Here is a 44,835-nt window from a genome sequence, read left to right on the forward strand (position 1 = left end):
CCGAGGTGCCGCGCGAATCCAGCGGCATCGATGAACTGGACCGCGTGCTGGGCGGCGGCATCGTGCGCGGCGCGGTGGTGCTGCTGGGCGGCGACCCCGGCATCGGCAAATCCACGCTGTTGCTGCAGGCGCTGGCCACCATCGGCAGCAACCGCAAGGTGCTGTACGTGTCCGGCGAGGAATCGCCGCAGCAGATCGCCATGCGCGCCTCGCGGCTGGCAGTGGATGCGGCCCGCGTGCGCCTGCTGTCGGAGATTCGCCTGGAGGCCATCATCGCCACCCTGCAGCAGGAAAAGCCGGAGGTGGCGGTGATCGACTCCATCCAGACGCTGTACTCCGACCAGGTAACCTCGGCCCCCGGCTCGGTGTCGCAGGTGCGCGAATGCGCGGCGCAGCTCACCCGCATCGCCAAACAAAGCGGCATCACCATCATCCTGGTGGGCCATGTCACCAAGGAAGGCTCCATCGCCGGCCCGCGCGTGCTGGAGCACATCGTGGACACCGTGCTGTATTTCGAAGGCGACAGCCATTCCAGCCACCGCATGATCCGCGCCATCAAGAACCGCTTCGGTGCGGCCAACGAGCTGGGCGTGTTCGCCATGACCGAACGCGGCCTGCGCGGTGTGTCCAACCCCTCGGCAATCTTCCTTTCCAGCTACCGCGACGACGTGGCCGGCTCTTGCGTGCTGGTAACCCAGGAAGGCAGCCGCCCGCTGCTGGTGGAAATCCAGGCGCTGGTAGACGACGCGCACGGCTTCCAGCCCAAGCGCCTTACCGTGGGCCTGGAGCAGAACCGTCTGGCCATGCTGATGGCGGTGCTGCATCGCCACGCCAGCGTGGCCTGCTTCGACCAGGACGTGTTCCTCAACGCGGTGGGCGGGGTGAAGATCATGGAACCGGCCGCCGACCTGGCGGTGATCCTGTCCATGGTGTCCTCGCAGCGCAACAAGCCGCTACCGGAAAAGCTGGTGGTGTTCGGCGAGGTGGGGCTTTCCGGCGAGGTACGGCCGGTGTCCCGCGGCCAGGAACGGCTGAAGGAAGCTGCCAAGCTGGGTTTTACCCGCGCCATCGTGCCGGCGGCCAACGCGCCGCGCCAGCCGCTGGACGGGCTGGAAATCATCGGCGTGGACCGCCTGTCCGACGCTGTCGACTACTGCATCCGCCGCTGACGCCATGACACCTACCGACGCCGATATCGAAGCCGAACGCCCCTACCTGCTGCGCTACGCCCGCGCCCAGCTGCACGATGTTGCCGCGGCGGAAGACGCGGTGCAGGACACGCTGCTGGCGGCATTGCAGGGCAGGGAGCGTTTCAGTGGCAGCTCCAGCCTGCGCACCTGGCTTACCTCCATCCTGCGTTTCAAGCTGGTGGACACCGTGCGCCGCCAGTCGCGCGAAACCACGGTGGACCTGGGCGAAGACCTGGACCTGGCCGACCTGGATGGCGTGTTCGACGCCAGCGGCCACTGGGCGCATGCGGTGCGCGGCTGGGGCGCGCCGGAGGAAAGCCTGCTGGCGCGGCAGTTCTGGCAGGTGTACCAGCAGTGCGCGCAGGTGATGCCAAAACGCACCGCCATGGTGTTCGCCATGCGCGAGGTGATGGACATGGACATCGCCGACATCTGTAAGAATCTGGGCATTACTGCGGCTAACTGCTCAGTGATGCTGTACCGCGCACGCCTGAGCCTGCGCGAGTGCCTGGAAACACGCTGGTTCCAGCGGGAGGGAACATGATGCTCAATTGCCGTCAGGCCAGCCGCCTGATTTCCGAAGCCATGGACCGGCCATTGAGCCGCGCCGAACAGGCGCGCCTGGCGATGCACCTGATGCTGTGCAGCAACTGCCGCAACTTCCGCCAGCAGATGCGCCAGCTGCGCGAGGGCATTCGCAAGGGGCGTGAGCTGTAAAGGTTGGCTGCATGTGGTGTTAACTGCCGTAGCCCGGGCAAGCGCAGCGCATCCGGGGAAGCGCAGGAAATGGCAAGTCACAAAGCAAGGGCGGGTCCACGGACCCGCCCTTGTCACGTTCTTCCTGCGCGGGCATGGCCTGCGGCCAACCTTTCCTACCGCTGACGGCCGCAGGCCTTGGGACAGCTGGCGCACTGTTCGGCCATGCCGGCGCATTCCAGCGATTGCTTCAGCGAGCACACCGAACGGCGGCAGGCGATGAACTTCACGTTTTCCTCGTTGGCCAGCTGGCGGAAGTGCTTCATCACGTTGTGGCCAAGGAAGTCGGTGAACAGGATCAGCAGCTCGGTGCCAGCCGGCAGGCGGTCCAGCTTGCGCTGATGCGAGCTGTTGCGGCCGCTCAGGTGTTTATGGATGTTGATGCCGAAAGAAGTGAGTACCCCCGGAATATTGCCCAGGGTGTCGGCGCCGACCAGCATGGCATTCATGGTGTTGTCCTGAGGTTCTGGATGTGCCCATCTTAGCCAGCTGGAAAAATTTAATCAATAACAATTCTCATTTAGATTTGATCTGGGTCATGGCATTGCCCGGTGGATGCGCAGCCATAAGTCCCGGCACCTGTTTGCGATCCAGCGCGCTGGGGCGCGATAAGGCGATAACGGCGGAGGATGCAGGTCAACGCGCATCCCCGAGCCGAATCCAGCGCCGTATCGCCGCAGCACGTAAACAGGTTCTCAGGCGCTCAGGTCCACCTGCGAGATCATCCCGACGCTGCCATTCTCGTTCAGGTAGACGCCGGCCTTGCGCAGCTGGCCCTGGGTGGCGCCCTGGCTGTCGGCAAAGCGGAAGCCGGCATCGGTGCTGGGCAGCAGCAGCGCGCCAATGCCCAGCTCGGACAGCGGGGTGAGCTTGCTCTGGCCGTCCGCGGTCTGCTGCCATAGCTTGAGGTTGGCAAATGCGGGGTCGCCTTCGTCGATGGCGCCGTTGTGGTCGCTGTCCAGCTTCGCCAGCTCGGCAAAGCCGTTGCCGCTTTGCGGGCCGAACAGTTCGCTGTTGTCGTCCACCTTGCCGTTGCCGTTGTTGTCCTGCACCAGCCAGCCGCCGTTGCCGGGCATCGGCATGGCGTCCGGCTTACCGTCGCCGTTCACGTCGAAACTGACGCTGGCGCCGGACAGCGCACCGGCGTCGTTGCCCAGTGTCAGCATCAGCGGGTCGTGCGTGGCGGCGCCAAAGTTCAGCGTCTGGCTGCTGTGAATATCCAGGCTGCGCTGCAGGCTGACATCCAGCTGGAAGCTGAACTGGCGCCCGTCGCCGGTGGTGATGCTGCCGCTGGCGGAAAACTGCAGCGACTCCTGTTCCTGGTAGTGGAAGTCCTGCTGCACACGCATCGCCGTTTGCGGAGCGTTGCTGCCTGGCGCTGCGGTGGTTGGAGGAGGGGGCGTGGCGCTGCTGTTGCTGGCGGCATCGTTGGCCGCAGGCTGGCCGCCGGTAAGCTGGCGCAGGTCCTGCAGCGAAATATGGATGCCGAAGGCCTTTTCCAGGATGCCGCGCAGCAGCGCCAGTTCGGGTGTCAGGCCATCGTTGTTGTCGGCTGCGTCACCCAGGCTGGCGGCCTTGCCGGCGTCGCTGAGGGTGACGGTGTCGGTGCTGGCAGCGGCTGGGCTGGCGGTGCTGGCCGCGCCCTCCTGCCAGATGGCAATGCTCTGCTGCACGCTGCTGGATTGCTGGTACTGATACTGGGTGCCCAGCGCCAGCGACATGGTGTCTACTTTCATAAGGCTGCCTCCTGCGTCCTGCGCAGCTTATATCGGCAGTAAACAGCGCTTGCTTAGCGCTGTTTCATGAATTTCTGACAGATATACCGGCGGAAAGGCCGCGATGGCGCCATTGCCGGCTTGTCATAAATTCTTGCCGGCGCGCCAGATCGACCAGATCAGCCACATGCTGTTGAAGAAGGCGGCCATGAAGCCCAGAAAGCCGAACAGCGGCAGGCCGAACAGGGTGGGGCCGCCTTTTACCGTCATCACGATGGAGGAGCCGATGATCAGGCAGCCGGTGACAATGCCCATGGTGAGGCGGTTCACGCTCTTGTCCAGCTGGTAGCCGAACTGCTCCAGGCGCTTGAGGTCGAGGTTGATGCGGAACTTGCCGTGGCGGATGTCCTTGCCGATGCGGATGATGTCGCGCGGCAGGTCGGCGATCATGCTGAAGCCTTCGCGCAGTGTCTGCTTGCTGCGCATCAGGAAGTTGCGCGGGTCGTAGCGCGCCAGAATCAGCTGGCGCACGAACGGCGCCAGGTGCTCCACCAGCTGGAAGTCCGGGTCCAGCTGGCGGCCCAGGCCTTCCAGTGTCAGCAGCGCCTTGAACAGCATGGCCATGTCCGGCGGCAGCACAATGCCGTGGTCGCGGATCAGCCCCATGATGTCGTTGATCAGCTGCGACATATTGAGGTTCTTCAGCGGTACGTGGTCGTACTGGAACAGCATCTCGCCGATGTCCTCGGCAAACTGTTCCTCGTCCACCGGCGTGCTGCCGGTCCACTCCAGCAGCACGTTCATCATGCCGCGCTCGTCACGCTCCGACAGCGCCGCCAGCAGGTCCACGATCTCGTCGCGCCGCTTGTGCGACAGGCGGCCAACCATGCCGAAGTCGATGAAGGCGATGATGTCTTCCGGCAGGAAGATCACATTGCCCGGGTGCGGGTCGGCGTGGAAGAAGCCGTTGAGCAGGATCATCTTCAGCACGGCATCGGCGCCGCGCTTGGCCAGCAGCGGCGGGTTGAGCCCGGTGCCGGGCAGTGCTTCCACCGGCGTGGCCGGCAGGCCGTCCACGAAGTCCTGCACGTTCACCGCCGGCTTGGTGTATTCCCAGTGCACGCGCGGCACCCGCACGTGCGGGTCGCCGGCAAAATCGGCGGCAAAGCGCTCCATATTGCGTGCCTCCACCGCCAGGTCCAGCTCGCGGCGCAGCGAGCGCGCGAACTGCACCACGATCTCGGACGGCTGGAAGCGGCGTGCGTCGGGGAACTCCAGCTCCACCAGGTGCGCCAGGTGCTCCAGGATGCGCAGGTCGGCTTCCACCTTTTCCACGATGCCGGGGCGGCGCAGCTTCACCGCCACCACGGTGCCGTCCTTCAGCACCGCGCGATGTACCTGGGCGATGGATGCCGAGCCGATCGGGGTGTGGTCGAATTCGGCAAAGATTTCTTCCGGCGCCGCGCCCAGCGCCTGTTTCAGCGTGGCGGCCAGTTGCGCATCCGGAATCTGCGGCACGGTGTTCTGCAGCTTTTCGAATTCGGCGATCCACTCCGGCGCGAACATGTCGACGCGGGTGGACAGGATCTGCCCCAGCTTGATGAAGGTGGGGCCCAGCTCCTCGAACGCCTGGCGCAGGCGGATGGGCGTGGGAATGGCGTTGGCCGGGTCGGGGAAGGGGATGTTCAGCCACTGGCCGGCTTTCTCCACCGCGCGCGGTAGGCTCAGGCGCTGGGCGAATTCGCCCAGGCCATGACGAAACAGGATGCCGCTGATCTCTTTCAGGCGGGGCAGATCGCGCATGGCGATCAGGGTTTCTCTGAGCATGGCTGGCCGTTCAGGGCGGGTGCGACTGGCGCGGGGTGGCAGAAAATGGCAAACAAGTATCGAAGATTCGCCGTGGCTTCACAATAGCATTGGCCGGTGGCTGCGGCGGGCCCGGGCCGCCGGCAATGGCGCCGCGCTGCGATTGCGGCTTGGTTGCCGCGGCAGGTGGTGGTATTGTGCAGGTCATTTTGTTCAAACCGGCAACACCCTCTCGGGGGCCGCGGCGAACCGGCACGCACCGGTTGAACCGACGGCCCGTGGGCTTGTCTCTTTACGCTATGAAATTTTTGCAATACTTGCTCGCCTGCGTGCTGGCTGGCTGTGTGACGCTGGCGCAGGCCGCGCCTGACAAGACCACGGATACCAAGCCGGCAGACGATGCTGCCGCGGACCCGATTGCCCACTTTTCCAGCCCAGGCGAAGAGGCCGTGGGCGATTTGCTGCTGCAGGCCATGAGCCTGCTCGGCGTAGCCTACCGCTTTGGCGGCAGCAGCCCGGAAAGCGGCCTGGATTGCTCCGGCTTCATCCAGTACGTATTCAAGAAATCGCTGCACGTCACCTTGCCGCGCACCGCGGCGGAGATGGCGCGGGTTGGCCGCGAGGTGCCGCAGGCCGAACTCAAGCCCGGCGATCTGGTCTTCTTCAATACCCGCGGTTTCCGCTACTCCCACGTCGGCATCTACCTGGGCAACAACAAGTTCATCCATTCGCCGCGTACCGGCAAGAATATCGAGGTGGCCAACATTACCCAGAGCTACTGGGTGAGCCACTACAATGGCGCCCGCCGCGTGGCGCGCGGTGTGGGCGTGGCGCCGGAAGCGAATAGCAGCGCCGCCACCGACAGCGCCGATAACACGCCGGTGGCCGGCAAGAAGGGCAAGAAGCACGCCGGCAAGGACAAGGCTGCGGGCAAGAAAGCCCACGGCAAGGCCGCCAAGGCCGCCGGTGGCAAGAAGAAAAAGCTCAAGAAGAAGGTCTGATCGCTCCTGCGGCCAACCTTTGGCGGTTGGCCGGCAAGAGGGCGCCGCGAAACCCCCGGGTTTTTCGCGGTGCCCGAGAGTCTGGTAACAGATGCCCGCGCTTGCGGGCATCGACATTTGCAAGGTGAAGCATGAATCTGGAATTGCCGATCTGGCACGCCCCCGATGGCAGTGTGGTGTCCTGCACCGAGAAGGTGAAGGTAATGACCGAAAACATGGAAGAGCTGGCGCAGGTGGCGCAGGACGCTTTCGAGGACGCCATCCTGATGGGCTGCGACGAGCAGCAGGTGCGCAACTTCCTGGTGACGCTGATGCAGCGGCTGGAAAACCCCTACCAAGGCTGACCCTGTGCACTTAAATTTCGAGGCTTTCATCGGCCTGCGCTATCTGCGCGCGCGCCGTCGCAACGGTTTCATTTCCTTCATTTCCCTGCTGTCGGTCATCGGCATCGCCCTGGGCGTGGCGGCGCTGATCGTGGTGCTGTCGGTAATGAACGGCTTTCAGCAGGAGATCCGCGGCCGCATGTTGTCGGTGGTGTCGCACCTGGAAGTCTCCAGCTATGAAGGCCGCATCGCCGGCTGGCAGCCGCTGCTGGGCAAGCTGGTGCAGCAGCCGCACGTGCTGGCGGCGGCGCCCTATGTCAATGCGCAGGGGCTGTTGTCCAGCGGCGGTAACGTACGTGGCGCCATGGTGCGTGGCGTGGAGCCGCCGGCCGAGAGCAAGGTGGTGAGCCTGGGCAAGGAGATGCTGCGCGGCAAGCTGGAATCGCTGCAGCCAGGCAGCTACAACATCGTGCTGGGGGTGGAGCTGGCGCGTGCGCTTGGGGTGGAAGTGGGCGACAAGGTGACGCTGATCACCCCGCAGGGCAATGTCACTCCGGCCGGCATGATGCCGCGCCTCAAGCAGTTCACCGTCGGCGGCATCTTCAAGGCCGGCATGTTCGAATACGACGCCTCGCTGGCAATGATCTCGCTGCGCGACGCGCAGGTGCTGTTCCGCCTGGGGCAGGATGTGTCCGGCGTACGCCTGAAGCTGGACGACCCGCTGCTGGCGCCGCGCATGAAGGCGGAACTGGCGCCGGTGCTTGCGGCCAACCAGATCGCCAGCGACTGGACCGACATGAACGCCAACTACTTCCGCGCGGTGCAGATCGAGAAACGCATGATGTTCATCATCCTGACGCTGATCGTGGCGGTGGCAGCCTTCAACCTGGTGTCCACCCTGGTGATGGTGGTAACCGACAAGCAGGCCGACATCGCCATCCTGCGCACCCTGGGCGCGAGCCCGGCCAGCATCATGAAGATCTTCGTGATCCAGGGCTCGGTGGCCGGGGTGCTGGGCACCATCGCCGGCGTGGGCGGCGGCCTGCTGCTGGCCATCAACCTGAGCAGCGTGCAGCATGCCATTGAAAGCATCATCGGCGCGCGGCTGCTGTCCAGCGATGTGTACATGATCGACTTCCTGCCGGTGGACGTGCAGCCCGCCGATGTCACCACCATTGCGGTGATCTCGCTGCTGCTGTCGCTGCTGGCCACGATTTACCCGAGCTGGCGCGCAGCGCGCACCCGCCCGGCGGAGGCGCTGCGCTATGAATAATGAAGTACTGTCCTGCCGCCAGCTGTCGCGCCGCTACCGCGAGGGCGAACTGGATGTGGAAGTGCTGCGTGGCATCGACCTGACGGTTGGCCGCGGCGAGCGCCTGGCCATCGTCGGCGCTTCCGGTAGCGGCAAGAGCACGCTGCTGCACCTGCTGGGCGGGCTGGATACTCCCAGCAGCGGCGATGTGGCACTGCTGGGCCGGCCACTGGCCGGCATGAGCGAAAAGGCGCTGGGCGAGCTGCGCAACCAGCACCTGGGCTTTGTCTACCAGTTCCACCACCTGCTGCCGGAATTCACCGCGCTGGAAAACGTGATGATGCCGCTGCTGATCCGCCGCATGCCGCGCCACGAGGCGGCCGCGCAGGCCGGCGCCATGCTGACGCAAGTGGGCCTGGGCCAGCGCCTGCAGCACAAGCCGGGCGAGCTGTCCGGCGGCGAGCGCCAGCGCGCCGCCATAGCCCGCGCACTGGTGACGCGCCCGGCCTGCCTGCTGGCCGACGAGCCCACCGGCAACCTGGATCGCGGCAATGCCGACGCGGTGTTCCAGCTGATGCTGGAACTCAACACCACGCTGGGCACCAGCCTGGTGATCGTCACCCACGACCACGAACTGGCCAGCAAGGTTGGCCGCGTACTGACGCTGGGGCCGGACGGGCTGTCCGCCGGCCAGTAAACCGAATCGACAAGGAAAGCGCATGCTGGGGCACGGTACCGAACCGTTGACTTTCGACCGCCTGATGGGGGCATTGCAGGGGCCGACCGGCTGGCTGGAACTGGCCATTGCCGTGGTCTGCGTGCTGCTGGCCTATGGGCTGACGCGCCGCATCTACACCCGCTATTTCGGCCCGGCGCCAGACAGCTGGGGTTTTGGCAAATACCTGGCCTACCGGCTGGTGTTCCCGCTGTCCGCCCAGCTGCTGATGCAACTGGGCGAGCTGGGCTGGCACCTGGTGCATCACGGCAAGTCGGAGCTGCTGCTGGTGATCGCCACGCTGCTGTTCTGGCTGTCGGTGATCCGCGTGCTCACCGCGGTGGTGCGCCATGCGCTGCCGTCCGGCAAGTTCGAGCGCAACGGCGAAAACTTCGTGGCCATGCTGCTGTGGCTGGGCTTTGCCAGCTGGGCCACCGGCTTCGACGTGGTGGTGGTGGACTGGCTGGAATCCATCAGCTTCCGCGTGGGCAAGAACGAAATCAACCTGCTGATGATCCTGTCCGCCCTGGTGTGGGTGTCGGTGATCATGGTGGGCGCGCTGTGGGTGAGCAAGCTCATCGAAAAAAAGGTGATGCGGCTGGGCGAGGTGGATCTCAACCTGCGGCTGGTGTTCATCAAGCTGGCGCGCACGCTGCTGATCATCACCGCGGTGCTGGTGGCGCTGCCCATCGTCGGCATCGACCTCACCGTGCTGTCGGTGTTCGGCGGTGCGCTGGGCGTGGGCCTGGGTTTCGGCTTGCAGAAGATTGCCAGTAACTACGTGTCCGGCTTCATCATCCTGCTGGAGCGCTCGATCCGCATCGGCGACCGGCTGATGGTGGAAAACCGCACCGGCTACGTCAGCAAGATCACTTCACGCTACGTGGTACTGAAAACCTCCGACGGCTCCGAGGCGCTGGTGCCCAACGACACACTGATCGCCAGCACCGTGGTGAACCAGTCCTACTCCGACAAGGCGCTGTGGATCAGCCTGCCGGTGCAGGTGGCCTACGGAACCGACCTTGACCAGGCGCTGCTGCTGCTGCGCCAGGCGGCAGAGCACCCGCGGGTGAAGCAGGACCCGGCGCCGGCCTCCTTTGTGGTGGCCTTTGCCGAAGCCGGCATCAATCTGGAGCTGGGCATCTGGGTGCGGGACCCGGAAAACGGCATGCTGGGCCTGCGTTCCGATATCAATCTGCGCATCTGGCGCCTGTTCGGCGAGCACGACATCCAGATCCCGTATCCGCAGCGCGAAGTGCGCCTGCTGAACGGGCCGGCAGAAGCCTAGGGAGACAGCCATGCAACGACTCGCGGTGATCGATGACGACCTGGCGGTGCGCCAGTCGCTGCTGTGGCTGCTGGAATCGCCCAGCCTGGCGGTAAGCGGCTACGACAGCGCCGAAGCCTTCCTGGCCGACAGCGCTGCGGCCAACTTCAACTGCCTGATCGTCGATCTGCGCATGGGCGGCATGAGCGGCATCATGCTGCTGGAAAAACTGGCCGCCTGGCCGTACAGCCCACCGGTGCTGATGCTCACCGCGCATGGCGACGTGCCGCACGCGGTGGCGGCATTCAAGCAGGGGGTGGTGGATTTCCTGGAAAAACCGTTCGACGACCAGCACCTGCTGACACTGGTGGAAGAGTGCCTGGCGCGCGACAGCGAGTCGCGCGAGCGCTTCGTGCGCCGCCGGCAGGTTGCCGCCGCGCTGCAGACGCTCACCGAGCGCGAGCGCGAGGTGATGCAGCTGATCCTGGCCGGGCTGCTCAACAAGCAGATTGCCGAGGAGCTGGCCATCAGCATGAAGACGGTGGAAGTGCACCGCGCGCGGGTGTTTGACAAGATGGGCGTGAAGTCGGCGGTGGAACTGGCCGGGCTGATCGGCATCCTGGACGACAAGGGCGGCAAGGCATGAAGCCGCCCAAGCAACCGGTGTCGGTGCTGGTGGTGATCCATACCCCCGACCTGCAGATACTGCTGATCGAGCGCGCCGACCGCCCCGGCTACTGGCAGTCGGTCACCGGCAGCCGCGAGGGCGACGAGGCGCTGATCGACACCGCGCGCCGCGAAGTGGCGGAGGAAACCGGCATTGTTGCGGCCAACCTTTGCGACTGGCAGCAGCAGAACGTCTACGAAATCTACCCGCAGTGGCGCCACCGCTATGCGCCGGGCGTCACCCACAACACAGAGCACGTGTTCAGCCTGGCCCTGCCCGCGCCGCAGCCGGTACGGCTGGCCGAGGGCGAGCACCTGGCCTGGCAGTGGCTGCCATGGCAGCAGGCCGCGGCGCTGGTGTTCTCTCCTTCCAATGCCGAAGCCATATTCGATTTGGCGAAACGTACCGGTTTGGCATAGTTGACACAGTATTGCCTATCAAGACTCGGATTTCTTTCTAGTTAATCCTTATCAATCGCAGCATTTCCGCTTCGGCACTATGATGGAGTCAAGAGAGCGCATGTCATGCGCCCAGGCTTCGAGGGTAGGGCAATGAAGGTGGTGGATTACAGCAAACTCCGGGTACTGGTGGTGGATGACCAGTTGCTGGTGCGCACCCTGCTGAGCCGCGCACTGCGCGACCTGGGCGTGGCGGAAGAGGGGATCTATCAGGCAGTAGACGGCGCCACTGCCAAGCGGGCGCTGGATGCCAAGACGGTGGACCTGGTGCTGTGCGATCTGCAGATGGAGCCGATCAACGGCATGGATCTGCTGAAGGAAATCCGCTGCGGCATGACGCTGAACGCCTCCACGCTGCCATTCGTGTTCCTGTCCGGCCATGCCGAGCGCGACAACATCGTGCTGGCCGCCAAACTGCACGCCGACGGCTTCATCATCAAACCCCCGAAACCCGCCGAGCTGGAGCGCCATCTGCAGGAGGCGCTGAGCCGGCCGCGCCCGGAGCCGGACCCGTTTGCCTACTGCTCCATTCCCACCGGCACCCGTCATGACAAATACCTGTTCAGCGAGATGATAGAAGAGGCCGCCCGCGCCATGGACGAGGACCAGACGCCGGTGGAGGCGGTGGCGCTGGAGGAGGTGAAGCCGGGCCGCGTGCTGGGTGCCGACTTGCGCACCGGCAGCGGTCACCTGCTGTTGCAGCGCGGTGCCAGCATCACCCGCACCCAGCTGCGCGTACTGCAGGAGCATGCCGAGCGTTTCGGTGTCAGCCACCTGGTGCTGACCTGGACCGAACACCCCTAGCCGGCGGCGCGACATGAAGCAGACAGTCAGTCAGACCGCCGCCATCGGGCGGGCGATCCAGCTTACCGTGCTGCTGCTGGGCTGCATGCAGCTGGTGGCGTCCGGGCTGCTGTTGTGGTCCGGTTACCAGGGCTACCGCCAGGCGCGCGACCATGCCTTGCTGAACCAGGCCAACCTGGGGCTGTTCAGCGCCACCCGCCTGCTGGCGCGGGAGCACGAACTGACCATGGACAGCATCCTGGCACGTGATCACGCACCGGCCGGGCTGCCGGCGGAGCTGGCCGCCAGCAGGCGGCAGGTGGATGCCGCCTTCCGTGCGCTGCTGCCGGAGGCGGATGCCCAGCGCCAGCAGCACAGCACAGTGCAGCTGGAGCGGCTGCAGCACTACCTGCAGCAGCTGGCACGGCAACGGCAGGAGGTGGATGCGCTGCCGCTGCAGGCGGTGCGCGCCTCCGGCGAGAGCGAGCTGGCCGGCTGGAACCATGGCATCGGGCCGCTGTTCGACGTGCTCGACAAGCTGCTGCAGCAGGACAGCTTCTGGTTGTCCGACGAAGCCGACCCGGTGCTCAACCGCATGGCGGTGCTCAAATACGAAGCCTGGAGCCTGGGCTATATGCTGCAGGCCGAATCCGCCGCCCTGCAGCAGCGTGCCTACCTTGCCCACCAGCTCAACAGCAGCGAGGAATACGAACTGATGCGGCGGCAGGAGAAAGGCGTGCTGCTGCTGGAAAGCCTGCGGCGCGGCATCCCCTTTGTTGACGCGCCGGCACTGCAGCAGTCGCTGCTGCGTTTCAGCGACGCGGCGGACGAGCTGCACGCGGCCACCGCGCGCCAGCTGCAGGTGCTGGGCAAGCCCGGCGCGGCGCCGCAGTCCAGCGCGCAATACCGGCAGATCAATGCCCGCCTCAGCCGCGAGCTGGGTACCCTGTTCGGCAAGTTGAGCGAGCTGATGGCACAGCGGGTAGATGCGCACAAGACCCGCTACCAGCTGCAGCTGCTGCTGCACAGCGGCGTGTCGCTGTTGGCGCTGGGGCTGTACTGCTACCTGTGGCTGCGCATGCGCGGCAGCATTCTGTGGCCGTTGCGGCGCATGCAGCGGGTGCTGGATGCCGCCGGCGAGGCCATCCTCACCCTGGATGCCGAAGGCCGCATCGTTGCGGCCAACCGTGCCGCCAGCGAATTGTTCGCCTGTACACCGGCCTGGCTGGCAGGCCTGGCCGCCCGCCGTCTGCTGGCCTCCACCGCCCTGGACGACAAATGGCTGCCGGCGGCGGAGCAGGCGGCGGTGGCATGGGAGGAGCAGGCGCGCCGCGCCGACGGCAGCCGCTTTCATGCCGCGCTGTCGCTCACCCCGCTGCCGGAGGACAGCGACGGCGTGGACCGTTTCCTGCTGATGGTGCGCAACGAGCAGGACCGTCATGAGGCGCAGCAGTCCCTGCAGAGCAGCATGCGGCTGCTGGCGGCCATCCACCACATGGAAAGCCTGCTGTTCGCGCGCCAGCCGCGGCACAGCGTGTACCAGGAAATACTGAACAGCCTGCTGCAGTACTGTCGGTCCGAACAAGGCTTCATCCTGGCGTTGACGGCCGACATCGCCGGCCAGCCGGCGGGTTTCCAGTTGCAGGCCATTACCGAGGACAGCCAGCTGCCGCCGTGGGCGGAGGCCTGGCTGGAGCAGCCGGCCCAGGTGCTGCCGCAGCGGCAGGGCGATGCCTGGGTGCAGAACGGCTGGAGCCTGCTGCCGGTGCAGTTGAATGCGCGCACTTTGCTGCTGGCCGGGGTGTGCGGTGTGGACATCAGCCATGCGCAGAGCGTGGAGCTGCAACCGCTGCTGGCCGCCTGCGGCAGCATCGTCAGCTTCTACCTGGAGGAGGACCGCCGCCGGGCATCCGAGCAGGAGTTGCGCCAGGTGCTGCAGATGGAGGAGGCGATCTACGCCGCCTCGCCGATCGGGCTGCTGCGTGTCGATGGCGAATTCCGCATCCTGCGCAGCAATGCCGCCGCCTGCCGGCTGTTCGGCCGTAGCGAGGCGCAGCTGGCTGGCAGCACGCTGCGCACCCTGCTGGCCGACGATGACGCCTGGCCGGTGTTGCAGGCGGGGCTGCAGCGGGCGCGCGACGACGCGCGGCTGCAGGGGCTGGAAGTCGAATTCGCCACCGGCGAGCAGCAGCGGCTGTGGGCGCTGTTGAGCGGGCAGCGCCTGTTGCCGGACACCCCGCTGCCGGACCTGATGCTGGCCTGCCTGGATATCTCCGACCGGCGGGCGGCGCAGCAGGCCGCGCTACAGGCGCTGGACATGAGCGCCGCGGCGCGCCGCCAGCTGGAGGTGGCGATCGAATCGCTGCCGGAAGCGTTTGCCTTTTTCGATACGCAGGACCGGCTGGTGCTGTGCAACCGGCGCTATGCCGAGCTGGTCGGCTCCGAACAGCCGCCGGTGGGGCTGCAGGGCTGGAGCTTTGCCGCGCTGCTGCAGGCGGGGCTGGAAGCCGGCGAGCACCCGGAAGACCGCTTTTCCCACGCGCAATGGCAGGAGGAGCGGCTGCGGCGCCACGCCAGCGGGCAGGCGGCGTTCCAGCTCAGCGTGGGCGAGCGCTGGTACCAGCTGAGCGACCATGCCATACCGGGTGGCGGCTCGGTGTGCATCTATGCCGACATCACCGAATTGAAACAGCAGGAAATGGACCTGCTGCTGGCGCGCGACCAGGCGGAGCAGGCCAACCGCACCAAGAGCGCCTTCCTCGCCACCATCAGCCACGAGATCCGCACCCCGATGAACGGCGTGCTGGGCATGCTGGAACTGCTGGCGTTTACCCGGCTGGATGCCGAGCAGCGCGATCATATCGACACCATCCAGGAATCGGCGCAGACCCTGTTGCGGCTGATCGACGACATTCTGGATTTTTCCAAGATCGAAGCCGGCAGGCTGGATATCCTGCCGGAGCCCACGTCGGTGCCGGTACTGCTGCAGCGGGTGTACCAGCTGTACAGCGAGAACGCCGCGCGCAAGGGGCTGAAACTGCTGCTGGACATCGACCCGGCGGTGGCCGGCCTGCTGCTGGTGGACCCGCTGCGGCTGCGGCAGATCCTGCAGAACTTCTGCAGCAATGCGGTGAAGTTCACCGAGCAGGGCGAGATCGTGCTGCGGGTGAGCTGCCTGGACGAGGATGCCGTGCAGCAGACGCTGCGCTTCGCGGTGCAGGACAGCGGCATCGGCATCGCGGCGGAAAACCTGGCGCGGCTGTTCGAGCCGTTCACCCAGGCGGAAAGCACCACCACGCGGCGCTTTGGCGGCACCGGGCTGGGGCTGGCCATCTGCCGGCGTCTGGCGCACCTGATGGGTGGGCGGGTCCGGCTGGAAAGCATGCCAGGGCAGGGCACCACGGCGATGCTGGATATCGCCCTGTCGCGCAGCGAACAGCCGCTGCCGCCGCAAGCGCTGCCGGAGCAGGCGCTGCGCCAGCCGGCCAGGCCGCAGCAGCTGCCGGTGCTGCTGGCGGAAGACAACCCCACCAACCGCAAGCTCATCAGCAAGCAGTTCGAGCTGCTGGGCTACCCGGTGGTGCTGGCCGAGGACGGCATAGCGGCGCTGCACCTGTGGCAGCGGCAGCCGTTCGCGCTGATTCTTACCGACTGCCACATGCCGCGCATGGATGGCTACGAGCTGGCCAGCACCATCCGCTACTACGAGGATGCACTGGAAGACGCGCGCCATATTCCCATCATCGCCTGCACCGCCAACGCCAGCCAGGAGGAGGTGAACCGCACCCGGGAGGCCGGCATGGATGATTTCCTGCCCAAGCCGCTGGGGCTGGAGGCGCTGTCGGCGATGCTGGAAAAATGGCTGCACCACAGCGGTGGCCCGGCTGTGGCGGCTGCCGCGCCGATGACGCCGGCTGCGGCCAACGTGCCGGTGCAAGACGACCCGGCCGAGCCGGTGCTGGACCGCGAGGTACTGGCGGTATACAGCAATGGCGACTGGCCGGTGGAGCGCGACATCCTGGCCGATTTCCTGCACAGCAACGACGAAGACATGCAGGCGCTGCAGCAGGCGGTGGCTGCGGCCAACCTGGAGCAGGTGGTGTGGGCAGCGCACCGCATCAAGGGTGCCAGCCGCATGGTGGGCGCCGCGCAGCTGGCCACGGCGGCCGCGGCGCTGGAAGCCAGCGGCCGCAGCGGCGAAGCGGCGTGGCTGGGGGAAGGCTGGCAGCAGCTGCAGCAGGCAATGCACAGGCTGGATGGCTGGCTGGCGGCACAGCCTTGAGCGCTTGCCTCAAGTAGACCCGCGCAGCAGCAGCTCACCCGCCAGATTGCACGATTGCGGCGGCGCCTCGCCCTTGAGCATGGCCAGCAGCGCCGCCACCATCTCCGGCAGCGGCTGGCGGTAGCTGGTGATGTCGAACGACGGTGTGGCAGCCAGCTCGTCGCCGTCGTAGCCGACAATGGCCAGATCCTGCGGCACGCGCAGGCCGAATTCGTGGCGTGCGGTTTCGATGACGCCTATCGCCAGCGCGTCGTTCTCGCACATCAGCACATCGATGCGCTGCGCCGGCGGCGTGGCCTGCAGATAGGCGCGCAGCGCCGCCGCCGCCGCGTGGCGGTCGTAGCTGCCGGCCGGCAGCTCCGGCACCGCAATGCCCAGCTGTTGCTGCCAGAAAGCGGCGAAATGGCCCTGGCGCCCCAGCGCGGTGGACAGCGAGCGCGGCCCGGACATGAAGCCGGGGCGGCGGTAGCCGCGCTGCCACAGGTGCTGGTTGATTTCCTGCATCGATTGGCGCGCATCGCAGGACACCGCCGGAATATGGGCGATGGTGCTCTCGCGCGCCAGCACGTACAGCGGCGGGCGCGAGGCCGGCAGCTGTGCGTCGTTGAGCTTTTCGTCGTGGAAGTCGGTGCCCAGCAGCACCACGGCGTCCACCTGGCGCTGGTCGGCGTCCAGCACTGCCGACAGGTGGTCCAGCTCCTGGTTGATGTTGATCAGGATGGCGGCCATGCCGGCGGCCTGCAGCGCCTGGGTCAGCGCTTCCAGCACCGGCAGCTTGTAGGGGTTGGCAAAGTCGTCCACCAGCACCGCCACCAGGTTGGTGGTCTTGGTGGCCAGGCTGCGCGCCAGCAGGTTGGGGCGGTAACCGAGCTTGGCTGCCTCCTCCAGCACGCGCTGGCGGCTGTGTTCGGCAATGGAGGCGCCGGGGGTGAAGGCACGGGTCACCGTCCACTTGGATACCCCGGCGGCGAGTGCCACGTCGGCGGCGGTGGCGCGGCTGGATTTGCTCATGCAACGCTCCTGCTGAAAATATTTTCCAATTTCTATTTTACCGCAAAAAAATTTCTTGACTCTGTCTGGCAGCGCTGTCTATTGTAACGGCAATGCAACCGGTAGCAAGGCCGCGCAACCATGCGGCCAACTTGCTGCGGCATGGATGGCAGCCAGTGTGCTGCCATTATCCGGTACGCGTTTGCAACCGGTAGCAAATTTCGCCAGACAGTAGCGGCAAATTTTTTTGCTGTGCTTTGCAACCGGTTGCAAAACAGCAAGCGGCAGGCGCCACCTGCCAGCACACAACACAAGGAGACAAACACATGGCTATCGATACCGCCGCCAAGTCCTGCCCCTTCACCCTGGCCGTCTGCGCCGAGATGGTGTTCCGCGAGCTGCCCGTTACCGAGCGCATCCGCCGCATCGACGCGCTGGGCTTCCAGGTGGAGATCTGGGACTGGACCCGCCACGACATCGCCGCGCTGGCGCGCACCGGCGCCACCTTTTCCTCCATGACCGGCTACATCCGCGGCACGCTGGCCGACGATGCCGGCGCCGCCGAGCTGCTGCACACCGCGCGCGAGTCGATTCCGGTGGCGCGCGAGCTGGGCATTCCGCGCCTGAACCTGCACGGCACCGGCCTCGACAGCAAGGGCCTGCCGGTGCAGCCGGCAGGCGAGGTGAGCGGCGCCATGTGGCTGAAGGCGCGCGACACCCTGTCGCGGCTGGCCGAACTGGGCGAGCGCGAAGGGGTGACCTTCGTGCTGGAAAACCTCAACACCGCAGTGGATCACCCCGGCGTACCGTTCGCCCGCGCCGCGGACTGCCTGGCGCTGGTGGCGGCGGTGAACGCGCCCAGCCTCAAGCTGATGCTGGACCTGTACCACGCGCAGATCGGCGAGGGAAACCTGATTTCCCTGCTGCGCCAGGCGCTGCCGCACATCGGCGAAATCCAGGTGGCCGACGTGCCGGGCCGCTGCGAGCCGGGCAGCGGCGAGATCAACTACCCGGCGATAGCCCGCGCGCTGTACGACATGGGCTACCGCGGCCAGATCGGCATGGAGGCGTTTGCCTCCGGCGACGACGAACTGGCGCTGCAACGCTTCCGCGACGCTTTCAGCCTGGCGCTGTAAGGGCACCCCGCATTCCATACCCACTAGGAGACAGACATGAACAGCAAGAAACCGGTGGCTGCCGCCCTGATCGGCGCCGGCCGCATCGGCAGCTCGCACGCCAATATCGTGGCCAACCGCCTGACCAATGCCACCCTGGCCGCCATTGCCGACCCGGCGCCGGGCGCCGCCGCCAGACTGGCCGACAAACTGGCCTGCCCGCTGGCCTACACCGAGGTGGACGAGTTGCTGGCCAACCCGGACATCGACGCGGTGATCATCGCCTCGCCGGCGCGCTTTCACACCAACCTGGCGGTGGCTGCCGCCGAGGCCGGCAAGGCGGTGTTCTGCGAGAAGCCTATGGCGCTGACCCTGGCCGACGCCGACCGCGCCATCGCTGCCGCACAGGCTGCCGGCGTGCCGCTGCAGGTGGGCTTCAACCGCCGCTGGGACCGTGCCTTCGCCGATGCCCACCGCGCCATCCGCGCCGGCAGGATCGGCACCCCGCAGCTGCTGCGCTCGCTCACCCGCGACCCCGGCCCCTTCGGTGGCGACCCGGCGCGCATTCCGCCGTGGACCATCTTCTTCGAAACCCTTATCCACGACTTCGACACCCTGCTGTGGCTGAACGCCGGCGCCCGCCCGCTGGAGGTGTACGCGGTGGCCGATGCGCTTGTGCGGCCGGACTGCAAGCACATGGGGCATCTGGATACCGCGGTGGTGACCATCCGCTTCGACAACGGCGCGGTGGCGGTGGCCGAGGCCAATTTCAGCGCGCTGTACGGCTACGACGTGCGCGGCGAGGTGTTCGGCTCCGGCGGCATGGTCAGCATGGGCGATGTGCGCCGCTCCAGCCTGGCGCTGTTCGACGCCCAGGGCGTGTCGCAGGACACCTGGCGGCTGGACAGCGACATGTTCATCGACGGCTACACCGCCGAGCTGTCGGCGTTCATGGACGCGGTGAAGAGCGGCAAGCCGGCAGGGCCGGACGGGCTGGATGCCCGCCGCGCGCTGGAAGTGGCGCTGGCCTGCATCGCCTCGGTGGAGCAGAAGCGCCCGGTGGTGCTGAGCGAAATCAGCGCTGGCTGATACCTAAGGTTGGCCGCAAGCCTGCGGCCAACCTTTATGGAGCCAGGACGTTGCATTGCGCCGGCCCGGCCGGCGTATCAGGTGGCAGTACAAAACACACAGGAGACACACCCAATGAAACGCTTCATCAAACACGCCGCTTCGCTCACCCTGTTCGCGCTTGCCATGCAGGCGCTGCCGGCATCCGCCGCCCGGCTGGGCGTCACCATGGCAACCTTCGACAACAACTTCCTGACCATCCTGCGCAACAATATGCAGAAGGCCGCCAGCGGCAAGCCGGGGGTCAGCCTGCAGCTGGAGGACGCGCAGAACGACGTGGGCCGCCAGATCAGCCAGGTGCAGAACTTCATCGCGCAGAAGGTGGACGCCATCATCGTCAGCTCGGTGGATACCAGCACCACGCCCAAGCTTACCAGGCTGGCGCAGGCCGCCGGTATTCCGCTGGTGTACGTGAACCGCATGCCCAGCGACAAGACGCTGCCGGCCAAAGTGGCCTTTGTCGGCTCCGATGACGCGGTGTCCGGCACCATCCAGATGAAGGAAGTGTGCCGGCTGCTGAACGGCAAGGGCAATGTCGCCATCGTGATGGGCGACCTGGCCACCCAGGAAGCGCGCCTGCGCACCCGCTTCGAGGAAGAAGTGGTGTCCAAGGCACCGTGCAACGGCATCAAGGTGGTGGAGAAGCAGAGCGCCAAGTGGTCGCGCACCGAGGGCCGCGACTTGGTGATGAACTGGCTGACCGCCGGGCTGAAGTTCGACGCCATCATCGCCAACAACGATGAAATGGCGCTGGGTGCCATCCAGGCGCTGAAGAGCGCCAACAAGCTGGGCAATACCGTGGTGGCCGGCATCGACGCCACCCAGGACGCGCTGGGCGCGATGAAGGCCGGCGAGATGAAGGTGACGGTGTTCCAGGATGCCGCCGCCCAGGGCAAGGGCGCGGTGGAAGCGGCGCTGAAACTGGCCGCCGGCGAGAAAGTGCCGGCGATGATCTGGGTGCCGTACGAGCTGGTCACCCCGGCCAACTACAAGGGCTACCTGAGCCGTAACTGATGCGTAGCGGCGGCGCATGGCTGGGGGGCAGGCGCCGCCGCCGCTGGCATCTCGTGTTTCCCTCAAGCCTTGCTGGTGTTGCTGGCGCCCTGCGGGGCGCCTTTTTTATTGTGCCAAGCCTTGCCATGACGCAAGGCAGCCGCTGGCCGGGGTACTAAGCTGATAAGGGCAGAAACGAAGCCTGACGAACAGGGCAAACCATGAAAAGCATCAGCGTGGTCACTTACAATTTGCACAAGGGGATGTCGCCGCTCGGGCGGCGGGCATTGATGCCGGAAATCGCCGGCGCATTGCAGGGGCTGGACCCGGACGTGCTGTTCCTGCAGGAGGTGCAGGGCCGCCATCTGGAACGCGAGCAGCAGCACCAGGGTTGGCCGCAGCATGATTTCCTGGCCGGACAGCTGACGCGCCACGCCAGCTACGGCATGAATGCGCGCTACGATCACGGCCACCACGGCAATGCGGTGCTGTCGCGCTTTCCCATTGCCGCCGCGGCCAACCATGACCTGACGGTGAACCGCCTGGAGCAGCGCGGCCTGCTGCACACGCTGATCCAGCCGCAGGGCTGGGCGCAGCCGGTGGCCTGCCTGTGCGGCCACTTCAACCTGCTGGCGCGCGACCGCCGCCGCCAGTACCAGGTGCTGCTGCGCTACATCCGCCAGCACATTCCCGCCGACATGCCGCTGATCCTGGCCGGTGACTTCAACGATTGGCAGCGCGAGGCCGACGAGCTGCTGAAGGCCGCTACCGGCCTGGCGGAAGCCTTCGTCAGCCACACCGGCCGCCATGCGCGCAGCTTCCCGGCGCGGCTGCCGCTGCTGCCGCTGGACCGTATCTACCTGCGCGGGCTGGAGGTGGAGTCGGTGGTGGTATGCCGCGGCCAGCCGTGGTCGCATCTGTCCGACCACCTGCCGCTGCTGGCGCGGGTGCGGCCGCGCGGGCGGCATTGAAGCATGCCCGGCTGCGATGAGACTTTCCGGATGCGCTGCGCTGCGCCGGGCGCCGAAACCGGGCAATGGCGAGTGCCGCACGCGGAAAAGACGTTGGCCGCACGCCGGTAACGGCGTGCGGCCAACATGGGCTTTGCCCGCCCGGAGCAGCCAAAGGCGTATCCGGGGGTGAGCAGGCGCGGTGTTACAGGCTCACCGCCTCACCGCTGCGGAAGGCCTGGGTGATGGCCAGACCGATGCGGGTGGCTTCGCGCGCGTCGGCCAGGGTAACCGGCGACGGGCGGTCGTGGCGGATGGTGTCCACGAACACCTGCGCCTCGGTGACGAAGGCTTCGGCAAAGCGCTGGTAGAAGTCCTGCACGCACTCGTTGCGCACGCCGTGGGCGTCGCTGATTTCCACCCGGTTGGCGCGCGGGTTGGCGCCCACGCTCAGGCGGCCTTCGGTGGCGAAGATCTCGGTGAGCGTCTCATGGCCGTGGGCCTGGGTGCGCGAGGCGTAGAAGCAGGCCAGCTGGCCGCCTTCGAACTCGCACATCGCCACGCCGTTATCCACGTCCTGGTGCTCGGCCAGCGCCGGGTGCAGCGCATTGGTGCCGGTGGCCCATACCCGCTTGGGCTTGGGGTTGCCCAGCAGCCAGCGCGCCAGGTCGATGTCGTGGATGCTGCAATCCATGAAAATGCCGCCGCTGCTGGCGGAGAAGCGCACGAAGAAGCCGGATTCGTCGTTCTTGTCGCAGGTTTGCGAGCGCAGCAGGTAGGGGCGGCCCACGCTGCCGTCGGCCAGCTTGCCGGCGGCGTCGCGGTAGCTGGCGTCGAAGCGGCGCACGAAGCCTATCATCACCTTGAGCTGCGGGTGGCGCGCGGCTTCTTCCTCTACTGCCAGGCAGTCTTCCACGTTCAGCGCCAGCGGCTTTTCGCAGAACACATGCTTGCCGGCCTTGAGCGCGGCAATGATCTGCGCGGCGTGCAGCGAGGTGGGGGTAACCAGGAATACCGCATCGACATTGCTGTCCTGCAGTACGGCTTCGTAGTCCTGGTACAGGGTGACGCCTGGCAGGGCGGTGGCGGCCCAGTCGCGTTCCTCCGCTAGCGGGCTGCAGGCGGCAACCAGTTGCGCGCCGTGGGTTTGCTGCAGGTTGGCCGCATGGCGGCGGCCGAGGCGGCCGAGGCCGATGATGGCAAGACGTACTGTAGTCACGGGTCTGTCCTTATGCATTGGGCGCCACGCCTGCTTGCTGCCAGCCCGGGGCTGCCGTTCCTATCGTCCCTGGGCGGCCATGCAGGCCGCTGTAACGCGACAGTTCCGGGCTGCTGCAAGGTGCAAGCAGGTATGGCAATGATTTACAGCGCGATGACGCGGCCTTCCTGCCAGGAGCGGGTGGCGGCGTCGGCCAGCTCCAGTGCCTTCACGCCGTCCTGCACCGTGGTGCGCGGGGTTTCGCCGCGGCTGATCACCGCGAAGAAGTGCGCCATCTCGCCGGCGTAGGCGGCCTGGTAGCGCTCCAGGAAGAAGTGTTCCGGCAGGTCGGTGGCTACCTGCTTGCTGCCGTAGGCGGTGACTTCGGTGGGGCGGTGGTTGCCGGCCTGCAGCATGCCCAGGCTACCCTGCACCTCGAAGCGCTGGTCGTAGCCGTAGGCGGCGCGGCGGGTGGTGTTGATCTGGCACAGGCGGCCGCTGCGGGTGCGCAGGGTCACGGCGGTGCAGTCGGCGTCGCCGGCGTCGGCAATGGCCGGGTCGGTGAGTACGCTGGCGCTGGCGTGCACGCTGACCACTTCATCGGCCAGGATCCAGCGGCAGATGTCGAAGTCGTGGATCAGCATGTCCTTGAAGATGCCGCCGGAGCGTTTGATGTAGTCCACCGGCGGGGCGCCCGGGTCGCGGCTGGTGACGATCAGCATTTCCGGGGTGCCGATCTCGCCGGCCTCGATGCGTGCCTTCACCGCGGCGAAGGTGGGGTCGTAGCGGCGCTGGAAGCCGATCAGGCACGGCACGCCGGCGGCTGCCACCGCGGCGGCGCAGTCGCGGGCGCGAGCCAGGTCGAGATCCACCGGTTTTTCGCAGAAGATGGCCTTGCGCGCGGCGGCGGCGCGCAGGATCAGTTCGGCATGGGTGTCGGTGCTGCTGGCGATCACCACGGCGCCCACGCTGCTGTCGTTCATCGCGGTATCGGTGTCGGTAACCGTGGCGCCGTACTGTTCGGCCAGCGCGGCGGCGGACGGGGCGTGGGTGTCCACCACGTATTTCAGGCGCACGCCTTGGTGGGCGAAAAGGTTGGCCGCATGAATCTTGCCGATGCGGCCGGCACCGAACAGGGCTACGTCAATCATGGTGATCTCCGGGGAGTGTAGAGCCGCTAATAAAACCCCTGCTGCGGCGTGGGGTCGCCTTGCCTCGGGTGCTTTATTAGCGGCTCTGGCCATGCGCAGACCATTCTGCGCTGACACCCGATGCGGGCGGGCCGTTGTTGTCGGTGCAGTATATGATTAGAAATAAATTTCTCAAATATTAATTAACTAGAAAATTTTGACCGACAGCAGGCTGTGCCTGTCACGCAACAGCGCACAGGCTGCCGGCACACTGACAGTGATCGTGCCGGCAGCCTGCTGCTGTGGGCTTAGCGCGGGTAGAACGCCGGGCGCGCCGGCATGGCGATGGCTTCCACCTGGTGGGTCTCCTGTGCCTTGACGCAGGCATCGGCAGCCACGGCGGCGGCAAAGCCGTCCCAGGCCGACGGCCCGGTCAGCGCGCCGTCGCGCACACCGTTGATGAAGGCTTGCAGCTCCACGTCGTAGGCGTCGATGAAGCGCTGCTTCCAGTCGGTGAGGATGGCGGTGCCCAGGCGCGCATTGCTGCGCATCAGCACGCTGGCCGGCTCCGGCAGGTTGGCAATGCCGCTTTCCCCCACCACCGCGCACTGGATGTCGTAGCCGTACTGGCAGTTGACGAAGATTTCCACGTCGATGCGCACGCCGCGGGTGGTTTCCAGCAGCACGATCTGCGGGTCGGCCAGGTGCGAGCTGGCGTGGCTGCTCTTGCGCGGGAACACCACCTGGGCGGACACGTAGTCGTCGTCCAGCAGCCAACGCAGCACGTCCAGCTCGTGGATCAGGGTGTCGGTAATCGCCATCGGCGTGGTGTAGCTGTCGCCCACCGTGGGGTTGCGGTGCGCGCAGTGCAGCATCAGCGGTGCGCCGATGGCGCCGCTTTGCAGGGTGTCTTTCAGCGCGCGGTAGCCGGCGTCGTAGGGGCGCATGAAGCCCACCTGCACCAGCCGTTTGCCGTGGGCGATCTCGGCATCCACGATGCGGCGGCAGCCTTCGGCGGTGACCGCCAGCGGTTTTTCGCAGAACACCGGCTTGCCCCTGGCGATGGCTGCCAGCACGAATTCCTCGTGCGTCGGGCCCCAGGAGGTAACCAGCAGCGCCTGTACCGCCGGGTCGGCCACCAGCGCGTGGGCATCGGTATGCACGATGGCGTCCAGCTGGTAGCGCGCCACGGTGTCGCGCGCCTGTTGCGGGTTGATGTCGTTCACCGCCACCACGCGGGCGCCGGACAGCGCCTGGGTGATTCTGCGGATGTGGTCCTGGCCGATGGCACCGGTGCCGATTACGCCGATTTGCAGGGTCATGATGTCTTCCTCTCTATGTATCTACGCTTGGAGCTTGGCCGCATGGCTTGCGGCCAACCTTGTGGGATGCCTTTAAAGGCCTGGCTTCGCAGGGGCCGGCAGCGCCTGAACAACGCACGTCAGCAGCCAGGGCTCAGCCCAGCGAGTGGCGGATGTAGTCCATGCTGGTGCGCAGCAGCGCTTCGCTGTCGCCGGCCTCCATGATCTCGGCGGCGAACGGCTCGAACGACACCACGCCGTCGTAGCCGCGTGCCAGCAGGATGGCCAGCTGGCGCAGGTTGCCCAGGCGGTCGGCATCGCCTACCAGCACGCGGTGGCCGTCGCGCATCTGGCTGTCGGCCAGCTCTTTCGATTCCACACCGGAGATGTGCACCAGGCCGGTAAGCTCGGGGTAGAAGATGTCTTCGCCGGACAGGTGGTGGTGGAAGGTGTCATGCACCAGCTGGTAGTGGCGCTCGCCGGCGGCGTCGAAAATCGCCTTCACCGCGTCGGACTTGCGGCGCAGTGAACACTCCTCGAAGCCCAGCGGCTCCACCAGGCCGCTAATGCCGTGGTCGTCCAGGATGGGGCGCAGCTGTTTGAGCGCCTTCACCAGGTCGCTGTAGCGCTCGCTCGGGCTGCGCTTGTCTTCCCGGCTGTTCAGCGGGCACATCACCAGCGCCTCGGCGCCGCAGTCGCGGGCGTAGGCGGCCAGTTTCACCGCGCGCGCCTGCAGGTCGGCATCGAACACATCGAACGGGTACAGCGCGTTGATGGAGCGGATGCGGATATTGGCCGCCTGCGCCGCCTCGCGGATGCTGGCCGGGCTGGTGCCGTCGCTGATCTCCACGCCGTTCAGGTCGTTGCGGATCTCGATGGTGCTCACGCCCAGGCGGCGGCACATGGCCAGGTAGTCCTGGAACGACAGGCGCGGTGCGCTGATACGGTTGATGGCAAAGTCGATGCGGCTCATGTTCGGTGTCTCCGGTTGCTTGTTCAGGTAAAGCGGGGCCTGCCCCGCGCCAGCCTTATGGCCGCCGCGGGGAGGCAGGAAAGCGGTGGCTGGTGTTAACGGGTGTATTTATCGAGGTAGCGCTGGATCTCGCCGCGCATGAAGCGCGCTGACTCGTCGGCGCGTTCTTCCCAGGCGAACACGCAGGACGACAGCACGCCGTCGAAGCCGATGTCGGCCAGGGTGGCGAAGAACACGTCCCAGTCGATCTCGCCCTGGCCGATGTCCAGGTGCTGGTGTACGCGGATGTGGCCGGAGCCGGGCGGGTTGACGATGTAGCGCAGCTGCGAGCTGGCCTTGTGGTTGAAGGTGTCGGCCACGCGCACATGGGCCAGTACCGGCGCGGCGGCGCGCAGCATGGCGGCCATGTCGTCGCCGTAGTAGAAGGTGTGCGGCGCGATGTAGGACAGCTTGACGTGGCGGGAGCCCAGCACCTGCACGATGTCCAGCGCCGGGGCCAGGGTTTCCACCCAGTCTTCCGGATGCGGCTCCACCGACAGGGTGATGTCCTCGCGCTCCAGGATGGGCAGCAGCTCTTCCATCGAGCGCCACCAGGCGGCCTCGCACATCTCTTTGGTATTGGTGCCGGCGCCCTGGCCGACGGAGCGCTCCGGCGAGGCACCGCGGCCGAATTCGGAGATCATCAGCCGGCAGTCCATTTCCACCGCCACTTCGATGGCCTTCTTCCAGCACTTCACCGCCCACTGCCGCTCGTCCTCGAACGGGCTGGCCCAGCGGTACATCGGCTGCAGGGTGGCCAGGCCGACGCCATGCTCGCGCAGCGCGCGCTTGAAGCCGGCGATGCGAGCGGCGTGGGCACGCGGCATCACCCACCAGTCGAGGAAGTCGGCGCGCGGCGACAGTTCGATCTGGTCGTAGCCCAGCTCGGTGGTCTTGCGCACCAGCGCCGGCAGGTCGAGGTGGCGGTGCATATAGGGGTCGAGCGCGATTTTCATGATGATCTTCTCCAGGTTGCCGCACCCTGTTCGAGTGCTGTGTTGTGCGCTCAATCTAGGGGCTGGCGAACGGAAGATCAGCTGCAATATTGACGATAAATCGTCAAAATGAGATTGAACCGACGGGTGGCTGGCTGGATGATGGCGAGCGGCAGGGGAAAAGAACGCTGGCCGCAGGGAGGCTTGGCGTTACGCCATACCCGTGCGACGTGCGGGTAGGTTGGGTTGAGCGTAGCGAAGCCCAACGTTTACCGCCTTATCCGGTTTTGTATCCGCTGCGCGGATGATGATTTGAAGTCGCCGGCTCCGCTGGGCGCACACTCCATGAAGTATGCGGCCAACGTTGCATGGCACCACCACCACGGAAGCACATATGGACCATCCACCCCGCCGCAAGAAAACCGCGCGCTTCGTCGAGATCGCCGCGCTGGCCGGCGTCAGCGTCGCCACCGTCGACCGGGTGCTCAACGAACGCGGCAGCGTGTCGGCCAGGGCGCGGGCGCAGGTGGTGGAGGCGGCGCGCCAGCTGGGGGTGCCGCGGCTGCTGCCGGATGCGCGCCACGGGCTGATCCATATTGATATCGTGCTGCCGGACAACCGCACGCCGTTCTTCCAGCGGCTGAACCGGGCGCTGCAGCGTGGCGTGGCGATGCTGGACAAACGGCTGGTGGTGCACCGGGTGTGGACGCCGGATCAGGACGAAGCAGCACTGCTGCGTGCCATCGGCCCGCGCCGTTACCCGCGCCAGGCGCTGATCGTGGCGGCGCCGGACACGCCGGCGGTGCGCGCCGCGCTGCAGCAGGCGCGCTCGCGCGGCGAGCATATCGCCCTGGTGGTGACGCGGGTGGACGAGGTGGCGGGGGCCGGCTATTTCGGCATCGACAACCATGCCGCCGGGCGCACCGCCGGCTACCTGCTGGGCCGGCTGTGCCGCAAGGTTGGCCGCATCCTGCTGCTGAGCAGCCGCCGCGACTACCGCGGCCATATCGAGCGCAGCAGCGGTTGCCGCGAGGTGCTGCAGGCGCAGTTTCCGCAGTTGCAGTGCGACGAGGCGCTGCGCGAAACCTACGATGACCCGGACAGGTGCTACTGGGCAGTCAGCGAGGCGTTTCGCCGCGGCGACGTGATTGCCGGCATCTACAATACCGGCGCAGGCTCGCCCGGCATCGAGGCGGCGCTGCGGCGCTTTGCGGTGGACAAGGTGTGCTGGGTGACGCACGAGCTGTCGGACGATCATCGGCAATACCTGCAGCAGGGCCTGCTGGACGTGGTGCTGGACCAGGACCCGGATACCCAGGCCATCCGCGCCTTGCAGCATGTGCTGGCGGCGCTGGAAATGGCGCCGGCCACCGGCGCGCCGGCGCAGGGTGGCGAGTTCCGCCTGTACTTCGCCGAGAACATGGGGCCGCAGCCCTACCTGGCCTGAGCAGTGCAGCGTGGCAGCAACAATACGAAAAAATTTTCTATTGATTTTATTTTGAGAAAATAATTTGCAAAGCGTCGGCGATCCTATATCTTGAGCGGGTAGCCGCCGCAAAGGGCGGGGTGGGCCAGGGCTGGCCGCAAGCATGGATCAAGGAGACACAGGTGAAGACGGTACGTTTGACGATGGCACAGGCGCTGGTGCGCTACCTGGCCGCGCAGTATGTGGAAGCCGCGGACGGCTCGCGCGAGCAGCTGTTCGGCGGGGTGTGGGCGATCTTCGGCCACGGCAACGTGGCCGGCCTGGGTGAAGCGCTGTACGCCATGCGCGACAAGCTGCCCACCTTCCGCGCCCATAACGAGCAGGGCATGGCGCTGGCCGCCACCGCCTACGCCAAGGCGCATTTCCGCCGCCGCATGATGGCGATCAGCACCTCCATCGGCCCCGGCTGCACCAATCTGGTGACCGCTGCCGCCACCGCCCACGTCAACCGCCTGCCGCTGCTGCTGCTGCCGGGCGATATCTTCATCACCCGCGCGCCGGACCCGGTGCTGCAGCAGGTGGAAGACTTCCACGACGGCGGCGTGTCGGCGGTGGACAGCCTGCGCCCGGTGTCGCGCTATTTCGACCGCATCGTGGTACCGGAGCAGCTGCTGACCGCGCTGCCGCGCGCCATCGCCTACCTGACCGACCCGGCGCTGTGCGGCCCGGTAACGCTGGCGCTGCCGCAGGACGTGCAGGCCATGGCCTTCGACTGGCCGGAATCCTTCTTCGACGAGCGCACCGTGCGCTTTCGCCAGCCGCCGGCCGAGGCAGCCGAGGTGGCGGCGCTGGCGGCGATCCTGAAAACCGCCAAGCGCCCGATGATCGTTTCCGGTGGCGGCGTGCTGTACAGCAAGGGCGGCGTGGATGCGCTGCGCAGCTTTGCCGAGCGCCATGGCATCCCGGTAGGCGAGAGCCAGGGCGGCAAGGGCGCGCTGGCGTGGGATCACCCGCTGCTGGCCGGCTCGGTGGGCGTCACCGGTACGCCTGCGGCCAACGCCATTGCGCAGGATGCCGACGTGGTGCTGGCAGTGGGCACCCGGCTGCAGGACTTCACCACCGGCTCGCACGCGCTGTATGCGCAGGCCCGGCTGCTGTCCATCAACGTCAATACCTTCGATGCCATCAAGTGGGGCGGCACCAGCATCCAGGCCGATGCCAGCGCCGGTCTGGCCGCGCTGTCCGCTGCGCTGGGCGACTGGCGTGCCGATGCCGGCTGGGAGGCGCAGACACGCAAGCTGTGCGACGGCTGGCGCCGCCAGCTGGCGGAAATCGTGGTCAGCTCGCGCGCCGCGCTGCCCACCTATGCCGAAGCCATCGGCGCGGTGCAGGCCTCTGCGGCCAACTCTGCCGACAACGACATCGTGGTCTGCGCGGCCGGCACGCTGCCGGCGGAGCTGCACAAGCTGTGGCGCACCAGCCGCCCCGGCGGCTACCACATGGAGTACGGCTACTCCTGCATGGGCTACGAAGTGGCCGGCGGCCTGGGCGCCAAGATGGCGCAGCCCGATCGCGAGGTCATCGTGATGGTGGGCGACGGCAGCTACATGATGCTGAACAACGAACTGGCCACCTCGGTGATGCTGGGGCAGAAGATCATCGTGGTGCTGCTGGACAATGCCGGCTACGCCTGCATCAACCGCCTGCAGCAGGCCTGCGGCGGTGCGCAGTTCAACAATATGTACGAGCACTGCCTGACCGGGCCGGATGGCGCGCCGGCCATCGATTTCGAGCTCAACGCCCGCTCGCTGGGGGCGGAGGCGGAAACGGTACGCAGCGTGGCCGAGCTGGAAGCGGCGATGCGGCGTGCGCGCGCGTCGAAGAAGAGCTATCTGATCAGCCTGCAGGTGGACGGCCCGCAGTGCACGCCCGAAGGCGGCAGCTGGTGGCAGGTGGGCATTCCGGAGGTGTCGGAGCGCAGCGAGGTGCGCGACGCCCGTGCCCGCTACGAGGATGCCGTGCGCCGCCAGCGTTATTGATTGCCGCTGCCGTTTTGCCAAAGCCACCTGCGGGTGGCTTTTTGCTTTACAGTCGCTCCCCCTGCGCTGCGATCTGCTGTTATGGTCGGCGGCGGTGTGGCGCCGGTGCCGCACCGCCTGGCCTTGGTTTGGTTTGTCTATCTTGTTGTTTTTGTGTTGTTTTTGTCTGTTTTCTGCGCCTGGCGGTGGCAAGTCATCTGTCAAATTTGGAAATAAATTTCTGCAAAATTTTTACTGTGAAATTTTATTTGCAATTCTGCGAGTGACCTTTTATCTTACGGGTACGGATTCGCCGGGCCGCGGCAAGCAGCCCCCTCCCGCAGCGGTATTGGCGACCGAGTACACCAAAAAAGGAGAGACACCGATGAAACGCATCACCAAGCTTGCAGGTTCCCTGGTTTTCCTGTCCCTGACCGCCGCTGCCATGCCGGCCTCCGCCGCCAAGATCGGCGTCACCATGTCCGCCTTCGACGACAACTTCCTCACCGTGCTGCGCAACGGCATGAAGAACTACGCCGAAAGCAAGAAGGACGTGAACGTGCAGTTTGAAGATGCGCAGAACGACATCGGCCGCCAGCTTTCCCAGATCCAGAACTTCATCGCCCAGAAAGTGGACGCCATCGTGGTGAACGTGGTGGACACCGAGGTCACCCCGAAGATCACCAAGATGGTGGCTGCGTCCGGTATCCCGCTGGTGTACGTGAACCGCCTGCCGGCCGACCGCGTGCTGCCGGCCAAGGTGGCTTTTGTTGGCTCCAATGAAAGCGAATCCGGCACCCTGCAGATGAAAGAGGTGTGCCGCCTGATGAACGGCAAGGGCAATATCGTGGTGATGATGGGCGACCTGGCCAACCAGGCAGCCCGCCAGCGCACCAAGGACGTGGAAGACGTGATCTCCACCTCGTCCTGCAAGGGCATCAAGATCGTGGAGAAGCAGACCGCCAAGTGGTCGCGTACCGATGGCCGTGACCTGATGATGAACTGGCTGAGCGCCGGGGTGAAATTCGACGCCGTGGTATCCAACAACGACGAAATGGCCCTGGGCGCCATCCAGGCGCTGAAAGCTTCCAAGCGCCTGAACGGCACCGTGGTGGCCGGCGTGGATGCCACCCGCGATGCACTGACCGCGATGAAGGCCGGCGAGCTGAAAGTGACCGTGTTCCAGAACGCTGCCGGCCAGGGCCGCGGCGCAATCGACACCGCGCTGAAGCTGGTGCATGGCGAGAAAGTGCAGGCGATGAACTACATTCCGTTCGAACTGGTTACCCCGGGCAACCTGAAGAACTACGAAGCTCGCAACTAAGTACGTCTGACCGTTCTGCCGGCGGTGTCAGCCTGCTGCCGCCGGCAAGTAATAAGGAATACTCGCCATGCTGAGCTTAGCCCCAGAGAAGGTTGCCACTGCCCAGGCAGCCGCCACCCGGAACGCAGTGCCGTTGATCGAAGTGAAGGGTGTGCGCAAGGAGTTCCCGGGTGTGGTGGCACTGGACGATGCTTCGTTCTGTCTGCGCCGCGGCACCGTACACGCCCTGATGGGCGAGAACGGCGCCGGCAAGTCCACGCTGATGAAAATCCTCGCCGGCGTCCAGCCGCCGGACAAGGGCATCTTCCGCCTCAACGGCAACGATGTGACCCTGACGTCGCCGCTGGATGCACTGGAAAAAGGCATCGCCATGATCCATCAGGAACTGAACCTGATGCCGTACATGACGGTAGCCGAGAATATCTGGATCCGCCGCGAGCCGCTGAACCGCCTCGGCCTGGTGGATCACCGCCGCATGAACCAGATCACCGCCGAGCTGCTGCAGCGGCTGGCCATCGATATCGACCCCGCAAGCCTGATCCGCGACCTGAGCATCTCCGCCCGCCAGATGGTGGAAATCGCCAAGGCGGTGTCCTACGACTCCGACGTGCTGATCATGGACGAACCCACCTCGGCGCTGACCGAGCACGAGGTGGCCCACCTGTTCCGCATCATCAAGACGCTGCGCGAGCAGGGCAAGGGCATCATCTACATCACCCACAAGATGAACGAGCTGTCGGAAATTGCCGACGAAGTGACGGTATTCCGCGATGGCCGCTACATCGGCTGCATGCAGACCGAACGCCTGGACCGTGACGAGATCATCCGCATGATGGTTGGCCGCGAGGTCACCGAGATGTTTCCCAAGGAGCCGGCCAAGATTGGCGACGTGGTGCTGTCGGTGCAGGGCCTGACGCTGGATGGCGTGTTCCACGACGTGAGCTTCGAGCTGCACAGCGGCGAGATCCTGGGCGTGGCCGGCCTGATCGGCTCCGGCCGCAGCAATGTGGCGGAGACGCTGTTTGGCGTCACCCCGGCCAGCAGCGGCCACATCAGCATCTTCGGCCGCGAGGTGAAAGTGAGCTCGCCGCAGGTGGCGATGGAACACGGCATGGCCTTCCTCACCGAGGACCGCAAGGACACCGGCTGCTTCCTCAACCTCAGCATCCTGGAAAACATGCAGATTTCGGTGCTGAACAGCGATAACGTGTCGGCCGGCTTCGTGCGGCAGAAAGCGCTGAGCCAGCTGTGCGAGGAGATGTCCGCCACGCTGCGGGTGAAGGCGCCGGGGCTGTACGAGCGGGTGGAGAACCTGTCCGGCGGCAACCAGCAGAAGGTGCTGATCGGCCGCTGGCTGCTGACCAACCCGCGCATTCTGATCCTGGACGAGCCGACCCGCGGCATCGACGTGGGCGCCAAGGCCGAGATCCACCGCCTGATTTCCCGGCTGGCCGGGCAGGGCGTGGCGGTGATCATGATCTCGTCGGAGCTGCCGGAAGTGCTGGGCATGAGCGACCGCATCATGGTGATGCACGAAGGAAGGATGACCGGCATCCTGGATCGCAGCGAAGCGGACCAGGTGAGCATCATGCAACTGGCGGCGCACTGACCGCCGGGCAACACGGGGCACCTCGAAAAACGCCAGCTTTCGTTGCGATACAGCGTTACTCACAAAAAATTCCTCCTTACATATCAGCTATATGCTGCGTCGGAATTTTTTGTTCGCGCCTTGTCTCGCTTGGAAAGCCGGGTTTTTCGAGACGCCCCACAGAGACAAGTGCCCAAACCTGAATCTCATAACGGGACGGGGCGCCAGAGAACACACTGGAGGACGTAATCATGGCAATCAGCAACACTGGACAGATCGGCAAACCGGGCGGGGTACCGCTGGCGAAACTGCGCCTGCCGGCCGAGGCCCGCATCTTCGCGGTACTGCTTGGGGTGGCGGCAATCTTCGAAATTCTGGGCTGGTTCCTGGTGGGGCAGAGCTTCCTCGCCAACAAGGAACGCCTGCTGGTGATGATCCTGCAGGTATCGGTAATCGGCATCATCGCCGTGGGCGTAACGCAGATCATCATCATGGGAGGCATTGATCTGTCGTCCGGCTCGGTGGTGGCGCTCACTGCCATGGTGTCGGCCAGCCTGGCGCAGACTTCCGACCTGGGGCGGGCGGTGTTTCCCTCGCTCACCGACCTGCCGATGGTGGTGCCATTGCTGTCCGGCCTGGTAGTGGGGCTGGCCTGTGGCCTGCTCAACGGCTTCGTGATTGCCCGCACCGCCATCCCGCCGTTCATTGCCACCCTGGGGGTGATGGTGACCGCGCGTGGCCTGGCCAAGTGGTACACCAAGGGCGAGCCGATCAGCATGCTGTCCGACAGCTACGCCAGCATCGGCAGCGGCATCACCCCGGTGCTGATCTTCCTGGGCGTGGCGGCACTGTTCCACATCGTGATGAGCTACACCCGCTACGGCAAATACACCTACGCCATCGGCGCCAACCGCTCGGCGGCACGTGTGTCCGGCATCAACGTCAACAAGCACCTGGTGCTGGTTTACACCATGGCGGGCCTGCTGTCCGGCCTGGCTGGTGTGGTGACCTCCGCCCGCGCCGTGTCCGGCCAGGCCGGCATGGGCATGATGTACGAGCTGGATGCGATTGCCGCGGCGGTGATCGGTGGCACTTCGCTGAACGGTGGCCTCGGCAAGATCACCGGTACCGTGATCGGCGTGCTGATCCTGGGTGTGGTGACTTCCGGCTTTACCTTCCTGCGCATCGATGCCTACTACCAGGAGATCGTGAAGGGCATCATCATCGTGGTGGCCGTGGTGGCGGATCAGTACCGTCAGCGCAACCGTCGCAGCTGATCCCCGCGCGCAAAGGTTGGCCGCAAGCATGCGGCCAACCTTGTTGCTGTTTCCTGCCCGGCATTGCCGGGCTTATTTTTTGGGGCGGGGGTACCGCAGGGCAGGTGGCGGTACGCCATACCCGCGCGAAGTTGGCGCGGCGCCCCTGTGGTGTTGGTGAATACCGTGTTGACCGGCGCACCCGGCAGGGCAGCCGGGCGCGGCACAAGGCGTTGCCATCATCATTTTACCGGAGTATCCGCATGGCCCAGGCCCGCCTGCCGCTGACTGTTTCCCCCGCCGACGCCGTGTTGCTGCTGGTGACCCTGCTGGCCGCCGCCGGCTGGCTGTTTTCCAAGGCAGTGCTGCAGTTCATGCCGCCGTTGCTGTTCATGGCGCTGCGTTTCGGGCTTAGCGGCCTGTTGCTGCTGGCGCTGGCCCGCAGCCAGGGCCAGGTATTGCCGCAGCACGGGCTGCGCAGCTGCGCGCGTGGCGGCTGCCTGCTGGGTGTGGCGATGATGTTCTGGATCAGCGGCCTGCAACTGAGCAGCAATCTGGGCGTGGCCGCCTTTATCAGCAGCCTGGGCATCGTGCTGGCGCCGTTCGCCGCGCGTCTGCTGTTCGCGGTGCCGCTGTCGCGCGCCGCCTGGGGGGCGATGCTGTGTGCCGGGTTGGGCATGGCGTGCATGTCGCTGCGCGGCGACGGCACGGTACATGCCGCCGACTGGCTGCTGTTGCTGGCCGCCGCCGGCCAGGCGGCCTACCTGGCGGCAAACAGCCGTGACATGGCGCGGCTGCCGGTGCTGCTGGCGATTGCCTTGCAGCTGCTGGTGGCGGCGCTGTGGTGTCTGGCGGGGAGTGTGCTGCTGGAGTCCTGGCAGGCGGTGTCGCTGCTGCAGGGCTGGCTGCCGCTGGCGGCCAGTGTGCTGCTGGCCACCTGTCTGCGCTTTGTGCTGCAGGGCTGGGGGCAGGGGCGGATGCCGGTGGCGCGTTCGGCTTTCATCCTGCTGCTGGAGCCGGTGTGGACGGCACTGTTGGCCGCATGGTGGTTCGGCACCGGCTTTGCGCCGCAGCAGTGGCTGGGGGCGGCGCTGGTGCTGGCCGCCCTGTTGCTCAGTCGTCGTAGGCCCCGGCGTCCTTCGTCTCTTCCACCACCAGTTCCATGCGGTAGGACAGGGCAATGAACAGCGCCTGGCACAGGCTGATGGTGCTGCTCATGGAGCGGAAGGCAAAGGCGGTACCTTCCTTGACGGTAAGAATGGTGTCGGCGTTGCGCGCCAGCGGGCTCATCTTGCTGTCGGTGATCACCAGCAGCCTGGCCTTGTTCTGGCTGGCTACCCGCGCGCAGTAGCGGGTTTCGCGGCCGTAGGGCTGGAAGCTGATGGCGATCATCAGGTCGCCCTCGCGGATGCTGCGCACCTGCTCGTGGTACATGCCGCCCAGGCCGGAGATCAGGTGTACGCGCTTTTGCGTGTGCTGCAGCGCGTAGCTGATATAGGACGCGATGGGAAACATGCGGCGCACGCCCACCACATAGATGTTGTCGGCCTGGTGCAGCAGCTCCACCGCGGCGTCGATGGCCGCCGGTTCCAGCGACTGCGCCAACTCGTCCAGCCCCTGCTGGCAGGCGGCCAGGAAGTTCTGCGCCATCTCGGTGTTGGTCTGCGGGTTGTTCTGGCTGGCGATCACATTGCGGATGCGCTTCTGGTAGCTGTTGATGCTGGGCTGCGCCGGCACAAAGGCTTCGCGGAACAGCGCCTGCATGTCGGAGAAGCCGGAAAAGCCGAAGCGTTGCGCAAAGCGCACGATGGCCGACGGCTGTACGCCGCAGGCCAGGGCGATGTCGGTGATGCGTTCCAGCACCAGGGTCTGGCGGTGTTCTTCGATGTATTTGGCGATGACTTTAAGTTGCTTGCTGAGCCCCTCGTACTCCTCGGAAATACGCTGCATCAGCTTGTCGGCGGTCATTTCGTTGCTCATTGTTGTGCGCGCCTTGTGTATGGACAACTACATCTTAAAACGAAATGCGGCAGCTCGAAAAAAAAATTCCAGAAATAAATTTCCACTAGAAAATAAATACGAAAAAAAATTTGCATTCACGTTCCGTCAGCAGTAATCTAGTTTCAACACGGTAGCCGTTGCCCCCACCATCGCGTCGAACGAACGCGGCAACAGCGGACTGCAACTCATGGAATGGACATCATGCAAAACCAGACAACCTTCGCTTCCGACCGTAGCTTCGACGTGATCTGCCTGGGCCGCCTGGCGGTGGATCTGTACGCCCGCCAGCTGGGGGCGCGTCTGGAAGATGCCAGCAGCCTGGCCAAGTACCTGGGTGGCTCGTCGGGCAATATCGCCTTCGGCACCGCCCGCCTGGGCCTGAAGTCGGCCATGCTGTCGCGTGTCGGCGACGAACAGATGGGCCGCTTCCTGCTGGAAACGCTGACCCGCGAGGGCTGCGATGTCAGCCAGGTGAAGATCGACAGCGAACGCCTCACCGGCCTGGTGCTGCTGGGCATCAAGGATCGCGATACCTTCCCGCTGCTGTTCTACCGCGAGAACTGTGCCGACATGGCGCTGTGCGAGGACGATATCGATGAAGGTTTCATCGCCAGCAGCAAGAGCCTGCTGGTCACCGGCACCCACCTGTCCACCGAGAAGGTGAATGCCGCCAGCCGCAAGGCGCTGGCCTTTGCCCGCAAGCACAATGTGCGCACCGTGCTGGATATCGATTACCGCCCGGTGCTGTGGGGCCTGACCGGCCGCGGCGATGGCGAGCAGCGTTTCATCGCCAATGATGGCGTCAGCGCCCACCTGCAATCGGTGCTGCCGCTGTTCGACCTGATCGTGGGGACCGAAGAGGAATTCCAGATCGCCGGCGGCAAGCCGGCGCTGCTGGACTGCCTGCAGGTGGTGCGCCAGTTGGCGCCGCAGGCGGTGCTGGTGGTCAAGCGCGGCCCGCTGGGCTGCGCGGTGATCGACGGCGAGGTGCCGGCCGATATCGACGCTGCCTTCACCGTGAAGGGCGCGCAGGTGGAAGTAATGAACGTGCTGGGTGCCGGTGATGCCTTCCTGTCCGGCTTCCTGTCGGTATGGCTGCGCGGTGGCAATTACGCCGCTGCCTGCCGCACGGCGAATGCCTGCGGCGCGCTAACGGTATCGCGCCATGGCTGCTCGGTGGCCATGCCCACCCAGGACGAACTGGATTATTTCCTGGGCCTGCCGGTAACGCCACAACGCCCGGGCGAGGATGCCACGCTCACCCGTCTGCACCGCGTCAGCGTCAAGCGCCCGCAGTGGGACAATCTGTGCGTGTTCGCCTTCGATCACCGCAACCAGTTCTTCGAGCTGGCGCGCAAGAACGGCGTGGCGGAAAGCCGCATCACCCGCCTGAAGGAGCTGCTGGTGCAGGCGGTAGGGCAGACCGAGGAAGCCAACAAGCTGCAGGGGCGTATCGGCATCCTGGTGGATGACCGCTACGGCGAGGATGCCATGTACGCCGCCACCGGCCGTGGCTGGTGGATCGGCCGCCCAATCGAGCTGCCGGGTTCCAACCCGCTGGAGTTCGACCATGGCCGCGCCATGGCTGCGCGCCTGGAATTCTGGCCGCAGGAACACATCATCAAGTGTCTGGTGCAGTACCACCCGGACGACGAGGTGGGCAACCGCCTGGAGCAGGAAGCACAGGTGCGCGCGGTTTACGACATGGCGCGCATCAGCGGCCACGAGTTGCTGCTGGAAGTGATCCCGTCCAGGAAGCTGCCGCAGCAGGCGGATACCGTGCTGCGTGCCATGAAGCGCTTCTACAACCTGGGCATCTATCCGGAGTGGTGGAAGCTGGAATCGATGAGCGCCGAGCAATGGGCCGAAGTGGATACCCTGCTGGAAGAGCGCGACCCGTACTGCCGCGGCGTGGTGCTGCTGGGCCTGAATGCCCCGGTGAGCGAACTGCGCAAGGGCTTCGAGCAGGCGCGGGGCAGCCGCAGCTGCCGCGGCTTCATGGTTGGCCGCACGCTGTTCCAGGAACCGTCGCAGCGCTGGCTGGCCGGCGAAATCGACGATGCCGGCCTGATTGCCGCCGCCCGTCACAACTTTGAAACGCTGATCGACATCTGGCAGGCGCAGCGCCGCCAGGCTCAGCAATAAGCACGGCTGTTACCCCCAAACACAGACAAGAGACGGACAACACTATGACTGCCACATTCAAGGTACGCATCGGCATCAACCCGATTTCCTGGTGTAACGACGACCTGCCGTCGCTGGGCGGCGAAACTCCGCTGGAAACCATCCTGCGCGAGGGCAGCGAGATCGGCTACCAGGGTTTCGAGCTGGGTAACAAATTCCCGCGCGACTCGGAGGCACTGAAGGCGGTGCTGGAACCGTACGGCGTGGCCTGTGTGTCCGGCTGGTACTCCGGCTACCTGGCGGAGCGTTCCGCCGAGGAAGAAATCGCCGCGGTGGAAAGCCATCTGCGCCTGCTGGTGGAAAACGATTGCAAGGTGATGGTGTACGGCGAAGTGGGCGGCTCCATCCAGGGCAGGATCGACACTCCGCTGTTCAAGCGGCCAACCTTTACCAGCGAGGAAGCCTGGCAGCAGTACGCCGAGCGTCTGAGCAAGTTCGCCCGCCACCTGGCATCGCGCGGCATCAAGCTGGCCTACCACCACCACATGGGGGCCTTCGTGGAAACGCCGGCCGACGTGGACAAGCTGATGGCGCTGACCGGGCCGGAAGTGGGCCTGCTGTTCGATACCGGCCACATGTACTTTGCCGGCGGCGATCCGCTCACCGAACTGGACAAGCACATCAACCGCGTGGTGCACGTGCACTGCAAGGATGTGCGCGCCGAGGTGCTGCGTCTGGCACGCAACGGCAGCTGGAGCTTCCTGCAGTCGGTGCTCAACGGTGCCTTCACCGTGCCGGGTGACGGCGACATCCAGTTCGGCCCCATCATCCACCGCCTGGCGCAGCATGGTTACCAGGGCTGGCTGGTGGTGGAGGCGGAGCAGGACCCGACCATCGCGCCGAGCTACGAATACGCGCAGAAGGGCTTCAACACCCTGCAGGCGCTGGTTGCGCGCGAATCCTGAGGAGGCTCACATGAATTTGCTGGTGAAGGCGGACAAGGCAGGCAAGCCGCTGGTGGACGTGACCCCGGCATCGGCCGGCTGGACCCACGTGGGTTTCCGTGCGGTAAAGCTGGCGCCGCGGGAGCGCGAGCTGTGGCAGCAGCCGGGCCGCGAGTGCTGCGTGGTGATCCTGGCCGGCAAGGTCAGCGTGCGGGTGGGCGAGCAGCTGTGGAGCCACCTGGGCGAGCGCCAGAGCGTGTTCGACGACATGGCGCCGTACGCGGTGTACGCACCACCGGGGGCGGAGGTGGAAGTGACTGCCGAAAGCGCTGCCGAAGTGGCGTTCTGCTCAGCACCGTCGGCCGGCAACCACCCAGCGCGGCTGATCACCCCGGACAGCATGCAGCGCAGCGTGCGCGGCAAGGAAGCCAATACCCGCTACGTGACCGACATCCTGCCGCAGACCGAGCCGGCGGACGGCCTGCTGGTGGTGGAGGTGCGCACCCCGTCCGGCCATTCCTCCAGTTACCCGCCGCACAAGCACGACCGCGATGCCTTGCCGGAAGAAAGCATTCTGGAAGAAACCTACTACCACCGGCTGAACCCGGCGCAGGGCTTTGCCTTCCAGCGCGTGTACACCGACGACCGCCGCATCGACCAGGCCATGGCGGTGGAAGACCACGACGTGGTGATGGTGCCGGAAGGCTACCACCCGGTGAGCGTGCCCTACGGCTATGAATCCTACTATCTCAATGTGATGGCCGGGCCGAAGCGCGAATGGTGCTTCAAGAACGACCCGGCGCACGAGTGGATCATCGCCAAGCCGTAACCCAACCCACCCGACATGACGAACAGGGCCGGCCCGCCTGCGGGCCGCCAGGGCAGCGCTTTGCCCGCCAGCAGAGGACTACGCATATGAACCGCATCATTTCCCACTACATCAACGGTCAGCACAGCGCCGGCACCGGTACGCGCAACAGCGCCGTTTACAACCCCGCCAGCGGCAAGGTACAGGCCGAGGTGGTACTGGCCGAGCAGGCCGATGTCAATGCCGTTGTCGCCGCCGCCAGGGCCGCCTTTCCGGCCTGGAGTGAAACCGCGCCGCTGCGCCGCGCCCGCATCATGTTCAAGTTCAAGATGCTGCTGGAAGCGCGCCAGGACGAACTGGCGGCGCTGATCAGCAGCGAGCACGGCAAGGTGCATTCCGATGCGCTGGGCGAAGTGACCCGTGGTCTGGAAGTGGTGGAGTTCGCCTGCGGCATTCCGCAGCTGCTGAAAGGCGAGTACACCGAACAGGTTGGCCGCGGCATCGACGCCTGGACCATGCGCCAGGCGCTGGGCGTGGTGGCCGGCATCACCCCGTTCAACTTCCCGGCCATGGTGCCGATGTGGATGTTCCCGGTGGCCATTGCCTGCGGCAACACTTTCATCCTCAAGCCGTCGGAGCGTGACCCGTCCGCCGCGCTGTTCATTGCCGAACTGCTGAGCGAAGCCGGTCTGCCGGACGGCGTGTTCAACGTGCTGCAGGGCGACAAGCTGGCGGTGGACGGCCTGCTGACCCACCCGGACGTGCAGGCGGTGAGCTTCGTCGGCTCCACGCCGATTGCGCAGTACATCTACGAAACCGGCGCCCGTCACGGCAAGCGCGTGCAGGCGCTGGGCGGTGCCAAGAACCATATGGTGGTAATGCCGGATGCCGACCTGGAGCAGACCGTTGATGCGCTGATGGGCGCGGCCTACGGTTCCGCCGGCGAGCGCTGCATGGCGATCTCGGTGGCGGTGGCGGTGGGCGACGTGGCCGACAAGCTGGTGGCCAGCCTGTCCGAGCGCCTCAAGACGCTGAAAGTGGGGCCGGGCAGCGACCCTAAGTCGGAAATGGGCCCGCTGGTGACCCGCGCCCACTTCGACAAGGTGTGCGGCTACGTGGCGCGCGGCGTGGAAGAGGGCGCCAGCCTGGTGGTGGACGGCCGCGGCCTGACCGTGCCGGGCTGCGAGGACGGCTTCTTCCTGGGGGGCTGCCTGTTCGACAACGTCACCACCGACATGACCATCTATAAGGAAGAGATTTTCGGCCCGGTGCTGGCCATCGTGCGCGTGGACAGCTTTGCCGAGGCGGTGGAGATGATCAACGCCCATGCCTTCGGCAACGGTACCGCCATCTTCACCCGCGACGGCGATGCCGCACGCGAATTCACCCATCGCATCCAGGTGGGCATGGTAGGCGTCAACGTGCCGCTGCCGGTGCCGATGGCCTTCCACAGTTTTGGCGGTTGGAAAGCCTCGCTGTTCGGCGATCATCACATGCATGGCCCGGAAGGCGTGCGTTTCTACACCCGCATGAAGGCGGTGACCACCCGCTGGCCGACCGGCATCCGCGCCGGCGCCGAGTTCGCCATGCCGACCATGAAGTAAACCCTCACGCGACTCTCCCAAGACGCTGTGTTTATGCCACCCCACGAGGGTGGCTTTTTTCTGGCATCCAATTTGCTGCGCCTGGCCAGGCGGGCAGTGGTTTGCCAGCCGCCTGCTGGCGTGGCCATTGTGACTGTTGTGTTGTTTACAACACTTTTGATTAAAATCATTGCCAGTTGCGGCGGCAGCCTGCTGCGGCGGGCGGCATGGTTGGCCGCAAGGCCGGCAGGGGAGGTCGGCAGCGACGATATGCCGTTTGCTTTTTTGTTGCTGTCATATTTGCTGGCGCAGGGTTTGCCGGGCCGCTGCTGGCCGCTGCGTGGCGGGCCGCAGTGGGCATGCTCCCGGAGCCTGCTGGGGCAAGGCCGACAGCCAGGGTGCCTGTTTGGCCCGATAACAACCGCGGGAAGGGGAGGAAACGACGTCGGCATTTCTCGCCGCTGGCCGCGATGCCGGACCACCTAGCGACTGTTTACGATTATCGACGGCTGTTGTTGAGAATATTGAGCGCCATGTCAGTGCATGACCGCTGAAACGGCCATTTAATGGTGCAGAGCAGCGAAAAAGTGTTAAACGGAAAAGACAGAAACAGGGCTTGCGTAAAATTTATTAAACAATATACTGGGTAAAGGTCGATACAGATGTGTTGGCCGAACCGTCCGGATGGCGCCGCGCAGGAGGAGACTGCGGTGTAAAAAAACAGCCACCGGTCGTCTTGGTAGTCCGACAGACGGTGCGCGTATCAGTAACGGGTACGACGAAAACAGCAACGGCAAACCTGGTGCGGCAAATCAATAAGTGCTGCAGCCAGGCGGAGAAATAGAGATGATCCGCTCCAGCGAACATCATCAGACATGCGGTGACAGACCAGGCCATTTGGCAGGTGCAGGCGTAGTAGTAAGCGCGGCAGCTGCGGCAGGCTGTTTCCCGTTCCCAGGTACTTCCGAACAGTTCATTTTCGGCAAAGATGGCGGCCGTTTCGCCGCCGTACTGCCGCAGGCAACTGCCCAACTTCAAGCCCACAGCTCAGGGCCTCCCTTATATACTCGCTAGCCCGCCGGCGGCCCCTTCCCCGCAGGGTGGGACGATCGTGTGGATAGGGTGCATACTTAAGTTCGCCGGGCATAAACGGTGGGCATAAAATGGTCTTGGGCGATACTTCGTAGTCGTACGCCTTGGTGCGTGCCTGGCGGGACCTTGACCGGTAATCCGTTTTGGCAGTTGGAATGAATATCTTTGAGTGTCCAATGCAGAATCACGTCAAACCTGCATGGGCTGTTTCTGAAAACTTGTGGATGGGAAACTGTATGAAAATCAAAAAATCAGTGAAGCTGCTGTGTTCCTTGATGCTGCTGGCGCCCAGCATGCATGCCGTGGCCGAGGACCAGATGCTGAACGTCTACAACTGGTCCGACTACATCGCGGATCAGACAATTCCTCGTTTCCAGTCTGAAACGCACGTCAAGGTGAAGTACGACGTCTACGACAGCGACGACACCCTGCAAGCCAAGATGCTGACCGGCAAGGCCGGCTACGACATCGTGGTGCCGACTTCCAACTACATGGCACGCCAGATCGAAGCCGGTATCTACCAGAAGCTCGACAAGTCCAAGCTGCCGAACCTGAAGAACCTGGATCCGGTCGTGATGGCGCAGGTTGCCGGTGCCGATCCGGGCAACAAGTTCGGTGTACCCTGGGCCTACGGTACCGATGGTCTGGGCTACAACCTGAACAAGGTTAATGCCGCTCTGGGTCCGAATGCCCCGCTGGACAGCTGGGACATCCTGTTCAAGCCGGAATACGTTTCCAAGCTGAAAGGTTGTGGCGTGTCGATGCTGGATCAGGCCGCCGACGTGTTTGCAGTAACGCTGCACTACATTGGCCGCGATCCGAACAGCAAGAACCCGGCCGACTACCAGGCTGCGTTCGAAGCGCTGAAGAAAATCCGCCCCTACATCACCCAGTTCAACTCCTCCGGCTACATCAACGACCTGGCCAACGGCGACATCTGCTTCGCCCTGGGCTGGTCCGGTGACGTGAACATCGCCAAGCACCGCGCTGCCGAAGCCGGCAAGAGCTACAAGATCCAGTACACCATTCCGAAGAGCGGTGCCCCGATCTGGTTTGACGTGATGGTGATTCCGAAGGATGCAGCGCACCCGGAAAATGCTCACAAGTGGATCAACTACATTGAAGATCCGAAAGTGAACGCCGAGATCACCAACAAGGTGTTCTACCCGACCGCCAACGCGGAAGCCAAGAAGTACGTGAAGCCGGAGATCGCCAACGATCCGGCGGTATACCCGCCGCCGGCTGTCATGAAAACGCTTTTCCTGATGAAGCCGCTGCCGGCAGACATTCTGCGTCTGGAAAACCGGCTGTGGACTCAACTCAAAACCGGTCACTAAACGACCAAATCTGCAACAATCTGTTTAAATAGCCCCGGTTTTCTGCTGCCGCCCGCCCCTGGCGGGCGGCAAGGGGCGGACTTTGCCTACTATATCTACAAGAGTGAAATAGAGAAGATCATGACTATGCCCATGAGCCATCGTGAGAAGGAAGCCATCCAGGCATCAAAGGCTGACTTCATTCAGATTATCGACGTCGTCAAGAAGTTCGGCGATGCGACTGCCGTCAATCATGTGAGCCTGAGCGTGGCCAAGAACGAGCTGTTCGCTCTGCTGGGGAGCTCGGGGTGCGGTAAATCCACCCTGCTGCGCATCCTCGCCGGCTTCGAAACCGCCACCTCCGGCCGCGTGCTGATCGATGGCGACG

Annotated in this window: 39 protein-coding genes (1 of these 39 running past the window's edge); 28 read left to right on the forward strand and 11 right to left on the reverse strand. The window is 65.3% G+C overall.

Annotated features, from left to right (window positions below; all coding sequences use genetic code 11):
- The 3 genes in view from radA to PSELUDRAFT_RS12950 are tightly spaced (at most 4 nt apart) and all read left to right on the forward strand, a layout consistent with a single transcriptional unit that may run on beyond the window.
- On the forward strand, positions 1 to 1,169 hold the 3' portion of the coding sequence (gene radA, locus PSELUDRAFT_RS12940; RefSeq protein WP_088967228.1) for a DNA repair protein RadA. It extends 196 nt beyond the left edge of the window; the window shows 1,169 of its 1,365 coding nt (coding positions 197-1,365); its start codon lies beyond the left edge, outside the window; its stop codon occupies positions 1,167 to 1,169.
- Between the two features lie 4 nt (positions 1,170 to 1,173).
- Positions 1,174 to 1,734 (forward strand): sigma-70 family RNA polymerase sigma factor, encoded by a 561-nt coding sequence (locus PSELUDRAFT_RS12945; RefSeq protein ID WP_088967229.1) that lies wholly within the window; start codon positions 1,174 to 1,176, stop codon positions 1,732 to 1,734.
- Positions 1,731 to 1,907, forward strand: a complete 177-nt coding sequence (locus tag PSELUDRAFT_RS12950; RefSeq protein WP_088967230.1) for a zf-HC2 domain-containing protein — start codon at positions 1,731 to 1,733, stop codon at positions 1,905 to 1,907. Before PSELUDRAFT_RS12945 ends, PSELUDRAFT_RS12950 begins: the two co-directional genes overlap by 4 nt.
- A gap of 155 nt (positions 1,908 to 2,062) precedes the next feature.
- Here the strand turns inward: PSELUDRAFT_RS12950 and PSELUDRAFT_RS12955 are convergent, their stop codons facing one another.
- The 3 genes from PSELUDRAFT_RS12955 to PSELUDRAFT_RS12965 form a co-directional block, all read right to left on the reverse strand.
- A complete protein-coding gene (locus PSELUDRAFT_RS12955) occupies positions 2,063 to 2,395 on the reverse strand; it encodes a DUF2325 domain-containing protein (RefSeq protein ID WP_088967231.1) in 333 nt (110 codons plus the stop codon).
- A 246-nt stretch (positions 2,396 to 2,641) separates the two neighbouring features.
- Positions 2,642 to 3,682, reverse strand: a complete 1,041-nt coding sequence (locus PSELUDRAFT_RS12960) for a hypothetical protein (protein WP_088967232.1) — start codon at positions 3,680 to 3,682, stop codon at positions 2,642 to 2,644.
- Between the two features lie 123 nt (positions 3,683 to 3,805).
- Positions 3,806 to 5,488, reverse strand: coding sequence for an AarF/ABC1/UbiB kinase family protein (locus PSELUDRAFT_RS12965; protein ID WP_088967233.1), 1,683 nt, complete (start codon positions 5,486 to 5,488; stop codon positions 3,806 to 3,808).
- A gap of 278 nt (positions 5,489 to 5,766) precedes the next feature.
- On the opposite strand from PSELUDRAFT_RS12965, the gene PSELUDRAFT_RS12970 reads away from it, so the two are divergent.
- The 9 genes from PSELUDRAFT_RS12970 (at position 5,767) to PSELUDRAFT_RS13010 (ending at position 16,215) form a co-directional block, all read left to right on the forward strand.
- Positions 5,767 to 6,468 (forward strand): C40 family peptidase, encoded by a 702-nt coding sequence (locus tag PSELUDRAFT_RS12970; RefSeq protein ID WP_088967234.1) that lies wholly within the window; start codon positions 5,767 to 5,769, stop codon positions 6,466 to 6,468.
- A 131-nt stretch (positions 6,469 to 6,599) separates the two neighbouring features.
- On the forward strand, positions 6,600 to 6,812 hold the full coding sequence (locus PSELUDRAFT_RS12975; RefSeq protein ID WP_088967235.1) for a hypothetical protein: 213 nt from the start codon (positions 6,600 to 6,602) through the stop codon (positions 6,810 to 6,812).
- A 4-nt stretch (positions 6,813 to 6,816) separates the two neighbouring features.
- Positions 6,817 to 8,064: a lipoprotein-releasing ABC transporter permease subunit gene (locus PSELUDRAFT_RS12980; RefSeq protein ID WP_088967236.1), complete on the forward strand. Its 1,248-nt coding sequence runs from the start codon at positions 6,817 to 6,819 to the stop codon at positions 8,062 to 8,064.
- Entirely contained in the window at positions 8,057 to 8,740 is a 684-nt protein-coding gene (gene lolD, locus PSELUDRAFT_RS12985; protein WP_088967237.1) for a lipoprotein-releasing ABC transporter ATP-binding protein LolD, read from the forward strand. Before PSELUDRAFT_RS12980 ends, lolD begins: the two co-directional genes overlap by 8 nt.
- 22 nt (positions 8,741 to 8,762) lie before the next feature.
- A complete protein-coding gene (locus PSELUDRAFT_RS12990; protein ID WP_088967238.1) occupies positions 8,763 to 10,046 on the forward strand; it encodes a mechanosensitive ion channel family protein in 1,284 nt (427 codons plus the stop codon).
- Between the two features lie 10 nt (positions 10,047 to 10,056).
- Complete coding sequence (locus PSELUDRAFT_RS12995; RefSeq protein WP_088967239.1) at positions 10,057 to 10,671, forward strand: response regulator transcription factor; 615 nt, start codon at positions 10,057 to 10,059, stop codon at positions 10,669 to 10,671.
- A complete protein-coding gene (nudB, locus tag PSELUDRAFT_RS13000) occupies positions 10,668 to 11,111 on the forward strand; it encodes a dihydroneopterin triphosphate diphosphatase (RefSeq protein ID WP_088967240.1) in 444 nt (147 codons plus the stop codon). Before PSELUDRAFT_RS12995 ends, nudB begins: the two co-directional genes overlap by 4 nt.
- 105 nt (positions 11,112 to 11,216) lie before the next feature.
- Entirely contained in the window at positions 11,217 to 11,954 is a 738-nt protein-coding gene (locus tag PSELUDRAFT_RS13005) for a response regulator (RefSeq protein WP_231895215.1), read from the forward strand.
- A gap of 13 nt (positions 11,955 to 11,967) precedes the next feature.
- The gene (locus PSELUDRAFT_RS13010; RefSeq protein ID WP_088967242.1) at positions 11,968 to 16,215 is read left to right on the forward strand and encodes an ATP-binding protein; all 4,248 of its coding nucleotides are present in this window, start codon (positions 11,968 to 11,970) and stop codon (positions 16,213 to 16,215) included.
- A 9-nt stretch (positions 16,216 to 16,224) separates the two neighbouring features.
- On the opposite strand, the gene PSELUDRAFT_RS13015 is transcribed toward PSELUDRAFT_RS13010, so the two are convergent.
- Positions 16,225 to 17,226 (reverse strand): LacI family DNA-binding transcriptional regulator, encoded by a 1,002-nt coding sequence (locus PSELUDRAFT_RS13015; protein WP_088967243.1) that lies wholly within the window; start codon positions 17,224 to 17,226, stop codon positions 16,225 to 16,227.
- A 305-nt stretch (positions 17,227 to 17,531) separates the two neighbouring features.
- Between PSELUDRAFT_RS13015 and PSELUDRAFT_RS13020 the strand changes: the two genes are divergently transcribed.
- The 4 genes from PSELUDRAFT_RS13020 (at position 17,532) to PSELUDRAFT_RS13035 (ending at position 21,412) form a co-directional block, all read left to right on the forward strand.
- Complete coding sequence (locus tag PSELUDRAFT_RS13020) at positions 17,532 to 18,341, forward strand: TIM barrel protein (RefSeq protein WP_164497430.1); 810 nt, start codon at positions 17,532 to 17,534, stop codon at positions 18,339 to 18,341.
- Positions 18,342 to 18,377: 36 nt separating this feature from the next.
- On the forward strand, positions 18,378 to 19,409 hold the full coding sequence (locus PSELUDRAFT_RS13025) for a Gfo/Idh/MocA family oxidoreductase (RefSeq protein ID WP_088967244.1): 1,032 nt from the start codon (positions 18,378 to 18,380) through the stop codon (positions 19,407 to 19,409).
- Between the two features lie 114 nt (positions 19,410 to 19,523).
- Positions 19,524 to 20,462 (forward strand): sugar ABC transporter substrate-binding protein, encoded by a 939-nt coding sequence (locus PSELUDRAFT_RS13030; RefSeq protein WP_088967245.1) that lies wholly within the window; start codon positions 19,524 to 19,526, stop codon positions 20,460 to 20,462.
- A gap of 200 nt (positions 20,463 to 20,662) precedes the next feature.
- Entirely contained in the window at positions 20,663 to 21,412 is a 750-nt protein-coding gene (locus PSELUDRAFT_RS13035) for an endonuclease/exonuclease/phosphatase family protein (RefSeq protein WP_088967246.1), read from the forward strand.
- Between the two features lie 184 nt (positions 21,413 to 21,596).
- Here the strand turns inward: PSELUDRAFT_RS13035 and PSELUDRAFT_RS13040 are convergent, their stop codons facing one another.
- The 5 genes from PSELUDRAFT_RS13040 to PSELUDRAFT_RS13060 all read right to left on the reverse strand — a co-directional run bounded on the left by PSELUDRAFT_RS13040 (position 21,597) and on the right by PSELUDRAFT_RS13060 (position 26,988).
- Positions 21,597 to 22,610 (reverse strand): Gfo/Idh/MocA family oxidoreductase, encoded by a 1,014-nt coding sequence (locus PSELUDRAFT_RS13040; protein WP_197693862.1) that lies wholly within the window; start codon positions 22,608 to 22,610, stop codon positions 21,597 to 21,599.
- Between the two features lie 143 nt (positions 22,611 to 22,753).
- Positions 22,754 to 23,740, reverse strand: a complete 987-nt coding sequence (iolG, locus tag PSELUDRAFT_RS13045; protein WP_088967248.1) for an inositol 2-dehydrogenase — start codon at positions 23,738 to 23,740, stop codon at positions 22,754 to 22,756.
- Between the two features lie 287 nt (positions 23,741 to 24,027).
- The gene (locus PSELUDRAFT_RS13050; protein ID WP_088967249.1) at positions 24,028 to 25,041 is read right to left on the reverse strand and encodes a Gfo/Idh/MocA family protein; all 1,014 of its coding nucleotides are present in this window, start codon (positions 25,039 to 25,041) and stop codon (positions 24,028 to 24,030) included.
- A 133-nt stretch (positions 25,042 to 25,174) separates the two neighbouring features.
- Positions 25,175 to 25,993: a TIM barrel protein gene (locus tag PSELUDRAFT_RS13055; RefSeq protein WP_088967250.1), complete on the reverse strand. Its 819-nt coding sequence runs from the start codon at positions 25,991 to 25,993 to the stop codon at positions 25,175 to 25,177.
- A 95-nt stretch (positions 25,994 to 26,088) separates the two neighbouring features.
- Positions 26,089 to 26,988: a sugar phosphate isomerase/epimerase family protein gene (locus PSELUDRAFT_RS13060; RefSeq protein ID WP_088967251.1), complete on the reverse strand. Its 900-nt coding sequence runs from the start codon at positions 26,986 to 26,988 to the stop codon at positions 26,089 to 26,091.
- A 373-nt stretch (positions 26,989 to 27,361) separates the two neighbouring features.
- Between PSELUDRAFT_RS13060 and PSELUDRAFT_RS13065 the strand changes: the two genes are divergently transcribed.
- The 6 genes from PSELUDRAFT_RS13065 (at position 27,362) to PSELUDRAFT_RS13090 (ending at position 35,763) form a co-directional block, all read left to right on the forward strand.
- On the forward strand, positions 27,362 to 28,414 hold the full coding sequence (locus PSELUDRAFT_RS13065) for a LacI family DNA-binding transcriptional regulator (RefSeq protein ID WP_162291260.1): 1,053 nt from the start codon (positions 27,362 to 27,364) through the stop codon (positions 28,412 to 28,414).
- Positions 28,415 to 28,575: 161 nt separating this feature from the next.
- Positions 28,576 to 30,432 carry a 3D-(3,5/4)-trihydroxycyclohexane-1,2-dione acylhydrolase (decyclizing) gene (gene iolD, locus PSELUDRAFT_RS13070; RefSeq protein ID WP_231895217.1) on the forward strand — a complete coding sequence of 619 codons (1,857 nt, stop codon included), beginning with the start codon at positions 28,576 to 28,578 and terminating at the stop codon, positions 30,430 to 30,432.
- 364 nt (positions 30,433 to 30,796) lie between these two features.
- Complete coding sequence (locus tag PSELUDRAFT_RS13075) at positions 30,797 to 31,735, forward strand: sugar ABC transporter substrate-binding protein (RefSeq protein WP_088967254.1); 939 nt, start codon at positions 30,797 to 30,799, stop codon at positions 31,733 to 31,735.
- 67 nt (positions 31,736 to 31,802) lie between these two features.
- Positions 31,803 to 33,344 (forward strand): sugar ABC transporter ATP-binding protein, encoded by a 1,542-nt coding sequence (locus PSELUDRAFT_RS13080; RefSeq protein WP_088967255.1) that lies wholly within the window; start codon positions 31,803 to 31,805, stop codon positions 33,342 to 33,344.
- 230 nt (positions 33,345 to 33,574) lie between these two features.
- The gene (locus tag PSELUDRAFT_RS13085) at positions 33,575 to 34,600 is read left to right on the forward strand and encodes an ABC transporter permease (RefSeq protein WP_088967256.1); all 1,026 of its coding nucleotides are present in this window, start codon (positions 33,575 to 33,577) and stop codon (positions 34,598 to 34,600) included.
- 242 nt (positions 34,601 to 34,842) lie between these two features.
- Complete coding sequence (locus PSELUDRAFT_RS13090; RefSeq protein ID WP_088967257.1) at positions 34,843 to 35,763, forward strand: DMT family transporter; 921 nt, start codon at positions 34,843 to 34,845, stop codon at positions 35,761 to 35,763.
- Here the strand turns inward: PSELUDRAFT_RS13090 and PSELUDRAFT_RS13095 are convergent.
- Positions 35,693 to 36,559 (reverse strand): MurR/RpiR family transcriptional regulator, encoded by an 867-nt coding sequence (locus PSELUDRAFT_RS13095; RefSeq protein ID WP_088967258.1) that lies wholly within the window; start codon positions 36,557 to 36,559, stop codon positions 35,693 to 35,695. The two genes, PSELUDRAFT_RS13090 and PSELUDRAFT_RS13095, sit on opposite strands and share 71 nt — an antisense overlap.
- Positions 36,560 to 36,781: 222 nt before the next feature.
- Here PSELUDRAFT_RS13095 and iolC point away from each other — a divergent pair, with 222 nt between their 5' ends.
- From iolC to PSELUDRAFT_RS13115, 4 genes are all read left to right on the forward strand, one after another.
- Positions 36,782 to 38,725, forward strand: coding sequence for a 5-dehydro-2-deoxygluconokinase (gene iolC, locus PSELUDRAFT_RS13100; RefSeq protein WP_088968493.1), 1,944 nt, complete (start codon positions 36,782 to 36,784; stop codon positions 38,723 to 38,725).
- Between the two features lie 44 nt (positions 38,726 to 38,769).
- Positions 38,770 to 39,669: a myo-inosose-2 dehydratase gene (gene iolE, locus PSELUDRAFT_RS13105; RefSeq protein ID WP_088967259.1), complete on the forward strand. Its 900-nt coding sequence runs from the start codon at positions 38,770 to 38,772 to the stop codon at positions 39,667 to 39,669.
- A gap of 10 nt (positions 39,670 to 39,679) precedes the next feature.
- The gene (iolB, locus tag PSELUDRAFT_RS13110; RefSeq protein WP_088967260.1) at positions 39,680 to 40,477 is read left to right on the forward strand and encodes a 5-deoxy-glucuronate isomerase; all 798 of its coding nucleotides are present in this window, start codon (positions 39,680 to 39,682) and stop codon (positions 40,475 to 40,477) included.
- Positions 40,478 to 40,563: 86 nt separating this feature from the next.
- Positions 40,564 to 42,060 carry a CoA-acylating methylmalonate-semialdehyde dehydrogenase gene (locus PSELUDRAFT_RS13115; protein ID WP_088967261.1) on the forward strand — a complete coding sequence of 499 codons (1,497 nt, stop codon included), beginning with the start codon at positions 40,564 to 40,566 and terminating at the stop codon, positions 42,058 to 42,060.
- A gap of 609 nt (positions 42,061 to 42,669) precedes the next feature.
- On the opposite strand, the gene PSELUDRAFT_RS19450 is transcribed toward PSELUDRAFT_RS13115, so the two are convergent.
- A complete protein-coding gene (locus tag PSELUDRAFT_RS19450; RefSeq protein ID WP_157725123.1) occupies positions 42,670 to 43,077 on the reverse strand; it encodes a hypothetical protein in 408 nt (135 codons plus the stop codon).
- Positions 43,078 to 43,367: 290 nt separating this feature from the next.
- On the opposite strand from PSELUDRAFT_RS19450, the gene PSELUDRAFT_RS13120 reads away from it, so the two are divergent.
- Together PSELUDRAFT_RS13120 and PSELUDRAFT_RS13125 are read left to right on the forward strand one after the other, a co-directional pair.
- Positions 43,368 to 44,468 carry a polyamine ABC transporter substrate-binding protein gene (locus PSELUDRAFT_RS13120; protein WP_088967262.1) on the forward strand — a complete coding sequence of 367 codons (1,101 nt, stop codon included), beginning with the start codon at positions 43,368 to 43,370 and terminating at the stop codon, positions 44,466 to 44,468.
- Positions 44,469 to 44,588: 120 nt separating this feature from the next.
- Positions 44,589 to 44,835 (forward strand): ATP-binding cassette domain-containing protein (locus PSELUDRAFT_RS13125; RefSeq protein ID WP_157725189.1); only part of this gene is annotated, 247 nt, incomplete at its 3' end.

The organism is Vogesella sp. LIG4 (assembly GCF_900090205.1).
GTDB lineage: Bacteria > Pseudomonadota > Gammaproteobacteria > Burkholderiales > Chromobacteriaceae > Vogesella.

Coding starts and splice junctions, on each gene's coding strand:
- PSELUDRAFT_RS12945 (WP_088967229.1), top strand. CDS start 1,174: ATGACACCTACCGACGCCGATATCGAAGCCGAACGCCCCTACCTGCTG.
- PSELUDRAFT_RS12950 (WP_088967230.1), top strand. CDS start 1,731: ATGATGCTCAATTGCCGTCAGGCCAGCCGCCTGATTTCCGAAGCCATG.
- PSELUDRAFT_RS12955 (WP_088967231.1), bottom strand. CDS start 2,395: ATGAATGCCATGCTGGTCGGCGCCGACACCCTGGGCAATATTCCGGGG.
- PSELUDRAFT_RS12960 (WP_088967232.1), bottom strand. CDS start 3,682: ATGAAAGTAGACACCATGTCGCTGGCGCTGGGCACCCAGTATCAGTAC.
- PSELUDRAFT_RS12965 (WP_088967233.1), bottom strand. CDS start 5,488: ATGCTCAGAGAAACCCTGATCGCCATGCGCGATCTGCCCCGCCTGAAA.
- PSELUDRAFT_RS12970 (WP_088967234.1), top strand. CDS start 5,767: ATGAAATTTTTGCAATACTTGCTCGCCTGCGTGCTGGCTGGCTGTGTG.
- PSELUDRAFT_RS12975 (WP_088967235.1), top strand. CDS start 6,600: ATGAATCTGGAATTGCCGATCTGGCACGCCCCCGATGGCAGTGTGGTG.
- lolD (WP_088967237.1), top strand. CDS start 8,057: ATGAATAATGAAGTACTGTCCTGCCGCCAGCTGTCGCGCCGCTACCGC.
- PSELUDRAFT_RS12990 (WP_088967238.1), top strand. CDS start 8,763: ATGCTGGGGCACGGTACCGAACCGTTGACTTTCGACCGCCTGATGGGG.
- PSELUDRAFT_RS12995 (WP_088967239.1), top strand. CDS start 10,057: ATGCAACGACTCGCGGTGATCGATGACGACCTGGCGGTGCGCCAGTCG.
- nudB (WP_088967240.1), top strand. CDS start 10,668: ATGAAGCCGCCCAAGCAACCGGTGTCGGTGCTGGTGGTGATCCATACC.
- PSELUDRAFT_RS13005 (WP_231895215.1), top strand. CDS start 11,217: ATGCGCCCAGGCTTCGAGGGTAGGGCAATGAAGGTGGTGGATTACAGC.
- PSELUDRAFT_RS13010 (WP_088967242.1), top strand. CDS start 11,968: ATGAAGCAGACAGTCAGTCAGACCGCCGCCATCGGGCGGGCGATCCAG.
- PSELUDRAFT_RS13015 (WP_088967243.1), bottom strand. CDS start 17,226: ATGAGCAAATCCAGCCGCGCCACCGCCGCCGACGTGGCACTCGCCGCC.
- PSELUDRAFT_RS13020 (WP_164497430.1), top strand. CDS start 17,532: ATGGCTATCGATACCGCCGCCAAGTCCTGCCCCTTCACCCTGGCCGTC.
- PSELUDRAFT_RS13025 (WP_088967244.1), top strand. CDS start 18,378: ATGAACAGCAAGAAACCGGTGGCTGCCGCCCTGATCGGCGCCGGCCGC.
- PSELUDRAFT_RS13030 (WP_088967245.1), top strand. CDS start 19,524: ATGAAACGCTTCATCAAACACGCCGCTTCGCTCACCCTGTTCGCGCTT.
- PSELUDRAFT_RS13035 (WP_088967246.1), top strand. CDS start 20,663: ATGAAAAGCATCAGCGTGGTCACTTACAATTTGCACAAGGGGATGTCG.
- iolG (WP_088967248.1), bottom strand. CDS start 23,740: ATGATTGACGTAGCCCTGTTCGGTGCCGGCCGCATCGGCAAGATTCAT.
- PSELUDRAFT_RS13050 (WP_088967249.1), bottom strand. CDS start 25,041: ATGACCCTGCAAATCGGCGTAATCGGCACCGGTGCCATCGGCCAGGAC.
- PSELUDRAFT_RS13055 (WP_088967250.1), bottom strand. CDS start 25,993: ATGAGCCGCATCGACTTTGCCATCAACCGTATCAGCGCACCGCGCCTG.
- PSELUDRAFT_RS13060 (WP_088967251.1), bottom strand. CDS start 26,988: ATGAAAATCGCGCTCGACCCCTATATGCACCGCCACCTCGACCTGCCG.
- PSELUDRAFT_RS13065 (WP_162291260.1), top strand. CDS start 27,362: ATGGACCATCCACCCCGCCGCAAGAAAACCGCGCGCTTCGTCGAGATC.
- PSELUDRAFT_RS13075 (WP_088967254.1), top strand. CDS start 30,797: ATGAAACGCATCACCAAGCTTGCAGGTTCCCTGGTTTTCCTGTCCCTG.
- PSELUDRAFT_RS13080 (WP_088967255.1), top strand. CDS start 31,803: ATGCTGAGCTTAGCCCCAGAGAAGGTTGCCACTGCCCAGGCAGCCGCC.
- PSELUDRAFT_RS13085 (WP_088967256.1), top strand. CDS start 33,575: ATGGCAATCAGCAACACTGGACAGATCGGCAAACCGGGCGGGGTACCG.
- PSELUDRAFT_RS13090 (WP_088967257.1), top strand. CDS start 34,843: ATGGCCCAGGCCCGCCTGCCGCTGACTGTTTCCCCCGCCGACGCCGTG.
- PSELUDRAFT_RS13095 (WP_088967258.1), bottom strand. CDS start 36,559: ATGAGCAACGAAATGACCGCCGACAAGCTGATGCAGCGTATTTCCGAG.
- iolC (WP_088968493.1), top strand. CDS start 36,782: ATGCAAAACCAGACAACCTTCGCTTCCGACCGTAGCTTCGACGTGATC.
- iolE (WP_088967259.1), top strand. CDS start 38,770: ATGACTGCCACATTCAAGGTACGCATCGGCATCAACCCGATTTCCTGG.
- iolB (WP_088967260.1), top strand. CDS start 39,680: ATGAATTTGCTGGTGAAGGCGGACAAGGCAGGCAAGCCGCTGGTGGAC.
- PSELUDRAFT_RS13115 (WP_088967261.1), top strand. CDS start 40,564: ATGAACCGCATCATTTCCCACTACATCAACGGTCAGCACAGCGCCGGC.
- PSELUDRAFT_RS13120 (WP_088967262.1), top strand. CDS start 43,368: ATGAAAATCAAAAAATCAGTGAAGCTGCTGTGTTCCTTGATGCTGCTG.